General features: G+C 57.2%; 54 protein-coding genes and 2 pseudogenes (2 of these 56 running past the window's edge). 25 read left to right on the top strand and 31 right to left on the bottom strand.

What is annotated here, in order from left to right:
- The 5 genes from FHS21_RS11370 to FHS21_RS11350 all read left to right on the top strand — a co-directional run.
- On the top strand, positions 1-1,638 hold the 3' portion of the coding sequence (locus FHS21_RS11370) for an ABC transporter permease (protein ID WP_112529145.1). It extends 96 nt beyond the left edge of the window; only the last 1,638 of its 1,734 coding nucleotides appear in the window; the start codon falls outside the window, past its left edge; its stop codon occupies positions 1,636-1,638.
- Positions 1,639-1,754: 116 nt separating this feature from the next.
- Entirely contained in the window at positions 1,755-2,510 is a 756-nt protein-coding gene (locus FHS21_RS11365; protein ID WP_183661934.1) for an FCD domain-containing protein, read from the top strand.
- Between the two features lie 117 nt (positions 2,511-2,627).
- Positions 2,628-4,043 carry an MmgE/PrpD family protein gene (locus FHS21_RS11360; RefSeq protein ID WP_112528939.1) on the top strand — a complete coding sequence of 472 codons (1,416 nt, stop codon included), beginning with the start codon at positions 2,628-2,630 and terminating at the stop codon, positions 4,041-4,043.
- Positions 4,044-4,054: 11 nt separating this feature from the next.
- Positions 4,055-5,149, top strand: coding sequence for an AbrB family protein (locus tag FHS21_RS11355; RefSeq protein ID WP_112528937.1), 1,095 nt, complete (start codon positions 4,055-4,057; stop codon positions 5,147-5,149).
- A 12-nt stretch (positions 5,150-5,161) separates the two neighbouring features.
- Positions 5,162-6,232, top strand: coding sequence for an isocitrate/isopropylmalate dehydrogenase family protein (locus tag FHS21_RS11350; RefSeq protein WP_112528935.1), 1,071 nt, complete (start codon positions 5,162-5,164; stop codon positions 6,230-6,232).
- A 46-nt stretch (positions 6,233-6,278) separates the two neighbouring features.
- On the opposite strand, the gene FHS21_RS11345 is transcribed toward FHS21_RS11350, so the two are convergent.
- A complete protein-coding gene (locus FHS21_RS11345) occupies positions 6,279-7,229 on the bottom strand; it encodes an alpha/beta fold hydrolase (protein WP_183661932.1) in 951 nt (316 codons plus the stop codon).
- 166 nt (positions 7,230-7,395) lie between these two features.
- Between FHS21_RS11345 and FHS21_RS11340 the strand changes: the two are divergent.
- From FHS21_RS11340 to FHS21_RS11330, 3 genes and pseudogenes are all read left to right on the top strand, one after another.
- A pseudogene (locus tag FHS21_RS11340) lies at positions 7,396-8,470 on the top strand (tartrate dehydrogenase).
- Between the two features lie 12 nt (positions 8,471-8,482).
- The gene (locus FHS21_RS11335; RefSeq protein WP_112528930.1) at positions 8,483-9,586 is read left to right on the top strand and encodes a tartrate dehydrogenase; all 1,104 of its coding nucleotides are present in this window, start codon (positions 8,483-8,485) and stop codon (positions 9,584-9,586) included.
- Positions 9,583-10,605 (top strand): PdxA family dehydrogenase, encoded by a 1,023-nt coding sequence (locus FHS21_RS11330; RefSeq protein WP_183661930.1) that lies wholly within the window; start codon positions 9,583-9,585, stop codon positions 10,603-10,605. The genes FHS21_RS11335 and FHS21_RS11330 overlap by 4 nt, the downstream gene beginning before the upstream one ends.
- Here the strand turns inward: FHS21_RS11330 and FHS21_RS11325 are convergent.
- The 16 genes from FHS21_RS11325 to FHS21_RS11250 form a co-directional block, all read right to left on the bottom strand.
- On the bottom strand, positions 10,594-11,148 hold the full coding sequence (locus tag FHS21_RS11325) for a chromate transporter (RefSeq protein WP_112528926.1): 555 nt from the start codon (positions 11,146-11,148) through the stop codon (positions 10,594-10,596). The two genes, FHS21_RS11330 and FHS21_RS11325, sit on opposite strands and share 12 nt — an antisense overlap.
- 1 nt (position 11,149) lies before the next feature.
- A complete protein-coding gene (locus FHS21_RS11320; protein ID WP_112528924.1) occupies positions 11,150-11,710 on the bottom strand; it encodes a chromate transporter in 561 nt (186 codons plus the stop codon).
- A gap of 135 nt (positions 11,711-11,845) precedes the next feature.
- Entirely contained in the window at positions 11,846-12,610 is a 765-nt protein-coding gene (locus tag FHS21_RS11315) for an SDR family NAD(P)-dependent oxidoreductase (RefSeq protein WP_112528922.1), read from the bottom strand.
- Complete coding sequence (locus FHS21_RS11310; protein WP_112528920.1) at positions 12,607-13,977, bottom strand: MmgE/PrpD family protein; 1,371 nt, start codon at positions 13,975-13,977, stop codon at positions 12,607-12,609. Before FHS21_RS11310 ends, FHS21_RS11315 begins: the two co-directional genes overlap by 4 nt.
- Positions 13,974-15,470 carry a tripartite tricarboxylate transporter permease gene (locus tag FHS21_RS11305; RefSeq protein WP_183661928.1) on the bottom strand — a complete coding sequence of 499 codons (1,497 nt, stop codon included), beginning with the start codon at positions 15,468-15,470 and terminating at the stop codon, positions 13,974-13,976. The genes FHS21_RS11310 and FHS21_RS11305 overlap by 4 nt, the downstream gene beginning before the upstream one ends.
- Entirely contained in the window at positions 15,470-15,946 is a 477-nt protein-coding gene (locus tag FHS21_RS11300) for a tripartite tricarboxylate transporter TctB family protein (protein ID WP_112528916.1), read from the bottom strand. Before FHS21_RS11300 ends, FHS21_RS11305 begins: the two co-directional genes overlap by 1 nt.
- 56 nt (positions 15,947-16,002) lie before the next feature.
- Positions 16,003-16,971: a tripartite tricarboxylate transporter substrate binding protein gene (locus FHS21_RS11295; protein ID WP_112528914.1), complete on the bottom strand. Its 969-nt coding sequence runs from the start codon at positions 16,969-16,971 to the stop codon at positions 16,003-16,005.
- Positions 16,972-17,000: 29 nt separating this feature from the next.
- On the bottom strand, positions 17,001-18,446 hold the full coding sequence (locus FHS21_RS11290; RefSeq protein ID WP_112528912.1) for an MmgE/PrpD family protein: 1,446 nt from the start codon (positions 18,444-18,446) through the stop codon (positions 17,001-17,003).
- 138 nt (positions 18,447-18,584) lie between these two features.
- Positions 18,585-19,907, bottom strand: a complete 1,323-nt coding sequence (locus FHS21_RS11285; protein WP_112528910.1) for an NAD(P)/FAD-dependent oxidoreductase — start codon at positions 19,905-19,907, stop codon at positions 18,585-18,587.
- Positions 19,908-19,920: 13 nt separating this feature from the next.
- On the bottom strand, positions 19,921-20,808 hold the full coding sequence (locus FHS21_RS11280; protein WP_112528908.1) for an ABC transporter permease: 888 nt from the start codon (positions 20,806-20,808) through the stop codon (positions 19,921-19,923).
- A gap of 10 nt (positions 20,809-20,818) precedes the next feature.
- Positions 20,819-21,769 carry an ABC transporter permease gene (locus tag FHS21_RS11275; RefSeq protein ID WP_112551378.1) on the bottom strand — a complete coding sequence of 317 codons (951 nt, stop codon included), beginning with the start codon at positions 21,767-21,769 and terminating at the stop codon, positions 20,819-20,821.
- A gap of 72 nt (positions 21,770-21,841) precedes the next feature.
- Positions 21,842-23,518 carry a peptide ABC transporter substrate-binding protein gene (locus FHS21_RS11270; RefSeq protein ID WP_112528905.1) on the bottom strand — a complete coding sequence of 559 codons (1,677 nt, stop codon included), beginning with the start codon at positions 23,516-23,518 and terminating at the stop codon, positions 21,842-21,844.
- Between the two features lie 107 nt (positions 23,519-23,625).
- The gene (locus FHS21_RS11265) at positions 23,626-24,957 is read right to left on the bottom strand and encodes an NAD(P)/FAD-dependent oxidoreductase (RefSeq protein ID WP_112528903.1); all 1,332 of its coding nucleotides are present in this window, start codon (positions 24,955-24,957) and stop codon (positions 23,626-23,628) included.
- Positions 24,958-25,656 (bottom strand): SDR family NAD(P)-dependent oxidoreductase, encoded by a 699-nt coding sequence (locus tag FHS21_RS11260; RefSeq protein WP_112528901.1) that lies wholly within the window; start codon positions 25,654-25,656, stop codon positions 24,958-24,960.
- A gap of 1 nt (position 25,657) precedes the next feature.
- A complete protein-coding gene (locus tag FHS21_RS11255; protein WP_246410980.1) occupies positions 25,658-26,152 on the bottom strand; it encodes a MarR family winged helix-turn-helix transcriptional regulator in 495 nt (164 codons plus the stop codon).
- 213 nt (positions 26,153-26,365) lie between these two features.
- The gene (locus FHS21_RS11250) at positions 26,366-28,015 is read right to left on the bottom strand and encodes an ABC transporter ATP-binding protein (protein ID WP_246410979.1); all 1,650 of its coding nucleotides are present in this window, start codon (positions 28,013-28,015) and stop codon (positions 26,366-26,368) included.
- A gap of 273 nt (positions 28,016-28,288) precedes the next feature.
- Here FHS21_RS11250 and FHS21_RS11245 point away from each other — a divergent pair, with 273 nt between their 5' ends.
- The 3 genes from FHS21_RS11245 (at position 28,289) to FHS21_RS11235 (ending at position 33,670) form a co-directional block, all read left to right on the top strand.
- Positions 28,289-30,811, top strand: a complete 2,523-nt coding sequence (locus FHS21_RS11245) for an EAL domain-containing protein (RefSeq protein WP_162701895.1) — start codon at positions 28,289-28,291, stop codon at positions 30,809-30,811.
- 199 nt (positions 30,812-31,010) lie between these two features.
- The gene (locus FHS21_RS11240; protein WP_112528897.1) at positions 31,011-32,660 is read left to right on the top strand and encodes an FAD-binding dehydrogenase; all 1,650 of its coding nucleotides are present in this window, start codon (positions 31,011-31,013) and stop codon (positions 32,658-32,660) included.
- 89 nt (positions 32,661-32,749) lie between these two features.
- Positions 32,750-33,670: a bifunctional helix-turn-helix transcriptional regulator/GNAT family N-acetyltransferase gene (locus FHS21_RS11235; RefSeq protein ID WP_183661926.1), complete on the top strand. Its 921-nt coding sequence runs from the start codon at positions 32,750-32,752 to the stop codon at positions 33,668-33,670.
- Between the two features lie 15 nt (positions 33,671-33,685).
- On the opposite strand, the gene FHS21_RS11230 is transcribed toward FHS21_RS11235, so the two are convergent.
- Together FHS21_RS11230 and FHS21_RS11225 are read right to left on the bottom strand one after the other, a co-directional pair.
- Positions 33,686-33,961, bottom strand: coding sequence for a helix-turn-helix transcriptional regulator (locus tag FHS21_RS11230; RefSeq protein WP_112528893.1), 276 nt, complete (start codon positions 33,959-33,961; stop codon positions 33,686-33,688).
- A gap of 120 nt (positions 33,962-34,081) precedes the next feature.
- The gene (locus FHS21_RS11225) at positions 34,082-34,579 is read right to left on the bottom strand and encodes an arsenate reductase ArsC (RefSeq protein WP_112528891.1); all 498 of its coding nucleotides are present in this window, start codon (positions 34,577-34,579) and stop codon (positions 34,082-34,084) included.
- Between the two features lie 279 nt (positions 34,580-34,858).
- Here FHS21_RS11225 and FHS21_RS11220 point away from each other — a divergent pair, with 279 nt between their 5' ends.
- A complete protein-coding gene (locus FHS21_RS11220; protein WP_112528889.1) occupies positions 34,859-35,224 on the top strand; it encodes a hypothetical protein in 366 nt (121 codons plus the stop codon).
- Here the strand turns inward: FHS21_RS11220 and FHS21_RS11215 are convergent.
- The 3 genes from FHS21_RS11215 to FHS21_RS11205 form a co-directional block, all read right to left on the bottom strand.
- Positions 35,215-37,128, bottom strand: coding sequence for an ABC transporter ATP-binding protein (locus FHS21_RS11215; protein WP_112528887.1), 1,914 nt, complete (start codon positions 37,126-37,128; stop codon positions 35,215-35,217). The two genes, FHS21_RS11220 and FHS21_RS11215, sit on opposite strands and share 10 nt — an antisense overlap.
- A 95-nt stretch (positions 37,129-37,223) precedes the next feature.
- Positions 37,224-37,586: a DUF6481 family protein gene (locus tag FHS21_RS11210; protein ID WP_112528885.1), complete on the bottom strand. Its 363-nt coding sequence runs from the start codon at positions 37,584-37,586 to the stop codon at positions 37,224-37,226.
- 149 nt (positions 37,587-37,735) lie between these two features.
- Entirely contained in the window at positions 37,736-37,945 is a 210-nt protein-coding gene (locus tag FHS21_RS11205; RefSeq protein ID WP_112528883.1) for a cold-shock protein, read from the bottom strand.
- Positions 37,946-38,223: 278 nt separating this feature from the next.
- On the opposite strand from FHS21_RS11205, the gene FHS21_RS11200 reads away from it, so the two are divergent.
- The 6 genes from FHS21_RS11200 to FHS21_RS11175 all read left to right on the top strand — a co-directional run bounded on the left by FHS21_RS11200 (position 38,224) and on the right by FHS21_RS11175 (position 43,032).
- Complete coding sequence (locus FHS21_RS11200) at positions 38,224-39,390, top strand: diphosphate--fructose-6-phosphate 1-phosphotransferase (RefSeq protein ID WP_112528881.1); 1,167 nt, start codon at positions 38,224-38,226, stop codon at positions 39,388-39,390.
- A 97-nt stretch (positions 39,391-39,487) separates the two neighbouring features.
- Positions 39,488-39,994, top strand: coding sequence for an Lrp/AsnC family transcriptional regulator (locus FHS21_RS11195; RefSeq protein ID WP_112528879.1), 507 nt, complete (start codon positions 39,488-39,490; stop codon positions 39,992-39,994).
- A gap of 43 nt (positions 39,995-40,037) precedes the next feature.
- Positions 40,038-40,829: an ABC transporter substrate-binding protein gene (locus tag FHS21_RS11190; protein WP_112528877.1), complete on the top strand. Its 792-nt coding sequence runs from the start codon at positions 40,038-40,040 to the stop codon at positions 40,827-40,829.
- 97 nt (positions 40,830-40,926) lie between these two features.
- Positions 40,927-41,604: an amino acid ABC transporter permease gene (locus FHS21_RS11185; RefSeq protein ID WP_112528876.1), complete on the top strand. Its 678-nt coding sequence runs from the start codon at positions 40,927-40,929 to the stop codon at positions 41,602-41,604.
- Positions 41,601-42,275 (top strand): amino acid ABC transporter permease, encoded by a 675-nt coding sequence (locus tag FHS21_RS11180; protein ID WP_112528874.1) that lies wholly within the window; start codon positions 41,601-41,603, stop codon positions 42,273-42,275. Before FHS21_RS11185 ends, FHS21_RS11180 begins: the two co-directional genes overlap by 4 nt.
- A gap of 28 nt (positions 42,276-42,303) precedes the next feature.
- Entirely contained in the window at positions 42,304-43,032 is a 729-nt protein-coding gene (locus FHS21_RS11175) for an amino acid ABC transporter ATP-binding protein (protein WP_112528872.1), read from the top strand.
- 69 nt (positions 43,033-43,101) lie between these two features.
- Here the strand turns inward: FHS21_RS11175 and FHS21_RS11170 are convergent, their stop codons facing one another.
- Positions 43,102-43,842 carry an SDR family oxidoreductase gene (locus FHS21_RS11170; protein WP_112529139.1) on the bottom strand — a complete coding sequence of 247 codons (741 nt, stop codon included), beginning with the start codon at positions 43,840-43,842 and terminating at the stop codon, positions 43,102-43,104.
- Positions 43,843-44,014: 172 nt separating this feature from the next.
- On the opposite strand from FHS21_RS11170, the gene FHS21_RS11165 reads away from it, so the two are divergent.
- Entirely contained in the window at positions 44,015-44,914 is a 900-nt protein-coding gene (locus FHS21_RS11165; protein WP_183661924.1) for a LysR family transcriptional regulator, read from the top strand.
- Between the two features lie 120 nt (positions 44,915-45,034).
- Positions 45,035-45,535, top strand: coding sequence for a DedA family protein (locus FHS21_RS11160; RefSeq protein WP_112529137.1), 501 nt, complete (start codon positions 45,035-45,037; stop codon positions 45,533-45,535).
- 1 nt (position 45,536) lies between these two features.
- Here FHS21_RS11160 and FHS21_RS11155 read toward each other — a convergent pair whose 3' ends face one another.
- From FHS21_RS11155 to FHS21_RS11145, 3 genes are read right to left on the bottom strand one after another with little or no spacing between them, the layout of a single operon-like run.
- Entirely contained in the window at positions 45,537-46,433 is an 897-nt protein-coding gene (locus FHS21_RS11155; protein WP_112528868.1) for an NAD-dependent epimerase/dehydratase family protein, read from the bottom strand.
- A 25-nt stretch (positions 46,434-46,458) separates the two neighbouring features.
- Positions 46,459-47,457, bottom strand: coding sequence for an ABC transporter permease (locus FHS21_RS11150; protein WP_112528866.1), 999 nt, complete (start codon positions 47,455-47,457; stop codon positions 46,459-46,461).
- A gap of 42 nt (positions 47,458-47,499) precedes the next feature.
- Positions 47,500-48,243, bottom strand: a complete 744-nt coding sequence (locus FHS21_RS11145; RefSeq protein WP_112528863.1) for an ATP-binding cassette domain-containing protein — start codon at positions 48,241-48,243, stop codon at positions 47,500-47,502.
- A gap of 385 nt (positions 48,244-48,628) precedes the next feature.
- Between FHS21_RS11145 and FHS21_RS11140 the strand changes: the two genes are divergently transcribed.
- Positions 48,629-49,618: a substrate-binding domain-containing protein gene (locus FHS21_RS11140; RefSeq protein WP_112531106.1), complete on the top strand. Its 990-nt coding sequence runs from the start codon at positions 48,629-48,631 to the stop codon at positions 49,616-49,618.
- Positions 49,619-49,665: 47 nt separating this feature from the next.
- On the opposite strand, the gene FHS21_RS11135 is transcribed toward FHS21_RS11140, so the two are convergent.
- Both FHS21_RS11135 and FHS21_RS11130 read right to left on the bottom strand, forming a co-directional pair.
- Positions 49,666-50,424 (bottom strand): dienelactone hydrolase family protein, encoded by a 759-nt coding sequence (locus FHS21_RS11135; RefSeq protein ID WP_112531107.1) that lies wholly within the window; start codon positions 50,422-50,424, stop codon positions 49,666-49,668.
- A 139-nt stretch (positions 50,425-50,563) separates the two neighbouring features.
- On the bottom strand, positions 50,564-51,181 hold the full coding sequence (locus tag FHS21_RS11130; protein ID WP_112531108.1) for a TetR/AcrR family transcriptional regulator: 618 nt from the start codon (positions 51,179-51,181) through the stop codon (positions 50,564-50,566).
- Positions 51,182-51,335: 154 nt separating this feature from the next.
- Between FHS21_RS11130 and FHS21_RS11125 the strand changes: the two genes are divergently transcribed.
- Positions 51,336-51,584: a hypothetical protein gene (locus FHS21_RS11125; protein WP_112531109.1), complete on the top strand. Its 249-nt coding sequence runs from the start codon at positions 51,336-51,338 to the stop codon at positions 51,582-51,584.
- Between the two features lie 200 nt (positions 51,585-51,784).
- On the opposite strand, the pseudogene FHS21_RS11120 reads toward FHS21_RS11125, so the two are convergent.
- Together FHS21_RS11120 and FHS21_RS11115 are read right to left on the bottom strand one after the other, a co-directional pair.
- Positions 51,785-51,970: pseudogene (locus FHS21_RS11120) on the bottom strand (sulfite exporter TauE/SafE family protein); the annotation flags it as partial.
- A 63-nt stretch (positions 51,971-52,033) separates the two neighbouring features.
- Positions 52,034-52,681 (bottom strand): TetR/AcrR family transcriptional regulator, encoded by a 648-nt coding sequence (locus tag FHS21_RS11115; protein WP_183661922.1) that lies wholly within the window; start codon positions 52,679-52,681, stop codon positions 52,034-52,036.
- Between the two features lie 132 nt (positions 52,682-52,813).
- Here FHS21_RS11115 and FHS21_RS11110 point away from each other — a divergent pair, with 132 nt between their 5' ends.
- The 3 genes from FHS21_RS11110 to eglC all read left to right on the top strand — a co-directional run bounded on the left by FHS21_RS11110 (position 52,814) and on the right by eglC (position 57,377).
- Positions 52,814-53,995, top strand: a complete 1,182-nt coding sequence (locus FHS21_RS11110) for an HlyD family secretion protein (protein ID WP_112531111.1) — start codon at positions 52,814-52,816, stop codon at positions 53,993-53,995.
- Between the two features lie 26 nt (positions 53,996-54,021).
- Positions 54,022-55,605, top strand: coding sequence for a DHA2 family efflux MFS transporter permease subunit (locus FHS21_RS11105; protein WP_112531112.1), 1,584 nt, complete (start codon positions 54,022-54,024; stop codon positions 55,603-55,605).
- Between the two features lie 329 nt (positions 55,606-55,934).
- Positions 55,935-57,377 (top strand): endo-1,3-1,4-beta-glycanase EglC, encoded by a 1,443-nt coding sequence (gene eglC / locus FHS21_RS11100; RefSeq protein ID WP_112531113.1) that lies wholly within the window; start codon positions 55,935-55,937, stop codon positions 57,375-57,377.
- A 103-nt stretch (positions 57,378-57,480) separates the two neighbouring features.
- Here eglC and FHS21_RS11095 read toward each other — a convergent pair whose 3' ends face one another.
- Positions 57,481-57,671: the 3' portion of a hypothetical protein gene (locus tag FHS21_RS11095; RefSeq protein ID WP_112531114.1), read on the bottom strand. 79 nt of this gene lie beyond the right edge of the window; the window shows 191 of its 270 coding nt (coding positions 80-270); its start codon lies beyond the right edge, outside the window — the gene reads right to left on this strand; its stop codon occupies positions 57,481-57,483.

Genomic DNA, 57,671 nt, shown 5'->3' with positions numbered 1-57,671 from the left:
CTGAGTGTCCTGGTTCTCCTGCCATTATTCTGGCTGGTCTACTATAGCTTTCGCAGCGATACCGGCGCGGGCGCCACCTTCGCCAATTACATTGCCCTCGTCGCCGACCCGACCCTTCTTCGCGCTTATGGCCTTGCGATCGGAATGGCCTTGGCCGTTGGCGTCCTCGCCTGCATCATCGCAACGCCGATGGCATGGCTTGTTGCGCGGACGGACTTACCCGGCAGACGAACAATCCGCATGCTGGTAACAGCGTCGTTCGTCACACCACCTTTCCTTGGTGCTATCGCCTACGAGATATTGGCTGCGCCAAACAGCGGCATCGTCAATATTATGTACAGGAGTGTCTTCGGGCTCGAAGCATCCGAGTATCTGGTGAACATCTATACGTTCAGTGGCCTCGTCTTTGCCATCGCCTGCTTCACCTTCCCCTACGTTTTCACGCTTGTGGCGAACGCACTCGACAAGGTTCCATCCGATCTTGAGGATGCTTCTTCAATTCTCGGCGGGAAGTCGATGACCACGTTGCGGAAGGTGACGATTCCCCTGGTACTTCCGGCCATGCTTGCGGGAACGTTGATTGCCATTCTGCAAGCCCTGACGATGTTTGGCTCTCCGGCGATCCTCGCATTGCCTGCCGGCTTTCATGTGATCACCACGAAGATCTGGAGCCTTTTTCAGTTTCCACCGCGTCTCGGCCTCGCGGCTGCCGCTGCGCTGCCTCTGCTGATTATTACCGTCATTCTTCTGCGCGCGCAAAAATCCATCCTCGGACGCAAGGGCTACACGGTGCTAGGCGGCAAGAGCGGTACACCAAGGATCACGGAACTCGGCCCATGGAAATGGCCGGCCATCGCCTTCGTTTTCTGTGTGCTCAGCCTGACGATCATCTTGCCGTATCTGGCTATTATCAAGACGGCATTCACCGGCACTGTCGGCGACCCGATCAATCTCAGCACGCTGACTTTGAGCCATTGGCGATTCGTGCTTTTTGAGTTCTCGGCGACACAGCTTGCCCTTCGCAACACGTTTCTCCTTGGATTTCTGACGGCCACTGCCGTCACCGCCATCGCGCTGATCGTATCTTACCTAGTGATCCGCCGCTCGGTTCCGGGTTCTGGTTTCCTCGGCATCCTTGCCACGGCTCCGGTAGCAATTCCTGGCATTGTGCTCGGCGTTGGCCTGTTCCTCAGCTATGCCAACCCAACTTTCCAGCTTTATGGCACCATCTGGATCCTGCTCATAGCTTTCATGACCATCGAACTTCCCGCAGGTTATCAACAGATGTCCTCGGCCTTTTCCGGTGTCCATCCGGAACTGGAGGAAGCCGGCCGTATCGTGGGCGCTTCACGCTTGAGAACGCTCTGGGACATCACAGCTCCGTTGCTGCGGACAAGTGTCGTCGCGGCCTGGTGCTTCGTTTTCGTCGGTACAATCCGCGAACTGTCCGCAACAATCCTGCTGACAACCGCAAATACCAAGCTTGTCTCGGTCATTATCTACGATCTTAACGAGAGCGGCGATCTCGGGGCGATCTGTGTTCTCGGTATCATTCTTCTTGCCGCTTCTTTTGCCGTGGTGTTTATCGCCAACCGGGTTCCGGTACTTGGTGGTTCGCAAATGAATACGCGAGGCTAGAGCCCTGCCAGTAGGCAGGGTCGCCAATTGCTGGAATTGCTGCTAAACGAGGGCTGGAGGAGTAATCCGCAAGGTTCTTGCTCCGCTTATACTGGAACCTTCACGATGGCTTGCGCATGTCAGAGATAACGAACGCCCCGCAAAATTTATCCGCGATTGATTTCCTTCGCACCCGTTCGCTCGCGAATGTCGTACAGGCCGAGATCGAGCGGATGATCATCGATGGCGAGCTCAAGCCCAACGAACGGGTGAACGAAAACGGTCTTTCCCAGCGCCTCGGTGTGAGCCGCGGACCAATCCGCGAAGCCTGCAGCGCGTTGGCGGCCATGGGACTTATCGAGATCATCCCCAACCGCGGCTTCTTTATCCGGGCACTTACCAATGACGAAGCCCAGGACCTTTCGGAAGCCCGGGCCGGTGTCTTCGGATGCATGGCCATGATGCTGGCCGAGCGGGTGACTGACGCCGAGATCGCCATCCTTCGCGCGCTGTTGCAACGTATGAATGAAATTGTCGAGCTCGGTGACGTCCACATCTACTACCCGGTCAATCTCGAGTTTCACAAACAGATTACGCATATGGCCGGGAACAATCGCCTCGAACTCATCTATCAGAGCTTTGTGCGCGAGTTGCATATCCAGCGCTATCGCGCCCTTTCCAGCCACGATGTGCTCCACATCTCCAACGAAGAACATCGTGCCATTGTCGATGCGCTCGAAGCGCGCGACCCTGTCCGTAGTCTCATCGCTGCGCGCACCCATATCCTCAATGGCATTGTACGCACCCGTCAAGCTGGACAGCCAGGACCGGTTGAACAGGTTGAAAAACAATCGCGCAAAACGAGCGACGAGAGATCCACTGACGAAACTTGATCCAGTCAACGATGGCTCGAGGTTTTGCAAACACAAAACTGTTGACAATTAACAATCCTCCCAGCACAGTCGATTTGAGAATTTACTCAAGACAGACGTGACATAAGAGGATTTGGGATGAATCAGAACAAGGCAGTCGACATCGAATTGACGAAATATGTGGCCGAATTCGTGGTCGAAACGGCATTTGCTGATTTGTCGGCGGAAGTTATCGAACTCGGCAAGAAATCAATACTCGACGGCTTCGGTCTTGCACTGTCCGGTTCGGTTGCCAAAAGCGGCGAACTCGTTCGCCAGCATCTCGGAGATCTCGGGCTTGCTGACGGCGCTGCGACCGTCATCGGAGGTGGCCGCAAGGTAGCGCCTCGGTTCGCTGCATTTGCCAACGGTGTCGGCATCCACGCGGATGACTATGACGACACACAATTGGCCGTCGCCAAAGACCGCGTCTATGGTCTCCTAACACATCCGACGGCACCTGCCTTGCCAGCTGCCTTTGCGATCGGCGAACTTGTCAGGTCTTCCGGCAAGGACTTCATGCTGGCATACCACCTCGGCGTCGAGGTAGAGTGCAAGATCGCCGAAGCAATCGCGCCCCGTCACTACCAGACAGGTTTTCACGCGACGGCTACGTGCGGAACTTTCGCAGCCGCCGCCGCAAGCGCCAGATTGATGGGCTTCGACGTCGCGACTACACAACGCGCCCTATCAATTGCGGGTAGCCAGTCTGCAGGTTTGCGCGAGAATTTCGGCACGATGACAAAACCATTCCATGCCGGACGTTCCTCGGAAAGCGGCGTTGCGGCGGCACAGTTCGCTTCCTATGGCTGGACCGCCACGCCTCGGATACTCGAGGCACCGCGCGGGTTCTTTGCCGCAGCGGGCGGCGGCTACGATCAGAGTGCCATTTTCGACAAGCTGGGCGCACCTTGGACCTTCGCCAATCCCGGCATCTCCATCAAACCGCATCCGTCGGGCTCCCTCACCCATCCCGGAATGACCGAAATGCTCCGATTGATCAAAGAGCATGGCATTCGCGCCGAGGACGTGAAGCATGTACGCGTTGGCACCAATTCCAATATGCCAAATGCCTTGATCCATCATCGTCCGAAGGATGAACTCCAGGCGAAATTCTCCATGGAATTCTGCATGGCGATCCTGCTGCTCGAAGGCCGTGCCGGCCTCAACGAGTTTACAGACGCTGCGGTCGAACGCGAGGACGTCAAGTCGATGATCGAGAAGGTCGATTTCGTTATAGACGACGAGGCCGAAGCAGCAGGCTATCACCTTATGACAACCCTGATCGATATCGAGCTCAAGGATGGTCGCAAGATTACCGGGCGCGCCGATTTTGGCAAGGGCAGCCCGGCATTCCCCATGAGCTACGACGAGGTAGCAAACAAGTTCCGTGAGAACGCCGAGTTCGCAGGGATGTCTCGCAACAAGGCGGATGAGATAGTCGAACTGGTGCGCGGGCTGGAGAACCTCAGCACTCTGGACGATCTGTCAACGCGCCTCATCTCCATCGCCTGACAAAAATCATCATGCCAGACTCGGGAACATTGGGTGGCGGTCCGCGTGTCTTCGACCGCACCCTCGTGAGAATGGGTCTGGCATTGCTGATCGGCATCGCGGGGGCGGTGGCTGCTAGAAGCATCTCGATGCCGCTCCCCTATCTGCTGGGCCCGCTTCTGGCGTGCGGCAGCGCCTCCATCATGGGTGCGCCACTTGCTGCATTGCCCTACGGCCGGGAACTTGGCCAGGTGGCCGTGGGCCTGGCTATCGGCTTGCGCTTTGTTCCGGTCGTGGTCATTACCATCGTCAAGCTGCTGCCGTTCATGCTGCTTGCTACGATCCTGATGATCATTGCAACGATGATCGCCGCGTTGATACTGCGAAAGCTCGCCGGCACCGATCGCAAGACCGCCTTCTTCGCTACGGCCGCTGCCGGCCTTGCGGAAATGGCCGTGGTCGCCCATCAGAAAAACGCGGACAGTGATACGGTTGCCGTGGTTCATCTGATCCGTGTCACTTCCATCGTGACGATCGTTCCGTTCCTGGTAACGATATTTGGCGAGGATGGCGGCATCCATCTCGCGCCAATACCGTTTCGGGGCGAAGCAATACCGCTCATTGCCCTGTTCGTCGTGGGCGCTGCCGGTGCATTTCTGGTGCGGCGGTTCAAGCTGCCCAATAGCTGGCTGCTTGTCCCGGCGGCGATAGGCGCCCTCGTTTCCGGCTTTGGTTTTGGGCCGTTTGCGGTTCCGTCCGTTGTCCTGACGGTGGCGCAGGTCGTCATCGGGGTCTGGCTCGGCTGCCGCTTCAGACGATCGCTCCTCGGCAGGCTGTGGCGTGTGACGTCTTCGGCTCTTGTCACCACGGCGTTCCTGCTCGCTGTTGCCATGGCAATAGCCTTGGCGCTTTCGGCGGTAACGGGCCTTTCGTTCGTCACGAGCCTGCTTGCCGTAGCGCCGGCCGGGGTCACCGAAATGGCGCTGACCGCCACCGGGATGCATCTCGATGCAACGACGGTGACCGCATTCCAGATCACACGGATTGCTGTCGTAATGACGACAATTCTCTTCACGTTTCGGATATTTGAAACCTTTTCGCGTCGCCTCGACGCATCCTCTGATTGAAAGGATTGTTCCATGACAAGCCATCTCGTGATCGGCATTCTAAACGGCGATGATATCGGCCATGAAATCGTGCCGGCAGCGGTCGAGGTAACGCGCGCCGCGGCTGCCAAGACGGGCCTGGAAATCGATTGGCGGCCAATGCCGATCGGTCGGTCGGCGCTTGACACGCACGGCTCGACTTTTCCTGAAGGCACGATGGAAACGCTTTCGAAGATGGATGGCTTCATTCTCGGTCCAATCGGACATCAGGCCTATCCAAAGGTTCCCGGTGCGATCAATCCGCATCCGATCATGCGCAAGGGCTTCAACCTCTTCGCCAATGTCCGTCCGACGAAGTCCTTTCCTGGGCTTGGGGCGATTCACGAGGGCATCGATCTCGTCATCGTGCGTGAGAACAATGAGGGGTTCCAGCCGGACCGGAATGTCGTTGCCGGCACTGGTGAATTCCGACCAACTGAAGATGTGACGATCTCGGTTCGCGTCATTACGCGCGTGGGCTCATCACGCGTGGCACGGGCGGCATTCGAAATTGCGCAGCAACGCAAAAAACGACTGACGCTCGTCCACAAGAATACCGTGTTCAAGCTCGGTTGCGGCATGTTCGTCGAGGAGTGCCATCGGGTCGCCAAGGAATTTCCCGAGGTGACCGTCGACGAGGTGATCGTCGACACCATGGCTATGCGGCTCATTCGGGATCCGCAGAGTTTTGACGTCATCGTCACCACCAACATGTTCGGCGATATATTGACGGACGAAGCGGCGGGGCTCGTCGGTGGTCTCGGCATGGCACCCGGCCTGTGCATCGGTGAGGGCAACCTGGCGATGGCGCAGGCCACACACGGCTCCGCTCCCGATATCGCCGGCAAGGGCATAGCCAACCCATTCGCCATGATCGAATCTGCACGGATGATGATCGAGTGGCTGGGCCATAACCGCAAGATAGCTCAGGCCGTGGAGGCAGCGTCCATAATGGAGAAAGCAATAGCTGCGGCGCTCGGCAACCCCGCCACGCGCACCCGCGATATCAGGGGAACCGCTGACACTGCCGGAATGACAAGGGGAATTATCGCGGCGCTGGGTTAGTTCGTGGATTTTGCCCTCGGTCAGATGTCCGAGGGCAATCATTTTATCAGGCCTGCGCCTCCGGCTCCTGGCCGTTGAAGAATTTCCAAAACGCATCATAGACTAGGTCGGGACGTTGTTCGGCTGGGTAGTGGCCGGTTGGCATCGCCCAGCCCCGCATGTCGGGAGCCCAGGGCCGCCACGCCTCAAGCGGAGCGAAATGACGCCCGCAATGGCTGTTGGAACCCCACAGAACCAGCACCGGACAGTCTATCTTGCGATTGCCGAAGTCTGCCGTGTCCATGGCGAGATCGACGCTGACAGTCGCCCGGTAGTCTTCGCATACCGCATGGATCTGCTCAGGCGTAGTACACCGCTTGTATTCAGCCATCGCTTCGGGGCTGAATATCTCAAGGCCGACGCCTTTCTTGTTGAGTTTGTAGTCGATGTAGTAGTCAAGGTCAGCTGTCAGCAGCTTTTCAGGGAATGGTGCCTTCTGCGCCATGAAAAACCAATGATAGGCCTCGAGCCCCCAGCCGAGAGTAACGTTGGTAAGGGCATGATATGTGGGCACGATATCAAGCGAAGCCAGTCGCTCAACGCGATCGGGAAAATCGAGCGCCAGACGGAAAGCAGCGCGCGCGCCGCGATCATGTCCGGCAACCTGAAACCTCTCGAAGCCAAAGTGCGACATGACTTCTGCGTTGTCCTGCGCCATCGCGCGAAACGAATAGGCGGAATGATCTTCTTTTCCATCAGGCTTCGAACTGTCGCCATAGCCGCGCAGGTCGGGGGCAACAACAGTAAAACTTTTGGCGAGCGCGGGCGCGATCCTATGCCAGCTGACATGGGTCAGCGGATTGCCGTGCAACAACAGAAGCGGCGGCCCCTCACCGCCTATCGCAACATTGATCTCGGCGCCCGCAGTTCGTATCCGCTCATAGCGGAAACCGTGCATCAGCTTTCCCTTTTCTTCAAAGAACGGGGGCACCTTGGACATCGACTCTGTCAGCGACATCGCATTTCTCCTTCTCGCTTGCTATCAATCATGCAGGATATTCTGGAGATCACGTCATGCCCATTTCTGTAAATTGTCAACAATTTATAATTGACAATCATGAAAAAAATCGTCATCCGAGTATATAGAAACGGAATTGCCAAATACGCCGCCAAGGAGTCAATCAATGAAGACACACAAGATTGCAGCCATTCCGGGCGACGGTATTGGCAAGGAGGTTGTTGCCGCCGGGCTTCGTGTCCTTGATGCCTGCGCAACCCGCGATGGCAATTTCACCGTCGATGTCGCGAATTTCCCTTGGGGATCGGATTTCTACAAGGCGAATGGCGTCCTGATGCCCGAGGGCGGGATCGATGAATTGAAAGCCTTCGACGCTATCCTTCGGTGCAGTGGGTGCACCGGACGTTCCTGATCACTTGACTCTATGGGGTTTGCGTCTCGCCATCTGCCAGCCTTTCGACCAATACGCCAACGTACGCCCGACCCGTATTCTGCCGGGTATCGAAAGCCCGTTGCGGGGTGTTACTGCCGAGGATCTCGATTGGGTCATCGTCCGCGAGAATTCCGAGGGAGAATATGCCGGCCAGGGTGGCCGCTCGCACCGGGGCCTGCCGGAAGAGGTGGCGACGGAAGTCTCGATCTTCACGCGCGCCGGCGTAGCCCGAATCATGCGCTTTGCTTTCCACCTGGCGCAATCGCGGCCGCGCAAGCTCCTGACCGTCGTCACCAAATCGAACGCTCAGCGCCATGGCATGGTATTGTGGGATGAGATCGCCCGGGAGGTTGCGGGCGATTTTCCCGACGTCACCTGGGACAAGATGCTGGTCGACGCAATGACCGTACGCATGACGCTCAATCCGCGATCGCTCGATACGATCGTCGCTACAAACCTTCATGCCGATATTCTCTCTGACCTAGCCGCCGCACTCGCCGGATCGATCGGCATTGCGCCAACCGCTAACCTGAATCCCGAAGGACGTTTTCCTTCGATGTTCGAACCGATCCACGGCTCTGCCTTCGACATCACCGGCAAGGGGATCGCCAACCCGGTGGGGACATTCTGGTCGGCGGTCATGATGCTCGAACATCTCGGCGAGCCCATGGCCGCGGCCAGGCTTATGCGCGCCATCGAAAGGGTCACTGCCGACCCGGCACTGCACACACCGGACCTTCGCGGGACTGCCACCACAGAAATGGTCACCGACGCTGTCTGTGCGGCAATTCTCGGCGACAACGAATAGGAAGGAAACAAGATGCCAGCCAACAGTCTCAAGATTGCGGTGATTGCCGGCGACGGCATCGGAAAAGAGGTAGTCCCGGAAGGATTGCGCGTCCTCAAAACGGCCGCGGACAAGTTCGATCTCGATTTGAAGTTCGACACCTTCGACTTTGCCTCGTGCGATTATTACGCGAAGCATGGCCGCATGATGCCCGAGGACTGGAAAGCGCAGATTGGCGGCCACGACGCTATCTTCTTCGGCGCCGTTGGCTGGCCGGAGACTGTCCCGGATCATATTTCCCTATGGGGTTCGCTCCTGCAGTTCCGGCGCGAGTTCGACCAATATGTGAACCTGCGTCCCGTACGCCTGATGCCGGGCGTGCCATCACCTTTGGCAGGCCGCAAGCCGGGCGATATCGATTTCTTTGTCGTCCGCGAGAACACCGAGGGCGAATATTCTTCGATCGGCGGCAAGATGTATCCCGGAACGGAGCGGGAGATCGTCGTTCAGGAGACGGTGATGAGCCGCATCGGCGTCGACCGGATTCTCCGTTTTGCCTTCGATCTCGCTCAGAGCCGCGGCAAAAAGCACTTGACGTCGGCGACCAAATCCAACGGCATTTCGATCACCATGCCCTATTGGGACGAGCGGGTGGAAGAGATGGCAAAGTCCTACGCCGACGTGCGCTGGGACAAGTATCACATCGATATTCTTTGCGCGCACTTTGTCCTCAACCCCGATCGTTTCGATGTCGTCGTGGCATCCAATCTTTTCGGCGATATCCTCTCGGACCTTGGCCCTGCCTGCACGGGAACCATCGGCATCGCGCCTTCCGGCAACATTAACCCGGAGCGCAATTTTCCGTCGCTGTTCGAGCCGGTTCATGGTTCGGCACCCGATATCGCCGGCAAGGGCATCGCCAACCCGATCGGCCAGATTTGGGCGGGAGCCATGATGCTGGAGCATCTCGGTCACCCGCAGGCGGCGGCAGCTATTATTGATGCAATCGAGGTGGTGCTCGCCGATCCCTCTTCGCGGACCGGCGATCTCGGCGGCACCGCAAATACGATCACCTGCGGCAGGGCGGTCGCGGAAGCGCTTTCGTCATCCGATTCCAATGCTTCGAGGGCATCATGAGTACAGAACTGCCGATCATTGCCCTGACACCCGGCGACTGCACCGGGATTGGTCCGGAGCAGACCGCGCGGATTTTGTACGACCGGCGTATGTCGGACACAGCCAGGCTTGTCGTTGTTGGCGATGCCCGGGTGATAGATCTCGGGATGCGTCAGGCTGGGGTATCGTTTTCCTATAAGCGTTATACATCGCCCGCCACGATCGATTGGTCAGACGATGCTGTACCGCTCATAGACCTCGCCAACACCGATCCCGCACGTTATGCACCCGGGGTCGGCAGCGCGGAATCCGGTCGCGTCACCGGTGAAACATTGTCACGGGCAATCGATTTCGCCAAGGCTGGTGAAGTCGACGCGGTTTCCTTTGCACCGCTCAACAAACGCGCCATGTATGATGGCGGATGGAAATTTCCCGACGAACACAAGATGTTCGCTCATCTGCTCGGCCACAAGGGCTATTTCAGCGAGATGAATGTGCTCGACAATCAGTGGATGTCGCGCGTCACATCGCACGTTTCGCTCAGACAGGCAGTCGAGCAGATCAACCGACCGGCGATCGAAGACGCAATCGTGTTGGCGACAACAATGATGAAGAAAGCAGGGATTGAGGCTCCACGGCTTGCCGTCGCCGCACTCAATCCGCACGGCGGAGAAGGCGGCTTGTTCGGAAGCGAAGAAATCGAGATCATTCGCCCGGCTGTTAAAGCGATGGCCGCGAAGGGCATCAACTGCGAAGGTCCCTTCCCGTCCGACACAGTCTATCTCAAGGCCTTTGCCGGAGATTATGACGGCGTTCTTTCCATGTATCATGACCAGGGCCAGATCGCGACGAAGATGCGCGGATTTAATCGAGGCGTGACGGTGACTGCGGGCCTCGACACCGTCTTCACAACCCCGGCACACGGGACGGCATTTGATATCGTCGGCAAGGGCGTGGCTGATACCGGGGCGTTTGAAAACGCCATAAAACTAGCCAGCAGGCTGGTCCAGTTCAAACGGCTCAAGGCGTTACAGGGCTGAAACCCAGGTACTCAATGTCGATGCCAACATAGCGGCAAGGCCGCCAAGCGCCAGCACGCCCAGGACCGGGAACCTTGGCGCAAAGTATAGGATCACGCCTGAAAGGCCAGCGATTACAAAGGCCGTGACCCCTCCATCGGCGAGCCTGAACAACGACAGCACGCCGGCGATGATCAAGCCGATACCGACCGGCGCCAAACCCTCACGCATGGCGCGATGCCATTTCTTGTCGCGATGATGGTTTGTCAACTTGAAGACGGAATAGCATAGCATCGACGATGGAACGAACAGCGCGAGCGTCGCCACGAACGCGCCGAGCCAGCCAGCGACCTTCCAGCCAATCACGGTTGCAAGCATCATTCCAGGCCCGGGGGCGGCGCGCGACACTGCGAACAGGTCGAGAAATTCGCGAGAATTCACCCAGGCATGAACAGTGACCGTTTCATGCTGGATACCCGCAACAATCGCTGCGCCGCCACCGATCGAGGTGAGCGAAAAAGGGATGAACACCAGGGCGATTGCAACGAGGGTGTCGAAACGCACTTCAGATTCTCCGCCAGGCCAGAGCGACGCTGATCGGGGCGATGACGCAAGCAACCGGAATGAGGGGAAAGCGGAAAATCCCGACAAGTATCGCCGTCACCGCAATGGTAATAATGGATGGAGGAAATCGCATCGCCCTGCGAACGCCATGAACACACATGATGATCAAAAGGCCCATTGCAGCGAAGGCCACACCATCCGAAATTACCGGCAACAAGGGATAGCCAGCAAGGGCGTCGAACAATTGGCAAAGACCGACGACCGCAAAAAACGGACCGACGAGAAAACCAAGAACGCAGGCCAATGCACCCACAGGCCCGCGCAGCTGTTCGCCCATGCAGATGACCAGATTGACCACATTCGCACCAGGCAGCATTTGCGAAATCGCCAGACTGCTTGAGAAATCCTCTTCGTCGATCCAGCGCTTGCTGAGAACGAACTCCTTATAGAGCCAGCCGCTGAGTCCTCCACCGAAACTCAAGACACCGATCTTGAAGCAGAGGAGAAAAAGAGAACGAAGGCGTGGTGTTTCTAGCGGAGAGGCAGGGACTGGAGAAGTCAAGGGCTGTGTCCGTTGCTTGGCTGAACGACTCTAACTTGATACGCGCTAATCTCGTCTTGGGTCTCCTGCTGGCGTTAGTCAACCGGCAATTTCACGTGTTCAGCACATATTGTCGTGAGCACTCCGCACCGCGCTTCAGGGCAGGAAAGCCCCACCGTTCACATGCATTGTTTGTCCCGTTACAAAGCGCCCTGCCGGGCCAGCAAGGTAGAGCACCGCCGCCGCAACTTCTTCCGGGGTTCCGCGCCGGCCGACCAGTGTACGCGTCGTATTATGATGCGCCGGCTCGCCTCCGGATGAGGTATGCGCGCGATTGGTATCGATCATTCCGGGCGAAACCAAATTCACAGTGACGCCCCGCGGACCAAGCTCATGTGCCAAGGCCTTGGTGAACCCATCGAGCCCGGCCTTGGCTGAAATGACATGGGCGCGGTTCATTGCCCCGGTATAGGCGGTAAGGCCACCGATATTGACGATTGCTCCCCCATCGCCTGCGATCAGATGGGGGATCGCAGCGCGGCTCATCAGGAACGCACCGTCCAGGGTCACCCCCATGACTTCGCGCCAATCGGCGAAAGACAGCTTCTCGACTGGAGCCTCCCTCCGGATAGCCGCGTTGTTGACGAGAAGATCGAGACCGCCAAGAACTTCCACAGTCTGACCTACGAGCCGCTCCGCGTCGGCCTCTTGCGCCACGTCGCCGAGAAGCACAATGGCCCGGCTGCCGTGTGCTTCGACTTCACGCGCCACGGATTCAGCCGCTGCTTGATCAGACCTTGCGACGATGGCGATCGAAGCGCCTGCTTCGGCTAGCGCAAGCGCGATAGCGCGTCCGATATTGCGCGATGCACCCGTTACCAGTGCGACACGGCCTTTGAGTTCACGATTGTCCTTGCTCATGCCCGCGCCGCCCTCAAATCGACTTTGCTACCCTCTGCTATCTGATTGAGGGTGTCACGCAATGCTGCGATCTTGCCGCTGTCAAAGCCACCGAAACGCAGATTCGCCTCGAACTTGGAAGCCAGTTCGGCATCCGGCAATGGTTCATTTGCGCCGCCCCGCATATAGGGCTGCCTGAACTCATGCACGGTTCCGTCCTTTAGCGTGGCCTTGAGGTGGCCGGTGAAGTTCTTTGGATAAGGGTCGTTCGGATCGATCTCATAGGAGATTTTCGCTGCGAGCGCTCGCACTTCGGGGTCCTTGACACGTTCATTGGTAAACTGCCCGAGACCCGCCTCGCCATCGAGGAAACCGACTGCCATGCAAAAGGGCGTGGAGAATTTGCCGGCATAGCCATTGGGTGGCCGATGCTTTTCAGCGAGTGGTTCCCACAGGCGATGAACGGTGCCCTCACCTACCTTGCAAGTGATGGAAACGATGTCCGCCGGCAGCACGCCAGCAGCTGCCAGCTTTTTCGCGCAATCGATAAATGGCTGCGTCATGGTCCCGCACGCATAGGGTTTAAAAGCCAGCGTCTCCAGGATCCAGGTTTTGCCCAGGCCATCAAGCAGCGGTGCGAAATCTGGCGTCTTCGACGGAGCAAAGGCCTTGTAGAACCCATGCGAACCGTCGAACACGGTAATCGGTCCAGTAAACCCGCCTTCTGCAAGAAGGGCAGCGCGCAACCCGGCCTGTGCCGCAGCTCCGGCATGCAGGCGCTTGGTCGAACTGCCATCGGCGAGATATTCAATGATGCCGGACGCGAGACTGCCGGAAATGCCGAGCGCTCTGCCAATCGTTGCAGCATCTAGACCAAGCGCAGCGCCAACGGCAGCTGCCGCGGCAGGAGCTCCAAATATTGCCGTCGGGTGGAAGCCAGCCTTGTGAGTCGCCTGCGGTGCAACAAGGCTCATCCGGCACATCAATTCGGAACCAACCGCAATGCCGCGCATCACTGCCTTGCCATCAAGGGCGCGCTTTTCGGCGATCGCCAAGACAGCCGAGACGATCACCGCACCGGCGTGGATGGGCCCGCCCTCAAAAGTGTCGTCATAGTCTTCTCCGTGGGCGGCTGTACCATTGACGAGCGCGGCATCGTAGAGCCCGAGGCCGCCATCATGACCATAGGCTGTACACGACCCTTCATCCACTGCACTGGCAAGCGCGGCGCGGACATAGTCCGTGTGTCTTGCAGCGATGGAAAGACCGATAATATCGAATATCAGGCGACGGCAGACATCAGCGACCGCAGATGGTGGCGCGGCCTCCTCGGCAAAGGTCGCCAGTTTGACCGCCACAGGCGTAGATGTCGGGACGGAATGGTTCATGAATGCGCTTCCTCGATTTTGGTCTTGCGGGCGTCGCGGAATTCGCGGCTGAGCGAAAAGACGACGAAGATAAGAGCGATCGACAGCAAGCAAACGGCAATCGGATCCTGAAGGAATATCATGTGATCGCCGCCTGACAGAACGAGCGAACGGCGATAGCTCGATTCCACCATGTGGCCAAGCACGACGCCGAGAATCATCGGTAGCACGGGGAAACCCGCGATCCTCATAAGATAGCCAACAAGGCCGAGTGCAAGCGCAATGCCGAGATCGAACAGGCTGTTGTTCAGCGTGAAGATGCCCGAAAGGATTAGCGCAAAGATGAATCCGGCGCGATAAGCCCTTGGCCTGTTAACCAGCCAGATACAGGCAGGCAGGATGATCATGCCGACACCGATCTGCGCGATGATAGCGATGAACGAGCCGACATAGATACTGTCGATAACCTGTGCGCTCTGCTCGAAGAGGCGCGGGCCTGGGATCAGCCCATGCATCAGCAAGCCACCAAGCAGGACGGCTGTAGAATTGGAGCTCGGGATGCCGAAGCTGAGCAGCGGGATCAGCGCCGTACTTGCCACCGTGTTATTGGCAGCTTCCGGCGCTGCGACGCCTTCCTCCGAGCCTTTGCCGAAAAGCTGCGGCGTTTTCGACCAGCGCTTTGCTTCGTTGTAGGACATGAACGCGGCGATGGACCCACCGCCACCTGGGGTCAGGCCCTCGAACAACCCAAGAATACAGCCGATGGTTTGCGAGCGCTTGAGCTTGTTCATCATCGACCAGCTTGGCAGCTTGATCCTGATCGTCTCGTTCAATTGCAGGACGGTTGACGACCCGGATTGGCTCATGAGCTCGGTAAGTGCAAACAGACCAACCATCACCAGTACGGGTTCAATACCACCAAGAAGATCGGGAATATCGAAGGTGAAGCGTGTAACGCCGGAGATCGGATCCGTGCCAACGGTCGCGATCATCAATCCGACGGTCGCGGCTGCAAGGCCCTTGATCAATGAACCTCCGCTCATGGAGGCGATGACGCTGAGGCCGAGGATGCCGAGACCGAAATAGGATGGCGGGGTGAATGCCAGCGCCAGCCAGGATAGGGGTTCGGTCAGCAAAATCAGCATTGCGAGGCCAAAGAGGCTTCCAACGACGCCCGACATCAGCGAGATGCCGAGTGCCTCTCCGGCACGCCCCTGCCGGTTCATCTCATAGCCGTCAATCACCGTGGCAGCCGAGGAGTTGGTTCCTGGCGTCCTTATGAGAATAGCCGGGATCGAGCCGCCATATTCAGCACCGATATAGACACATGCCAGCAGCGCAATCGCCTGAGCCGGGTCCATCGTGTAGGTGAAGGGCAAAACGAGCGCCATGGTGATGGACGCGGATATGCCCGGCAAAGCACCACCAAGAATGCCCCAGGTAAGCCCGCCAATGGCAACGAAGAAGAGTGGGGTCTCGGTCAGCAGGTAGATGATGTCCCAGAATGTGGTCATCAGAACATTCCTTGAAAAAGTGAGCCGACCGGCTGATGGACGCCGAGCAGTTTGACGAAAATTGCCCAGTAGAACACCGCACCACCAACTGCCGCTGCCAACACCACCCAGTTGCGAGGAGCGCCCTCATAGAGCGCGACGGCGCCAATCAGGAGAGCGGTACCGGCGACGTAGCCGATAAACGGAAGGACAAAGACATAGACTGCGCCCAACAGAAGAAACCCGATGGCGCGGGGCAAGTGGGCATCCTGGTCATCATCAGTGCCTGCTGCGGTCACCGTGCGAGCTCGTCTGAGGAGTATGGCACGTGCAATCAAAAGGACACCAAGAATGGCAAGGATGATGGAAAGCACATGCGGCAAGCCCGTGGCACCCACTTCATCGGACAGGGTGCTATCGGCGATTTGACTGGACCAGGCATAATACGTCCCGGAGACGGCAAGAAGAACAACGCCGCTGATAAGATCTTTGTTCATAGGGTGGCCCTCATACGCTACAGGGACCGGCCCACGCGGCCGATCCCCTCGCGCTATTATTTGATGGCGCCTGTCGACTTCAGAAACGCCTCAGTTGTCGATCCAAAATTATCTATGAAAGCCGGATAGTTCTTGTGTGCGATAAACTGAGGGACGAGCACTTCTTCGGTATAGGCCTTCTTGTAATCCGGATCTTCAAGCAGCTTCTTCACGGCTTCATCCCAAATAGCAGTTGTGGCCTCCGGGATACCTTTGGGACCCGCGAGGCCGCGGAACTTTACGAGACTGACGTCGAAACCCGATTCCTTCACAGTTGGTACATCCGGCTTCTCGGTAATGCGTTCAGGATTGAAGGTGGCAAGCAAAGTGATCTTGCCGGCATCGAGCTGCGAGCGCAATTCCTGGATTTCTCCAATACCGATATCGAGTGTGCCGTTCAGAACATTCAGCATCATGTCGCCGCCACCCTCGTGGGTAACGATTGCAGGCGTGACGCCTGCTGCCTTCTTCAGTTGCTCGGCTGCCTGACGTTCCAGCGATGCGGGATTGGCCGCGCCCCAACGCCCGCGTTCCTTCTTTGCATGGTCGATGACGTCTTTCAGTGACTTGAAAGGTCCATCCGTCCGTGTGTAAATCACCTCGCTATCGGCGAAGATATTCACCAGCGGATCCATGTCCTTGTATGTATTCTGCGGCTTGCTCATCAGCGACGTGTAGATATAGGTCGGTGTGGTCGCATAAAAGACGCTTCCGTCGGCTGGCGCTGTCGCAACGCGTGCCATGGCCTTCGCGCCACTGCCGCCTTGAACATTTTCCACGATAAAGGTAGCGCCGATATACTTGCCCAGGTATTTCGTCATTTCGCGCAGAAAGACGTCACTGCCGCCGCCAGGGCTGGAATGGGTCACCAGCGTCACAACCTTATTGGGATAGGGCAGCGGGTCAGCTTTGGCCGCTGCGCTGGATAAGATAGCGGCAGTGGCAAGGCCGAGCGCCGCCACGCCGATCGATTTGATAAAATTCATTGTCTCTCTCCCTTTCAAGTACCGTTTCTTTAGAACGGCTTCCCTCTCTTCAAGTCATCAGTAACGCGTTCCCGTTCGCCGCTGATCAGTCCAATGAGGCGTTTAACATCCGCGCCCTTATCAATGCTGCGCACAAGGGCCAAAACCTCACTCTGGCTGCCACCATCGATCACACCCTCGGCGCACATGCGGAATTTATCATCAAGTCCAGTGTCGCTGATCGGGTTGGAAGGCCCGCCGCGGTAGCGCTCATCGGCCCATTGGATCAAGGTACGCCCGTCCTTGGTGATCACCTCGATACGCGAGCGGATCTTGTCATAACCGAGCGCATCAATCTTAAGATCGTTGATGACATCCGTACGAGCTTGCAGGTCCTGCATGGCGTTTCCGGCTACAAACGCGTCCTCGAACTCATGGTGACTGGCGCGGCGGCACAGTACAATCATCGCAAGCAAAGCGGGCATCGAAAATTTAGCCTGGAGATGATTCTGCGCTATGGGATAGCGAATAGGCTCGATGATATTTTTGCCGGCAAAGAAGCGGATGCGTTCGACCTCTTGAGGTTTCAGATCGTGATCCAGGACCAGCTTCAGCATCGCATCCATGGATTGGTGGGTGAGAATACCCGACGGGTATGGCTTGATGCTGACGCCGGGCTCGATAATGGTCAAAGGAGCAGCGAAACCGGCCACGGTTTTGTCCTCATCAAAGCCCTCGCCCATGACGGAAAAGAAGCCCCAGGGACCGTCGAGTGCGGCCGGATCCGCTTCGAAACCAGCTGCAGCGAGACGTGCCGCCGTGACACCGTTCTCGCAGGCACGTCCGACATGAAGCGGCTTGGTCATGGTGCCAAAATTGACACGGATACCGGCGGCAAAACTTGCCGCCAGTCCGAGTGCGTGGGCGAGCTTGTCTCCGGTCAATCCTAGAAGCTTGGCAGCGGCAACAGCTGCGCCAAAGGTGCCAACCGTACCGCTCGTATGATGTCCGCGGCGATAGTGACGCGGCTTCATCCATTCGGCAATCTTACACTCGACTTCGAATCCGAGCTGGAAGGCGAGCATGAGGTCCCGACCATCCACATTGCGTTTTTCGCTGGCAATGATCAGCGCAGCAGTAAGGGGTGGAACGGAGGGGTGGGTCAGCAGACCATAGATATGAGCCGGATCATGGGAGACTTGTGTATCGTCCCAATCGTGAGCATGCCCGGCAGTCCCCCAAACGCGAGCGGCCAGTGATGCGGGCACCCTCGCCGACCCGTTGCCCGGCAAAGGCGCATCTTCACGACCTCCCTGAGCAAGGGCGTCTTCGATAAGAATACGTACAGACGCTTCTCGACTGCCTGCGAGATAGAGGCCGACGGTGTCAACCATGCAGCGGCGGCCGACGACAAGCGCTTCTTCCGGCAGGTCCTCATAGGTCGTGCGTTCGATAAAACGTATGGCCTGTGCCGTGATGTCGGAAGATAAATTCACGCGTCTTGTCTCCTGATGAATATGCAAAGTTTGGCGAGATATTGCGCCGTCAGAAAACTAGGATGTAGAATGTAAATTGTCAACAATCATTGTAAATTGTCGACAATTAAGCCCGACCGAATGCCGATGCGGCCTGCGTCAGGCGTGCGGTGGCAGTGCGGCGCGGTCCCGCTTCGCGGTGAGCCAATCCCTGACGCGGTAATAGCGTAGCGTCAGTTGCGGTCCAAAATTCATGTAAAACGGCGCCGCCGTCAGCGGCTCAAGCTTGAGCGCCAAATCCCTGTCAGGCACGCCCAGGGCCCATTCCGACAAAACGCCGCCTAGCATGCTCCCGGTCGGCACGCCGCGCCCGGACAGTCCGGTCAGCGCGACGACACCCGGAGCCAGATCGTACAGGCGCGGAACCGTACGGTATTGCATGTCAAGTTCGCCAAACCAGAAATAATCCCAGCGGATGTCTCGATCGATTTGCGGATGAAGCCATTTGAGCCGGTCAGCCATCACCTGTTTGGTATAGGGCACGTCCCTACCCCGTCGCCCCATCGGGAACATCGAAGCGACAATGCGACCTTCGGCATCGTATTTATAGACGAAGATGTCGCCGCGCCCATCGTGGATGGTCGTGTTCTGGGGTAGAATGGTTCTACGTGTATCTTCGCTCAGGGGCTGTGTCGCGGCCACGAAGACGCGCTGAATCTTGAATGTGTTGTCCAAGCCTGGCCAGCCACCGACCGTATAGGCGCCGGTACCAAAGATGACCTTGTGCGCGATGACGCGGCCTTCGGACGTTTTGACCGCCCATCCTCCACCCTCGCGCTCAACCGTTGCAACAGCCGAATGCGTATGGATCGCACCGCCTTCCGAGATCACGGCGCGTGCCAGTCCACGTGCATATCCAAGTGCATTGAGATGCCCGGCTTCGGAATGAAACCAGCCGCCATGGAACCGCGGGCTGCCAGTTATCGTCTCGACTTCGCTCTTGTCCAGAACGCGAGTCTTCGCACCCACGGTGTTATAGTCCCGCGCCTTTTCTTCGATGGTTGCCATTGCACTCGGCGTATGCGCGCCCATGACATACCCGTTCTGCTGCCATTCGCAATCGATGCCATAACGCGAGATCATCTCCGCCACGCGATCATTCGCACGGGTTTGACGCTGTATCAGTCGCTCGGCCCAAGGCTCGCCCAGCATCCTGCGAAGTTCCGGCAAACTATAATGCGTGAACGTCGGGGTGCAGTGTCCGGCATTCCGGCCAGAGCCGCCAAACCCGATCTCCTGTGCCTCAAGGAGCACGACCTTTACACCCGAACGCGCAAGTTGCAGCGCAGTCGTCAAGCCCGTGTAACCGCCGCCGACGATGCAGACATCGGCCTTGATTGTGCCCTCCAACTTCGATGTCTCTGGCGCAGGTGCCGCTGTCGCATACCAGAGCGTCGCTTCGAAGGGGGAGAATTTGGGCACTGTCCATGCTCCCCTAGTTCAAGTCGCTGCGGGCATCGAGCGCGTCGCGCAGGCCATCGCCGATGAAATTGAAACTGGTGACGGCAAGCGTTATCGCCACACCTGGGACGATTGCCAGCCAGGGAGCAGACTGCAGATATTGCTGTGCTCCATTGAGCATATTGCCCCAGCTCGGAAGTGGCGGCTGAATGCCGTAGCCGAGGAAACTCACATAGGCTTCGAGGAGTATGGCTCTGGCTACGGTCAGCGTAGCGGCGACGATGATCGGTCCCATCGCATTCGGCAGCAGCTCGCGAAACATGATCCAGCGATTGCTGAGGCCAAGCATCCGTGCCGCCATGATAAAATCGCGCTCACGCAGCGAGCGCACTTCCGCCTCGACGATACGTGCGACTTCCATCCAGCTGGTGATCGCGATGATTACAGTGATCATGATCGGGCTGGGTTTGATGAAAGCAGCCAGCGCCAAAAGCAGGAAGATGCTGGGAAAGGACAGGACCGCATCGACAAATCGCATGAGAACAGTGCCGATTCGTCCGCCGTAATACCCTGCGACGACCCCGATCGTTGCGCCAATCATCGTGCTCAGGATCATTGCGGCAAAACCGACAAGCATCGATATCCTGCCCGCCATCAACAAGCGCGCCGCGATGTCACGACCCAAGGGGTCTGTTCCGAGAAAATGATAGCCGGTAAGCGGTGGAGAAAATCGCGCGCGAAGATCGATATAAAGATCATTGTATGGGAGGAGATATGGCCCGATGACGCAGGCCAGCGTCAACAGGATCACCATCACGACACCAAGTGCCGCGAGCCGGTGCCGCACAAACCGCCTGAAGGTCCGGCTGTTCCACCAGCCGGACTTTATGGGGCGATTGATGGGCGTTGAGGAAACAGACATCGCGATCTCCCTATGTCAGCCGAATGCGCGGATCGACGAATGCCGTAAGCAAATCTGCCGCGAGGTTGCTCAGAAGAACGAGAATCGCCGAAAACATAAGGAGACCCATCACCACCGGGTAATCCTGATAGCCGAGGCTATCGAGAAACAGGCGTCCCATCCCCGGCCAGGTAAACACCGTCTCTGTGACGAGCGCTCCGCCGAGGAGCGTTGGCACTTGTAATCCCGCCAAGGTTATCATCGGCAACAGAGCGTTGCCGACGACATGCTTCATCAATACGCGCCGCGGCGTCATGCCTTTGGCTCGCGCCGTACGAACGAAATCCTGATTGATCACATCAAGCGTCGCGGTGCGCATGTAGCGGCTCCACACCGCCACGTCGACCAACGCCAGGACCATGGCTGGCATAATGAGATGGATGGCATAGTCCAGGAACGAACCATTGCCGATCGTGTACATATTGCCCGCCGGCAGCCAACCGAGCTTCAATGAGAAAATGTAAATCGCAACAAGTCCAAACCAGAACGTCGGAATCGACAGCGCCACCATGGCGCCAACTGTCGCCGCGTAATCAAAAATGGAGTAGCGCTTGGTTGCTCCCTTAATGCCGACCCAAGTCCCGATGGTGACAGAAATAACCGTTGCTGTACCCATGAGCAGCAAAGTAGCACCGAAGTGACCACCAATGACATCGAGAACAGGGCGGCTGTCTCTGAACGACCTCCCCCAATCGCCGCGCAGCAAGCGCCAGAACCAGTCCGCATATTGCACGACCAGTGGCCGATCGAGGCCCATTTGCGCAGAGATTCGATCAAGGTCTGCCTGGGTCATGCCAGGCGTCAGCGCAAATTGCGACAACGGACCGCCCGGTGCCAGATTCAGCACGGCGAAGCCGATCATGGATACCAGTACGAGCAGCACAAGGCTTTGTCCGAGCCTGTTCAATATGTAGCGTGTCATTGCGTCGATCTCCGATAGCGGTTCGAAGGCAGGACAGGGCCAGGGAGCGTCGCCGCCCTGGCCCTGCAGATCCTATGCCTGCTCCCAGTACCAGGTCCCGACGTTCCAGGAGTCGATCCGATTGTTCACGTTTGGCGCAAAACCGGTCATGCCCTTCTTGCGGCCTCGGACCGTGGCGTACTGGAAGATCGGCAAAAGAGGCAGATCATTGCGAATGATCTCCTGGATCTTGAGGTAGGCCTTCTTGCGTTCTTCTGGAACGAAGACGCGCCCGCCTTCACCAAGCAGCTTGTCGACTTCCGGACTGGAATATTGCGAGGTGTTTTGGCCTGCACCACCCTTGGCGTTGATGGATGTCGAAAGGAAATAATCCGACGAATCTGGATCTGCTCCGGTAAGGAAATTAATACCGACGACCACGGAATCGAATTTGGACTGCATCCAGTATTCACCCCACATGACCGCAGGCGGCAAATTTGAGATTGTCATCTCGACGCCGATATCCTTGAAGGACTGCTGCATGAACTGCTGGACCTGTTCGCGGATGTGGTTGCCAGCCGTCGTCGAATTGGTGAACGAGAGACGCACGCCATCCTTGGCGCGAATACCGTCCTCACCCGGCTTCCAACCGGCATCGTCGAGCAGCTTTTTGGCCTTCTCGATATCAAACTCGTGCTTCGGCAAGTCTGTATTGAAGTAGAAGGATTGCTGCGGCATGTAGGTTTCGGTTGGAGCCGGCAAGCCATAGTAAAGCGCATCGATGATAGTGGTCTTGTCCAGCGCGTAATAAAGCGCCTGACGCACGGCTGGATCCTTGAACTGCGGCTTCTCCATGTTGAACGTGACCGACTCCACGGTGGCGCCTGGAACGACCTGAACCTCCTTGCCTTCCAGCGCTTTCGCCTCGTCGTAGTGGTCAGGAGTGATCCACTGCAAGCCGGTCACATCGATATCGCCTGTTTTGAACTGAGTGTAGAGGACGGTGAGATCTGGAATGTATTTGTATATGACCCGTTCGAGATAAGGACCGTCGCCATAATAATCAGCGTTGGCGGCGAGCTCGATGTGATCACCTGCGACGCGTTCGACCCATTTGAATGGTCCCGTGCCAACGGGCGCATTGTTGAATGGTGCCGTGTTCCTGTCCTTTTCCGGCTCCAGGATGTGTTTCGGCACGATAAACGTCGCCGCGAGGATGGAAGCGTAGGGCGCATATGGCTTTTCCATACGCCAAGTGATTTCCGTTGGCGAAACAACCTTGATGTCACGTACCTGGTCGTGGCCGGCGCGCCGCGCGCTACGGAAATCCTTGTCGACGACGAGATCGAGCGTGAATTTTACATCGTCGGCGGTGAAAGGCTTGCCGTCATGCCACTTCACGCCGTCGCGGAGCTTCACCTTCCAGTTGAGGCCATCGGCGGAGATACCGCCGTTCTCGACTGTCGGGACTTCAACGGCCAGGGCGGGCGTAAACTTCCCTTCCGGGTCGACGTTGAATAGCGGATCGAAAACGCTGAAATGGATACCCTCATCGACCTCGATATGCAGCATATGCGGATTGAATACTGTAGGTTCCTGCGAGAAGCCGATAATCACCTGTCCCTTGGGCGCTGAGGGCGGAGCGGCATAGGCTCTATCTCTTCCAAGAATCCCCGGCATGACCAGGCCAGTTGCACCAACCATGCCCATCATGGCGAGTGCCTGACGCCGGTTGGGGTGGAGAATTGCATTTCGATGCTTATCAGACATTGTCGTTTCCCTTCTTTATTGGTTTGTGTTCAATGTTCCTGTTTGCATTCTATCTGCCAGTCGACAGAGCATTCTCATTACGGCGTGGCTCCTCAACCACGCCGATCTTAGAAACCACTGAGTGGCCGCACCTTCGATCCATCGCTGAAGCGGGAAAAACGAAAATCTGTGGGATCGACGACCGGAGTGCGGCCGGTAACGATATCCGCCATCAGTCGACCTGCCGCCGGACCAATGCCAAAACCATGGCCTGAAAACCCGGTTGCGATGTGAAAGCCCGGGATCTCATCCACTGCGGAAATCACAGGAATTGCATCCGGCGTAACATCGATGTAGCCCGCCCAACGCTGTGCAATCTCGGCCTTGTTGAATACCGGAAAGGCCGCCTTGAGCCCATTAAAGGCTTTGTTTGACATATCCAGCGAAGGCTTGGGGTCGAGGACTCGGCTGTACTCAAACGGACTCGCCTCATCCATCTTCCAGCGTGTCGGGAGCCGCGCCTCGTCAAAGAAACGGCTACCGAAGCGAAACGACAGCGATCCCCATTCCATCTTCAGCGCCGGTAGGAATTTGAATGCATAGCGAAAAGATTTCGGTACGATGTCGACAATGTTTTCGTGGCCGGAGGCAATCGTATAACCGCCATCCTGACGTTTTCGTATGGCGAAGTCCTTGGACCAAAGCGCGGATTCGGGACCGCCCTCCAGCGGCTTCGTGCGCATGACGGTATTCATCACCTTCAACTGCGGCAGATCGATCCCGTAAAGCCCGCAGAAGAGATTGGACCAGGCGCCGCCGGCGAGTACGACAGCGTCGCAAGCGATGCGTCCGCGCTCGGTGACAACACCCGAAACCTTGCCGCCGGTCGTCTCGATGCCGCGTACGGCACACTCCGTCAGGATTGCCGCGCCTTTGTCGCGCGCGGCTTCAGCGACTGCGGGCGCGGCCTTTTGCGGTTCGGCGCGACCATCAGCGGGCGTGTACAGAGCGCCCTTGAGTTTCATGCTACCGCCCGGCAAAAGGTCTTCGAGTTCCTTGCCACTCACCATTCTGCTCGGCAGCTGATAGCCCTCGAGATTGTGGCCCCAACGTTCATGCTCGTCATAGGACTTATCGTCGGGGCAAGCGAATATGATGCCGGCGCGTTTGTAACCTGTGTCGCGGCCAAGTCTTTTGTCGAAGCCGGACCAGATGCGCAGCGCCTCGGCCATGAGCGGAACTTCGCGCGGGTCACGGCGGGAGATGCGCACCCAGCCCCAGTTACGGCTCGACTGTTCCTGACCGATGCCTCCTTTTTCACACAAAGCAACCTTGTGACCGCGCTCGGCAAGTTCCAGCGCCGTGGACGTTCCGATAATGCCGCCGCCGATGACAACCACATCGACTTTTTCAGGCAGATTTTCATCGCCGTGCACGCGCACGACATAGGGACCGGGCATTTAATAGGATTCCTCTAACTGGCAGTTGATGGTGAATTCGGCGACGCTCGCCTCATTTGGAAGATCGAGCAGCATTGCCGTGATACGGGCGATGTCGCCGGGATCGGTCAGGAGATTGTCAGCACGGTTGGTCAGAGCTCGCGCCATGTCGGTTGCGACAAATCCAGGACAAAGAGCAGTTGCACGTATACCGAGGTCCCAACCCGTATGGCGAATGCCATGAGCCAGAGCCACGGCCGCAAACTTGGAGATTGAATAGAGGCTGGCGGTCGAAGATTTCACACGCTTGCCGGACAGCGAGCCAAGGATGATAACGCGTCCTCGCCCGCTTTTGCCAAGCGCGTCCCAAGTCGCAGCCGCGAGCCGGCGCGGCGCCTTCACATTGATTGCAAGCATGGCATCGAGATCCGCATCATCTGCCTCAATCACGTTCTTCGGAATCATGATGCCGGCATTGGCGATGATCGCGTCGATGCGGCCGAACCTCGCTAATGCCTGTTCTGTCCATGCGGCTTCTGCCGATGGATCATTTGCATCGTAGGCAACGACCTGGACACGATCCGGATCAGCCCAGTCAGGCAATTGCGGGCTGCGCATGCCCAGTGACAGCCGCCATCCTGCAGCACCAAGAAAGCGCGCAATCGCCTCCCCTATTCCTCTGTTTGCCCCCGATATCAGGACGACACGTTCTTCCGTCATATCACCGTTTCTCCCCAGTCATGCCGACCATCTTCCGGTACGCCCGGCGCAAGATATCCATCACCTGAGCCTGCTCTTCTTCCGCAATGAACGAGAAAAAATCCTTAGACTGCTTCGTGACAATTGGCCGGATCATGGCCGCAAGCTCCGCACCTTTCGGAGTGACATAGAGCTCCTGCGCGCGTCTTTCACTGGCAGAGGTTTGCCGCCTGAGAAGATCATGTTCAATCATCTGCTCTATGAGACGGCCCATCGCCGAGCGGTCTTTCATGATGATCTGAGCGATAACGGACGGGCGGATTCCTGGGTGACTGTCTACTAGAAGCAGCGTTGTAATCTTGCCGGTTCCACGCGCCACGTCGCATCCATCGAGACGAGCATCAAGATCGCGGGAAACTGCAATGTTCATGGTGCGGATGTAGAAACTCAACGTGTCTTCGAGCACATCGAGGTCGACATGTTCAATCGTGGTCGGCTTCGACATCATCTTCGGCATTCGGGCAAATTCCTTCCGCTCCCGACGATGTATTGCATCCGGGATTCCAAGGCTTCTGAATTTGTTATGCAGCTTTCTATTATGCATGCTTCGGCAAATAGTGGACAAATGCAACTATTTTTTTATGTGAGGTTGCAGGAATACCGAGCAAACAAAGAAATTGCCCGTTTGACGAGCCAAACGGGCATCAAAAAAGCACACCAAGCCCAAAAATCAGGCAGCGGGTTCCCACTGACTGCCTGGAATTGCCGAGACCAGCCGTTGAGTATACGCGTGCGCCGGACTGCGGAAGATTTGCGAGGGCGGTCCGAATTCTACGATCTCGCCGCGATACATGACTGCGATGTCATCGCAGATCTGGCTGGCTACGCGCAAATCATGGGTGATAAAGATCATCGCCACGTGGAGGAGTTTTTGAATTTTCGTCAGCAGTTCCAGGATTTGAGCCTGGATAGAAACATCAAGCGCCGACACCGCCTCATCCGCGACGAGAAGCACTGGATCGAACATCAGGGCGCGGGCGATGCCAATGCGTTGTCTCTGCCCGCCTGAAAACTCGTGCGGATAGCGATCGTAAGCGCCTTCGTCCAGGCCAACGAGTTCAAGGAGTTGCACCGCCTTCGCTCTTGCCTCTGCAGCGCTGACACCGTGTGCCATCGGTCCGACGACCAGTATTTGTCCGATTGTGTGGCGGGGATTGAGAGACGCAAAGGGATCCTGGAAAATCATCTGGATATAGGGGCGCATCGACCGGAATTCCTTGGCGTCGAGCGGCGCGATGTCCCGACCATTGAACAGTATCTTGCCGCCATCGGCCTCCATCAGCTTGAGCAGCACCCGCCCAAGAGAGGATTTTCCAGAACCGGACTCTCCGACGACGCCGAGCGTGCGGCCTTTGCGGATCGTAAAACTTACGTCATTAACCGCATGTACCGTGCGGCCCTTCGTAAAGAAGCTGCCGCCGCTCGTATAGATTTTGTTGAGCTTTTGGACGTCGAGTACGACCGGGGTTTCTGCATTGCTCGCTCTGTCCTTGTCGCGCATTCGCGGCACAGCTGCTGTAAGGCGCTGCGTGTAGGGATGCGATGGATGGTTGAGCACGTCGTCGGCTTTGCCCTGCTCGACTATCTTGCCCTTTTCCATGACGACGACGCGATCGGCGATCTCGGCGACGACACCGAAGTCGTGCGTGATGAACATGACGCTCATGTGCTTGTCGCGCTGGATCTTGCGGATCAATTCCAGAATCTGCGCCTGCGTTGTCACATCGAGTGCCGTCGTCGGTTCATCGGCAATCAATACATCAGGACCAAGAGCCAGGGCGATCGCGATCATCACACGCTGTCGCTGTCCGCCGGACAGCCGAAAAGGATATTGGTGCCGCATAAGCAGAGGGTCTGGCAGACCTACCTCATCGAGCAGATCCAGCACCGCTTTTGCCCGCGTTGCCGGAGTGCCGACATTGTGCACCTCCATGACCTCGGCGATCTGCGCGCCGACCGTCATCAAGGGATTGAGCGCAGAGAGAGGATCCTGGAAGATGATCGAAACAGCACGCCCGCGCAGTCCGCGCACATATTCGTCCTTGGCCTCGAGGATATTGACGCCTTTGAAGCGGATCGCGCCTTTGCTGGCTCGAATGGACGATGGCAGCAGGCCCATGATTGCATTTGCGGTGACGGACTTTCCCGATCCAGACTCGCCGATGATGCAGAGAATTTCGCCAGGGCGCAGTTCAAAAGAAATATCTTCCACAGCGTAGCGCCGCTCCATGCCCTGCGGCAGGTCCACTGTCAGATTTTCAACGGAGAGAATTGCATCTCCATTGGCTATTGTGCTTCCTTTTTCAACTGCGCTTGTCATAACACCAGCGATCCTTCCGGCTTTGAAACATCAATTCAGTCATCTTTCCATTCGATGTCTGCAATGACAAGCAAGCAATTTCGGTGCCAGCTCAACCTGAGACACTTGCCTTAAGCCACGGATCGCGAAGATCCCATTATTGGTGGATACATCTTTTTACTGGCTATAATATTGAAGCTGAAGCCGATAATTGTCTCCAATGATGAACACTTCGAGCCGTATTCCTGCGAAGACATTAACTGTATTTTTCTGCTTTTCATGTTAGCTTCGGGCATGACAGACGTTCGGAATATGCGCCTGCACTCAAGACCTTCCCTAACGCCCGCCGATGCCGAGGCCAACCGGTGGAGCTTCGCGCTTGAATCCGCCGGCCTCGGTGTTTGGGATTCCAATCTTACCACCGGGCAGTGCTATTATTCAGCTACGTGGAAGAAAATGCTGGGCTACCGTGAAGACGAGCTCGGCGATAGCAGCGATCTTTGGCTGACACTCATACATCCTGATGACAAACAGCGTGCCATCGAAAGCGGCGAACGGCATATTTCCGGCGAAACATCGCAGATTGAGACCGAGTTCAGACTGCGTCACAAGGATGGCCACTGGGTGTGGGTTCTCGACCGAGGCCGTGTCGTCGAATGGGACAAAAATGGCCGCCCATCGAGAATGATCGGCGTCCAGACGGACATCACCGATCAAAAGAACGCCGAACAGGAACTGACATTGCTGAACGAGCGAATTCAACTCGCGCTCGACGCCGGCCAGGTTGGGTTATGGCATTTCAACAGCGAGACCGAGATCGTATTGTGGGATCGCCGCATGCGCGAGATTTTCGGTATAGGTCCAGGTCCCGATGAAGTACCCCGCGCCACGTGGCACAATCTTTTGCATCCGGACGACGCAGCCAGGGCTGAGCGTGAGATAGAATCCACGTTTGAGACCGGCGAGCCCATGAAGACGAGCTACCGGATCATCAAACCTGATGGTCAAATCCGCCATGTGTTCGCTCTGGCGCGACGTGTCCGTCACGAAATAATGCCCGACATGTTGATGGGTAGCATCTGGGACATAACGGAAGAGGTCCTGAACGCGGAGGCGCTAGCCAGGGAAAAGGACCTCTATCGCATCACACTCCAATCCATTGGTGATGCGGTTCTTACTACTGATGTTGAGAACAATATTACGTTTGCCAATCCAGCGGCGGAACGATTACTGTTGCTTAATGCCCAGGAACTCATCGGTTCACGACTGGAAGATGTGCTCAATCTCATCGATGAAGGAACCGGCACGACCCTTCTCTCTACGACCAGCCGTGCAATGCAAATCGGCCAGACCGTGGAGAGCGCTGAAAACGCGCTCTTTGTCCGGTCGGATGGAGGACGGCGTTCTCTTAGGGATATTGCCTCCCCGCTCTTCGATCTGACAGGCGCGATAACGGGATCTGTGCTGGTGATCCAGGATGTCACGAGCGCTCGAAACCTGCAAAGAGAGCTTTCCCACGCGGCAACCCATGATGCGTTGACGGGCCTTTTGAACCGGACGGCATTCGAATCGGCGGTGTCGGCGCTGATCGAAAAAAGCGGCGATCGGGCTCCATATGCGCTGCTTTACATAGACCTCGACCGCTTCAAGATGGTCAATGACACGCTTGGTCATGCGGCCGGCGATGCTTTGCTGAAAATGGCAACGTCCAGCATGAACAATGCCTTACCCGACTCCGCCATCATCGGGCGGCTTGGCGGCGATGAATTCGCAGTTCTCCTTCCGATCAGCAAATTTGAGGAGGCAGAAGAGGCCGCCGAGCGCTTGATAAGCGAGATCAGAACCATTCAGCTGCCCTGGGACGGAAAAATCCAGAACATTGGCGCCAGCGTTGGAATTGCGGCCCTCGATGAACCGGGCGTCACCCTCGCCGAGGCGATCGCCCGCGCCGATGCTGCCTGTTACGCCGCAAAGGCGGAAGGCCGCAATCGCAGCGCCATCTACAATATCAATACTGGCGCGGCCCGACAGAACCTCGCAAGTATTCAGGCCGCCTCTGGAATTCTGGAAGCATTGTCCGAAGGAAGACTTCAAGTTTACGGCCAGGAAATCAGAGCAATCTCCAATACAGACGACCACAGCATCTGCATCGAAATTCTATCGAGGATGACCGGAGTAAACGGGGAAATTATCGCGCCCGCCGAGTTTATCCCCGCTGCGGAACGCTTCGGCCTCATGGGTATAGTCGACCGCTGGATTATCCAGCACACGCTCGAGACCTATGGCCCAAAATTGATGCAGATGAAGAACGTGTCGCTCGCAATAAATCTATCTGCAAATACAATAAGCGATCCCACACTCTGGTCATTTCTACAGTCAACGATTGAAAAAACCAAAGTTTCTCCGTCTCGCTTGATATTCGAGATTACGGAAACGACTGCTGTCAATAATTACGAGGCGGCAGAACACTTCGTTAGGGAAGCACGCGCAGCCGGATGCCGTATAAGTCTCGATGATTTTGGCACCGGCCTCAGTTCATTCGGATACTTACACCATTTCAAGGTGGACAGTATCAAGATAGACGGGGCATTTATCGAGAAATTGTCAAAAAGCCGGCTCGATCAAGCGGTTGTTGCTTCCATTAATGGTATCGCACGCGAACTTGGTGTAGACGTTATTGCCGAGCATATCGAGGATCTGCAGGCGGTCGACATCCTTAAATCGCTTGGTATCGGCTATGGTCAAGGCTTTCTGTTTCATCGTCCTCAACCGCTTCAAGCCCTGTTGCAGAGTTTGGAAAAGGTGGAAGTCCGATAGCTCGACCAACCAAAACAACCAGCTACACGTAATTTTCAATCTACAGTAGACAAAACCATCCCGGAATCGACGACTCTTGTGCAGGAATCGAAGGTTCTTGCGCCAGATCGGCCTCTTTTCGTCCAAAACTCTCCCGCAATGACAATTTAGCTTTCCTGTTTTTTCTGCTACGCGAATACGCTCGGGAGGAAAATCGGCAATGGGTTACGATGCGGATGCGATCATCATTGGCGCGGGTCTAGCCGGGCTCGTCGCGGCAACGGAACTCACCGATGCCGGCAAGAAGGTGATCATCCTCGACCAGGAGCCGGAACAGACACTCGGGGGCCAGGCCTGGCGGTCCTTCGGCGGATTGTTCTTCATCAACTCCCCCGAGCAGCGCCGTCTGCGTATCAAGGATTCACCCGAACTTGCATTGCAGGACTGGATGGGCTCGGCCGGGTTCGACCGGCCTGAAGACCACTGGCCGCGCAAATGGGCGGAAGCCTATATCGATTTTGCGTCGGGCGAAAAACGCGCATGGCTGCACGCCCAGGGCATGCGCTGGTTTCCGGTCGTCGGCTGGGCGGAGCGCGGCGGATCGCTCGCCACAGGACATGGCAATTCCGTTCCGCGCTTTCATATCACCTGGGGTACGGGTCTCGGCGTGGTTGAGCCGTTTATTCGCCGGGCCCGCGAAGCCGAGCAGAAAGGTCTCCTCACTTTTCGCTTCCGGCACCGCGTAACAGCGCTGGTCAAAAGCGCCGGGATCATCGACGGGGTCGAAGGCGAAGTCCTCCAGCCGAGCGAGGTCAGGCGCAGTGAACCGAGTTCCCGCATTGCCACTGGTTCGTTCTCCCTGAAGGCGCAAGCGATCATTGTCTGCAGCGGCGGCATCGGCGGCAATCACGATCTGGTGCGCAAGAACTGGCCGGCGCGGCTCGGAACGCCGAAACATCTCATCAGCGGCGTACCGGACCACGTCGACGGTTTGATGCTGGGCGTGGCTGAGAAAGCCGGCGCCCATCTCATCAACGAAGACCGCATGTGGCACTATGTCGAAGGCGTCAACAATTGGGACCCTATCTGGACAAAGCACGCCATCCGCATTCTGCCCGGCCCGTCGTCGCTGTGGTTCGACGCTAGTGGCGACCGCCTGCCCGCGCCATGCCTGCCCGGTTTCGATACGCTGTCCACGCTCAGCCATATCATGAAGAGCGGCTATGATTATTCCTGGTTCGTGCTGAACCAGACGATCGCCAAGAAAGAGATAACGCTTTCCGGCTCGGAACAGAATCCGGACTTCACCTCGAAGAGCTGGCGGCAGGTGCTGAAGCGCGCGCTCGGCGGTGTCCCCGCTCCCGTGCAGGCTTTCCTCGACAATGGCGAGGACTTCATCGTCGAAAGGGACCTCTCCGCACTTGTCCGCCGCATGAACGCGCTGACCGGCGACAATCTGATCCATGAAGACAAGTTGCAGGCGCAGATCATGGCCCGTGACCGCGAAGTCGACAATCCATATACCAAGGATGCGCAGATCACGGCGATACGCGGCGCCCGCAACTATATCGGTGATCGCCTCGTTCGTGTGGTGCCGCCGCACAGGATACTCGATCCGAAACATGGGCCGCTGATTGCGGTGCGCCTGAGCATCCTCACACGGAAATCACTCGGCGGCATGGAGACGGATTTGAATGCGCGTGTCTTGAAGGCTGACGGCGAAGCGCTGGCCGGGGTCTACGCGGCGGGTGAGGCAGCCGGCTTCGGCGGCGGCGGCATGCATGGCTATAATTCGCTCGAGGGAACCTTCCTTGGCGGCTCTATCTTCTCGGGCCGGACAGCCGGCAGGGCAGCGGCGAAGGCCACGTAATCCTCTTCCCATTCGTCGCCGTCATTTCCATCTTGTGATCCCAAGTGAAATGCCTATGATGTTGTCACTGACAACATAGAGCGGATAACATGAACGCAGTTCACGAATTTCGTAGTTTCAATCGCTTTTTTACGAGGGAAATCGGTTTGCTCGACAAGCATCTGCTTGCCAGCGACTATACTTTGGCAGAGGGCCGCGTCTTATACGAACTTGCCAACAATGGCGAACAGACGGCCGCCGATATCGGCCGCAGTCTGCATATGGACAAGGCCCATCTCAGCCGCATCGTCTCACGCTTCGAAAAGCGCAAGCTCGTGCGCGTCCGTGCCAGCTCAACACATGGACGGCAACGTCTCATAACGCTGACCCCGGCGGGCCAAGAGGTCTTTTCCGGCCTTAATCTGCGCTCGCAGCTTCAGATGGAGCAAATCCTTGCACCCCTGGACGATGATGCCCGCAGGCGGCTGGTATCGTCCATGCGTCAGATCAGAAACCTCATCGATGCAGAAAACCATGTGCCGGACACGGTGACATATCGCGGTCTCCAGCCCGGCGATCTTGGCTGGGTCATCCACCGGCAGGCAGTGCTTTACTATCAGGAATATGGCCTCGACTGGACATATGAAGCGCTGGTCGCTGAAATCCTGTCGAAATTCGTCACCAATTTCAATCCGGAACGCGAAGCGGCGTGGATTGCCGAATATGCCGGTTCGATCGCGGGGTCGATATTCCTCGTCCAGAGCGAGGATCCTGAAGTCGCGAAGCTGCGCCTTCTCTATGTCGAACCGAGCGCGCGCGGTCTTGGTATCGGTCGAACGCTCGTTGCAAGCTGTGTCGGGCGCGCAAGGGAACTCGGCTACCGGCAGATCAAACTATGGACAAATGACGTCCTCGTCTCGGCGCGCCGCATATACGAGGCAGCCGGATTTCGCCTTGTAGACCAGGAAAAGCATCATTCCTTCGGCCAGGATCTGGTGGGGCAGACATGGGTGCTCGATCTTCAGGCATAGCCCCCTTGGAGAGGTTTACGCAGAGGCCTGAAATGTCTCCTGATAGCGCTGCCATCTGGACTGCAGCACAAACCAGAGCTCGGGCATGATGCCAAGCGTTCTGTCGATGCGTGTCGCAATGTCGAGTGTGATCGGATGCTGGCCGGCAATGATGGCGTCGATGATTGCCACGGGCATCTCGACGCGCCGCGCAAAGTCTTCGGTCGAAAGACCGTTACATTCGATGCACTGACGCAAATGCTCGCCAGGGTGGATCGCCCAGTGCGGCGTCCAGCGGTTTGCTGTGTTCATCTGCTTTACCGATCAGGTTTGATTCGCGTACCCGAAAGATAATCGGCGGCCATGTCAGACGGATGAAAAATTCATGGCGCAAAAGCGGCGGCAGCGTTCCTCAAGTCACATTGTGGTTAGTCATGTTGACTTGCCGATTTCATCGACGTGATGCTGGATGCTCATGCGATCGAGCGATTTGAGCGGAAGGTTGACGAAAATCTTCAACCGGCGATCAAGTTCCATCATCGTGCGGGAAAATGCCTGCTTGCGCTCCCACGGCTCACCGGTAGCCTGGACAGGATCGGACGACTCCCAATGGGCCGTAACCGGGACGCCCGGCCATTCGGGCATGGGCTCCCCTGCGGCTTCATCATTCAACGTGAAAACGAAATCGAGGTCACGCGCGCCTTCAAGGCCGAACTCGCGATAATGCTTGGGGTGCAGGCCATCCACCGGAAAGCCGGTCTGCTCGAGTAATTCCTTCGTTTCAGGATCAATCGCCTCCCCGGGCTCCGTGGCGGCGCTATAGGCTACGAAGTGGGGCTTTCCAATGCGATTGAGAATCGCCTCGGCCATCATGCTCCTTGCAGAATTGCGATGCGAGAGAAACAGGACGTGGAAGACTTTATCGTTCACGGCGTATCTCCTTTTGCTGGTCGAAGCCAAGATATTTCAACACAGTATGATTCAAAAATGTGACACCAACTCGACGAAAGGCGTTTAACGCTGCGTAAAGGATGGCCCCATGCTGGTTAAATGGCCGGATTCGTGTATGATTCGCCAAGTTGTCAAGCGTACCTGCGTCATGGTGAATCATGGGGGAACAGGATGCCCGACAGACATGAATTTCATAGAGTAGAAATTTGCGGCCGTATCTTCACAGGATCCATTTCTGCTGAGGGTCCGTGCCTGAAAATGCTTGAGAACCGCACCTATGGTCGCGGTGTTCCCTTGGGCGCGGCACTCTCGATCTCCAAGGGTACCGGCAGAGCCTATTATGCGATCTGCAAATACAATGAACCGCATATCCTCCTGCCGCTTTTTTCCGATGAAGACGTCGAAATTGTCGCCCGGGAATTCGGTATCCCGATTTCGGGAAGGATACGTCCGCGGTCATTCACGGAAAGTCCAGCTTGGATCGCTTTGAGAAAATGGGCGAAAGAACATCCCGGGATTGCCCGAGCCTGCTCTCATACGGACAGCTACGTCCCAGGGTGGTACCGCATGGTTTCCAAGGAAAACAGCGCAGGCTTGCTGCTGCATATTGACGGCTATCGATAGCCCGCGGCCTGCAACTCGAAAAGCTCGGCATAGCGGCCGGCCTGCGCGACAAGTTCCTCATGTGTGCCGGCAGCTTCGACCTTGCCATCGGCGAGAACGAGAATACGGTCAGCCATACGCACGCTGGAGAAACGGTGTGAGATGAGAATCGCCGTCTTGCCTTCGCTGAGTTCCTTGAAACGCCGGAACACCTCGAACTCGGAGCGGGCGTCGAGCGCTGCTGTCGGCTCATCAAGGATCAGCACCTCTGCCTCGCGCATATAGGCTCTGGCGATGGCAATTTTCTGCCATTCGCCGCCGGATAGCTCAACGCCGTTCTTGAACCGCTTGCCGATCATCTGCTCATACTGACCGGGAAGCTTGGCAATGACGCCATCCGCCTGGCTGCGCGACGCCGCTTGCGCGATGCGGGGATGGTCGTTCCGGTAGGCGATCCTGCCGACCGCAATATTATCGGAAGCACTGAGATTGTAGCGCACGAAATCCTGGAAGATCACGCCCATATTGCCCCGTAATGCCTCAAGATCATATTCGCGCAGATCATGGCCATCGAGCAGGATACGGCCTTCATCCGGATCGTAAAGGCGGGTGAGAAGCTTCACCAGGGTCGTCTTGCCAGCGCCATTTTCACCGACAAGCGCCACCACTTCGCCCGCATGTAGGGTGAAGCTCAGGTGGCGGACCGCCCAGCGCTCGGCGCCGGGATAGATGAACCCGACATCGTCGAACACGAAGCCCTGACGGATCGGATGCGGGAAAGGACGTGGATTTTCCGGCGAAAGGATCTCGGGCTTGACCTCGAAGAAGGCGAACAGATCATCGAGATAAAGCGCTTGTCCTGCCGTACTTGAAAAGCTTGTCAGCAACCCTTCGAGCAGGGTGCGCAGGCGCCGGAACGAGCCGGCGAGAAAGGTCAGATCGCCGATGGAAAACTCGCCGCCCAGCGTGCGCAGGACGATATAGGCATAAGCCAGATAATAGCCGACAGTACCCATCGCGGTGAAGAGACCGCCCCAGCTGGCACGGCGCAGCGCGAGTATGCGATTGGCCGCATAGAAATCGGTAGCGAGACGCAAGTAGCGGTCAATCAGGAAACTGTGCAGCCCGAAGATCTTGACTTCCTTGGCTGTTTCGACGCTGGCTGCGGTCTGCCGCACATAATCGAGTTCGCGCCGCTCCGGCGTGCGGACAAAATCGAGCGAATAGCTTTGGGCGTTGAAATGCGCCTCGCCCAGAAAGGCCGGAACCAGGGCAAGAAACAACAGAACGATGAGCCAGGGTGCATAGACGATCAGGCCCGCGGCGAAGCTGGCAACAGTTACCATGTCCTGTGCCTGGCTGAGCAATTGCCCCATCAGCGTCATGCGCCCGCTCGACTGACGACGGGCCCGCTCGAGCTGATCCTGAAACTCGGCGTCTTCGAAATCCTCCAGATCAAGCGTTGCCGCATGCTGCATCAGGCGAACGCTTGAGCTATTGGAGACGCGCTCCGATAGCAGGCTGTCAATCAGAGATACAACGCGCCCAAGAATATCCGACAAAACGGCCAGCGCGAATTCGGCTAGAAGAAGCAGCCCCAGCCAGTTCAGAAGGCCGCTGTTCAGCCACTGCGACAGCGTTTCCGGCTTGTTCGGCGTTTGCACCAGCAAGACCACATCGTCGATGATCAGCTTGCCGACGAACAGCGTTATCACGGGCAGGAGCGCCCGGCCCAGACGCAGGACGAGCGATGCCGCAGTCAGATGCGGACTTGTCCGCCATACCATCAACAGGAATGGCCAAAGGTTCTTCAGAGCCCCGAAACGTTCCCGCAGGGTATGGACCTCTGGCAACGGCGGCCCGCCCAGGGCTCGCCCGGGTGCCCCTCGCGGAACCCGTCCGCCACTGCTGTAAGTCCTCGGCATACGAGATAATCCTGTTTTCCGGCGGCTGTTGTCAATCGCGCGAAATTGGGGAGCAAACGGCCAGGGAACTTAGAGGTCTGAAAATTGGTCGCGTTTCAGCGTTGCTTCGCCTTGCGGGCTGCATAACGCCGGTCGCGTTCCGCCTTGCGCTCAGCTTCATCGGCGAGGACACGCGCGACATGTCTGTTTGCTTCGACCTTGGCGGCTTCCGCTTCGGCCAGGGCGACCTCGGCCAACGCATCGGCTTCTGCCTGCTTGCGGGCCAGTTCTTCTTGCGCCAACCGCTCTTTTTCCACACGCCGCGCTTCACGCGCCGCTGCGATTGCCTCCCGCTCGGCACGTTTTGCCTGCATCTCGGGATCAGTCGGCTTGGGTGCACTATCGAACTTCTTGAGAAGCAGTTTCTTCGCCTCGGCTGCAGCAGTACGGCGCTCAGCCAATTCTTTGAGATTTTTCAACCGGTGGTCATCCTTGTTCGTATATTGAGCGAGCTGCTTGCGCTCGCGACGTCAATTCCATTGAAAAGGCCAGGCATCGGCCTGGCCTCCGTCATATATTTCAGTTTACGCCATGGTCACCTTCTTGGCGACCACAAACTGAACGCTGATCAGGCAGCGCTCAATTGATCGGCTGACATCTTGCCCGACTTCTTGTCGCGCACCAGCTCGTAATTGATCTTCTGGCCATCATTGAGGCTGCGCAATCCAGCGCGCTCAACAGCAGAGATATGCACGAACACATCCGCGCCGCCGTCCTCAGGTTGAATAAAACCAAAACCTTTTGTGGAATTGAACCATTTAACTGTGCCTGTGGCCATATTAAGCCCTCCCTGCCAACTTCAACCTGGATATCGTACACATGCACGATAACCGTTTCTATCGAGTTTTGAAGGAGAAGGTAGAAGCGCTTGCACGCGAAAAACTTCGACAATCAAAAATTCAACGCAGCTTTTATAGAATTGAATTGGAATTGTTTCAACTCGCTTCGCGCAAAACAATTTAGGTGAGAAAATTTACGCAGGCGGCCAAATATTGTTATCATCCCGTCTAACCCGGCCATCTGGCTTCCGGAAACACGCAAACCGAAAGAATTGATATGACCGAGACGTTCGTAATTGCGCAGGGCGGCGGGCCGACTGCAGTTATAAACCAGACATTGGCGGGTGCCGCGATCGAGATCCGCAAGCGTCACAAGGATGCACGCGTTCTTGGCGCGCTACATGGCGTGCGCGGTATACGCGACGGGAATTTCGTCGATCTTTCCGCTTTGAGCGAACAGGACCTCCGCCGAATCGCCGCAACACCAAGCGCCGCCCTTGGAAGTACGCGCGACAAACCTGACGCCGCCTACTGCGAGGTCATCCTCAAAGGCTTGCAAAAGGCCGGAGCCACCGCGTTCATTTATATCGGCGGTAACGACACGGCCGGGACGCAGCAAATTCTGGCCGACGCCGCCGGCAAGGATATTGCCTTTGTCCACGCCCCGAAGACGATCGACAATGACCTTGTCGAAAACGACCATACGCCCGGATTCATCTCCGCAGCCGACTTCGTCGCCGGTGCTTTCCTGAGCGTCGACCTCGATTTTCGCGCCTTGCCGGGAATTTATGTCGGCATCGTCATGGGCAGACATGCGGGCTTTCTTACAACAGCGGCAGCCGCATGGCAGCTCGACGAGGACAGCGGACCCCACCTTGTCTATGTTCCCGAGCGGGCTTTTTCGCCGGAACGGTTCATCGACGACGTACGCGAAGCCACCTCACGCCATGGGCGCTGCATCGTGGCAATGTCGGAGGGCGTCACGGCGGAAGACGGACGATCAGTTGTGGAAAACCTGGTTCCACCCGACCGGCTCGAGCGCGATGCGCACGGGAACGTGCGCCTTTCGGGTGGTGATCTCGGCATGACCATCGAAGAGTTGATCCGCACCGGGCTGCCCGGTGCACGGGCCCGTGTCGATACATTCGGCTATATGCCGCGCGGCAATATCGCGACAATCAACGAGACGGATGCCCGCGAAGCTTTTGAGGCCGGGGCCTTTGCCGTGGAAGCTGTGGCCCGCGGTGGCGGATCCGTAGCCTTGCAGTATGAAAATGGAGAAACCAGCCCGCAGCTGGTACCTCTCGCGAATGTCGCTGGAAAGACGAAGCATCTGCCGGATGATTTCATGCTGCCCGATACAAACCAGATCTCATCGCAGGGCCGGGCTTATCTGGAAAGACTGCTTCCTCGCAAGTTCGACCCCGCAAAGCCATTCGTTTGAGTTTCAAAACCCTTGTGTTCTGCAAAAGTACCGCATAGGATATTCCATATCGGTAAAAATTATCGCTGTATTTTCTCTTTTGTGAAAGTCTAGCCGCTTGCGGGAACATCTGGATCAGACGGACAGGCGGCTTGTCAAACAGCTTTCGCAGGATGCGCAGCCTGGGTTGACGCGTCTTGCTGAAACGATGGCGATGTCCGTGCCAACGGTACGCACGCGCCTTCGCAACTTGCTGGACCGAAACCTCCTGAAGATCGTCGGACTGCTCAACCTGACGGAACGTCCCGAGCTGATCTCGGCCATCGTCGGTGTCAATACACAGGGGCGCGGCCGCGTACGCGAGATCGCGGAACGGATTGCAGCGCTCCCCTTCGTCACATCGGCATGTGTCGTAACCGGACGGTTCGACATCATCGTCGATGTAGTCATCGCAGGCGACATTGCCGATCTTTACCGGGTCACCAGCGAGTTGATACCCGGGGTCGGCGACCTCGGAGAGATCGTACGAAGCGAGACCTTTGTGGTTATGGCATCGTGCAACAAATGGGTGAGTTTGCCGGAGGGATGCTGGACTGATCCCGCAATGGCACCAAAAACAAATTAAAGAGCCCAATAAAGGGCGGGGAATACCAACGGAGGACATAAGAATGAAAATTACTCGACTATTCGTCGCAGGGATTGCCCTGCTCGGCATGACTGTTGCAGCAAATGCCGGAACACTCGACGATATCACCAAGCGCGGCGAACTGCGCGTCGCGGTTCAGACGCAGGGTCCACCCTTTTCCATGGTCGATGCGGCTGGCAAGCGCACAGGAAGCTCGGTTGAGCTTGCCGAACTGATGGCCAAGGAAATGGGCGTAAAAATAACGTTCCAGGATTATGATTGGGACGGTCTGATCCCGGCGCTGCTTTCCGGCAAGGCCGATCTGCTGGTTGCAGATATGACCCCGACACTGGCGCGGGCTATGAAAGTCGCCTTCACGAAGCCGTTCATGTACACGGGCAGCGCCGTCTTTGCCAAGACTGACAGCAAATTCGGGACCATGGATGCCTGCAAGGCCAAGGGCACGAAGATCGCCGTACTTCTCGGAGCAACGGGCGAAAAAGTGGCAAAGGAGACTTTCCCCGATGCCGAAATCAAGAGCTACAAGGGCGGCGGTCCGCTCCTGCTCGATGCTGTCAATAACGGCCAGGCCGATTGCGGCGTAAACGATGTCTCGGCGGTCAAGGGTCAGCAGGCCGCTTATCCGGCTGGAAGCTTCACGATCATGCCGGAAGTCCTGTCGAAAGAGCCGCTGGCTTTCGCCACACGCTATGACGAGCAGGACCTTCTCGTCTGGATGAACCTCTTCCTCGATCAGGTCGCTCTCGACGGCCGTCTGCAGAAGAACCTGGATTACTGGGTTAATTCGGAAGACTGGAAGAAAGACCATCAATAGCAGGTCTCGGACGGCATGCGTGGGGCAGTTCGCTTCGCACATGCCGTCCGGCGCTTTTTAATCGCGCCCGTTCCGCCGCCCGAGGGATCTTCCCGGCATGCTTGAAAACTTCAGCTTTCGCACCATCGTCGAATACCTGCCTCTGTTCGGGCAGGGATTTGCTGCGACACTGTGGCTATCGATCGTCTCGTTCGCCGGCGCGCTTGCCGTGGGCATCATCCTGTGCGCGATGAACCTGCAACGCTCGCGGCTTTTGCAGCTTCCGGCAAAGATATACATAGACGCGATCCGCGCGACACCGCTGCTTGCACAGCTTTACTTTCTCTATTTTGGCCTGCCGCGGCTCGGGGTCGTTTTGCCGGAGCTTTTCGTCGGCATTCTCGCTTTGGCTTTGAACAGTGGCGCCTACATCGCCGAGATCATCCGCGCCGGCATCCTGTCCATTTCGCGTGGGCAGGTGGAGGCCGGTATTGCGTCCGGGATGACCTATGCCCAGCGCATGCGTCTGGTAATTCTGCCGCAGGCCATCCGGGTAACCATTCCACCGCTGCTTGGCCAAGCCATTGTTTTAGTGAAAGACTCGGCGTTGCTGTCGTTGATTTCCGTTGCCGAACTGACGCGGGCGGGCCAATTGCTGGCGTCGGACAGGTTCATGCCAGCTGAAGGCTTCCTCACGACTGCGGCATGCTATCTCGTCCTCTATTACGGGTTGAAGTCCCTGGCGGTTTTCTCGGCACGCTGGCTCGGTGTGCGCCCGATCGGGAGCCGCACATGATCTGGTTTCAGCTCCAAAGCCTGATGGGCAGCTATCCACTGGCATTGCGCGGTCTCGGCATGACCATTGCCCTGTCTGGAATAAGCCTGGTGCTCGGTACCATCCTTGGCTTTGCGCTCGGTGTCCTACGGACGAGCGGCAGCCGCTGGCTGGATTCTGCGATCGGATTGTGGGTCGACCTGATCCGCGGGACGCCCTTCCTCGTTCAGATATTCCTGATCTTTTTTATCTTGCCCGAACTCGGTATTGAGCTCGATGCCTTCACCGCAGGAATCATAGCGCTGACGAACCTCGCAGCCTGCTTCATTTGCGAGATCGTCGCAGCCGGCATCCGTTCGGTACCGACCGGGCAGGTCGAGGCGGCGCTCGCGTCCGGCTTGTCGCAGTGGCAGCGGATGCGTCAGGTAGTGCTGCCGCAAGCGATGCGTGTCTCCCTACCGCCTCTCGTTGGCCAGTATGTGCTTCTCATCAAGGATTCGTCGGTCGTCTCCGCTATCGGCCTGACAGATCTTACCCGGGTCGGCTGGCTGGTGGTTCAGCGGGTACCCAATGGGTTGCTCGTGTTCGCCATTGTCGGCATCGGTTATTTTGTCGTGTGCTATCCGCTCATCCTGCTCGCCCGCCGGCTGGAGAGACGCATGAGCGCCGCCCACGGCGAGGTGCAGTTATGATGCGTCCTATCAATGAAGGCAGCCAGATATGATCGAGTTTCGCGGCGTCAACAAATGGTTCGGCGCGCTCCATGTTCTCAAGGACATCACGCTGAGTGTCGAGCCGCGCGAAGTCGTCGTCGTGTGCGGCCCCAGTGGCTCGGGCAAGAGCACGCTGATCCGCTGCATCAATGGTCTTGAGACGATCAAGGACGGCGATCTTGTCGTCGATGGGCAGCGTCTCGGCGACCGCGCCACCAACATGACTGAACTGCGTACTGAAATCGGCTTCGTCTTCCAGGCTTTCAATCTCTATCCGCACAAGACCGCGCTCGAAAACGTCACGCTCGCACCGATCCACGTGCGGAAAATCGCTCGCGCTGAAGCCGAAGCGTCGGGCCGGGAGATGCTGGCGAAAGTCGGGCTCGGCGATAAGTTCAATGCCTATCCTTCCGAGCTGTCCGGTGGTCAGCAGCAGCGGGTCGCCATCGCTCGTTGCCTGTGCATGCGCCCGAAAATCATGCTCTTCGACGAGCCCACATCAGCCCTCGATCCCGAGATGATTAGTGAGGTACTGGATGTGATGGTTGGCGTCGCCGAAGAGGGCATGACCATGATGGTGGTGACGCATGAGATGGGTTTTGCCCGCAAAGTAGCGCAGCGGGTCGTGTTCATGGATGCGGGAGCAGTCGTTGAAACCGGCACTCCGGAAGAGTTCTTCTCCGATCCGAAGACCGATCGAAGCCGTGCGTTCCTGAGCAAGATTCTGCGGCATTGACAAGATGATCGCCAGACAGTGCAAAGGCCGGGATTTCACCCCCGGCCTTAACCAACTGCCCCACATGAATCAGGCGACACCGCCATTGGCGCGCAGGATCTGGCCATTGACCCAGCCGCCGTCAGGGCCAACGAGAAACGAGACCACACCGACGATATCACTGGGCTGACCAAGGCGTTCGAGCGGCGGCGCTTTGGCAGCCATCGCAATCACTTCCTCGCTTTTGCCCTTGAGGTAGAGGTCGGTGGCGATCGGCCCGGGAGCCACCGCGTTAACCGTGATGTTCCTGCCACGAAGCTCTTTTGAAAACACATGCGTGAAGGCTTCGACCGCTGCTTTGGTGGCATTGTACAAAGCATAGCCTGGCATCTTGAGACGAAGGCTCGTCGACGAAAAGTTGACGATCCGTCCCCCATCCCTCAAACGCTTGGCGGCTTCGCGTAGAGTATTGAATGTGCCCTTCGTATTGATCGCAAAGTGGCGGTCGTACTCTTCGTCGCTCGTATCAGCCAGCGGCATCATCTTCAGGACGCCGGCATTGTTGATCAAAATGTCTACGCCGCCGAACGCTGCTTCAGCGGAATCGAACATACGCCGCACTGCTGCTGCATCAGCGACATTCGCCTGTGCAGTCACCGCCTTGCCACCGCTGGCTTCGATCTTGTCAACCAGCTCCTGGGCCTCTTTGGCGCTGCCCGCATAATTTACGACCACGGTAAAGCCATCGCTGGCCAGCCGTTCTGCAATTGCTGCGCCGATACCGCGCGATGCGCCGGTGACGATTGCAACCTTGTTTGTCTGTTGTGTCATGGTCTTGATCCTCTTCATGGACTGTTCAATGACGGAACAATGCATCATTGCAAAGCGCGGATAATCACCCATTTATTGGCATCACTATTCGAAAAATTCGAACAATTGTCTTGCGTAGGCCGTGTTGGCGTTTCATGCTGCTATCCAGCCACTCCATAACCGGAACTGCCAGATGGATAGATTTGAAGCGATGCGCGTCTTCGTCCGGGTCGTCGAACGACGCAGTTTCACGCTCGCCGCCAACGATCTTGGCCTGCCACGCTCGACCGTGACCGATGCGGTGAAACAGCTGGAAGCGCGGCTCGGTGTGCGGTTGCTCGAACGGACGACACGGCAGGTCAGTCCGACCCTTGACGGCGAGGCTCACCACCGGCGATGCGTCTCGCTCATCGCCGACCTCGAGGATGCGGAAGGAGCATTCGGCGCGGCAAGGCCCAAGGGATTGCTACGCGTCGAGGTACAAGGAACACTGGCGCGGCACTTCCTGTTGCCAGGTCTGCCGTCCTTTTTCCAGAAATATCCCGATATTGAAATCAGCATGAGCGAAGGCGAGCGGTGGATCGACCTTATCCGCGAGGGCGTAGACTGCGTGCTGCGGTTCGGCATCCTGCCGGACAGCGACATGATTGCGCGGCGCGTTGCGACGCTGGAGCGATTGACATGTGCGGCGCCCGACTACCTCGAGCGTTTCGGCACGCCGGCAAATTGGGATGCACTGGACGGCCATCGCATGATCGGGCTCCGGTCACTGACGACGGGTGTCGTGCGGCCACTGGATTTCATGATCGGCGAGCGATTGGAAAATGTGACGCTACCGACGACGATTTCCGTGACTGGCACAGAGAGCTATCTTGCAACTGCACGATTGGGGCTCGGTCTCGTTCAGGTGCCCCGCTTCCATGCCGCTGACGATCTTGCACGAGGCGTGCTCATCCAACTGCTGCGTGACTGTCCGCCACGCCCGATGCCAGTCTCCTTGCTCTATCCTCGCAATCGGCAACTTTCACCACGCGTGCGGATGTTTCTCGATTGGGTGGCGCAGGAGGTGGCATCGCAAAATGCCATGACTTGAACGTTCAGCACGACCAAATATCCTGCATACGTTGAGAATCATAATAATTTCGTGCCAATAGGTATGGCGTCCAGCAACGCGTCAACAGAAAGCAAAGCCGTGGAATTCCTGCACACCGGCATTACATCCCTGGAACCGTACATCCAGCAATATGGGCTCTATGCGATCTTCGTTATCATATACCTGGAATCCTTCGGCGCTCCGCTTCCTGGCGAAAGTGCGCTTGTCGCATCGTCGCTTCTCGCGGTGCGTGGTGATCTCTCCGTAACCGACCTGTTTTTCACCGTCTGGATTGCCGCCGTGCTCGGCGACGGTACCGGCTATGCTATCGGGCATTTCGGTGGACGGCCCCTGCTGAAGCAATATGGCTGGCTCGTCAAACTCACCCCCGAACGTCTGGAAAAGCTGGAAGACCTTTTCCGGCGCCGAGGACCGATCATCGTTGTCGGCGCACGCTTTGTCGTTGTGCTGCGACAATTGAATGGATTGGTTGCCGGCTCGGTCGGGATGCCGTGGCACAGTTTCTTCCTCGCCAACCTCCTTGGAGCCGCACTCTGGGCGGCTGTCTGGAGCTTTGGTCCCTACTATTTCGGCGGATTATTCCACGAGTACTGGCGCTAGATCACTTCTGCGGCACATATTTGCGCCAGTCGTGCTCCTCGCGGAAACCAAGCACCTCGCGCGTCTTGCGATTGGAAAGAGGCGCTTCAAATTCACCGAGCTCGCGCCGGACCGGTACGCCGGGACAATATTTCTCGAGGAATTCCCGCGTCGGAAGCTTCGCGGTGATCGTATCGTTGACGGCGTTGAATACCTGGAAGCCAAGGCCATCCTTGCGGATCGCAAGATCGACGATCTGTCCGAGGTCGCGCGCATCGATATAGCTCCACGCGTTGCGTTTGCGCGACATCGGGTCGGCGAGGAATGCGGGAAACCGGTCGTACTCGTGCGGTTCGATGACATTGCCGATGCGCAGCGCGTAGATATCGGCGCCATAACGCATGGCAAAGGCACGCGCAGTCTTCTCGTTGAGCACCTTTGACAGGCCGTAGCTGTCCATCGGGTCGGTATCGTAGTCTTCCTCAAGCGGGAAATGATGGAAATCTTTGTCGCCTTCGGCAAAGCAGACGCCATAGGTGGTCTCGCTCGACGCGACGATGACCTTCTTGATCCCAAGCTTGACCGCGGCCTCGATGACATGATAGGTCCCGATCGTATTGATGCGGAATGTCTCGTTGTCAGGCTTGATCAACACGCGCGGCACCGCTGCAAAATGCACAACCGCATCGATCGGAGCCGGACCCTTGCCGGTCTCGAAACCCTCGAAACCAAAGTGGCTGGATAGTACGTCGAACATCTGGCCGCTGTCAGCGATATCGGCATTGATGGTGTTGACGCCCGGATAATCCAGCGGCGCAAGATCGACGTTCAGGACCTCGTAGCCCTTGTCGACGAGATAAGGGACGACGTGACGGCCGGCTTTACCGGTACCGCCTGTGAATACGATCCGCTTCTTCATTTTTGCATTCTCCTTAGGAACTCAATCATTCACTCTGGCGGAATTTGCGCACCCGGTCGAACAGCACCGCGAACAGGATGGCGCCGCCAATGAAACAGCCTTGCCAGAAGGCATTGATGCCGAGCAATCCTAGACTGTTACGGATCACCTCGATCAACGCCGCCCCGACGATTGCCCCGAGGGCCGTACCGACGCCGCCCGCAAGAGCCGCGCCACCGATGACGGCAGCGGCGATAACCTGCAGCTCGAGGCCGGTACCGATATTGGTGGTGATCGCGCCGAGCCAGCCGGTCTGGATGATACCGGCAATACCGGCCGAAAGCGACGAGATCATATAGACCGCCACCTTGATCTGGCGAACCGGCACGCCGGTAAGGGTTGCCGCGTGCTCATTGCCGCCAATGGCATAGATGTACCGTCCGAACCTTGTCCAACGCAAGATAAAGCCAGTAAGCAAGGCCAGCACGACCATGTAAACCACGGGGTTGGCGATACCGAAGAACCATGCGCCGCCGCCAAGCGCCAGGAGTTTGTCGTGGTCCGGCCCGAACTGGAAAACCACCGTATTGCCGGAAGCGACCATCGCCAGACTGCGTGCGATCGACAGCGTCGCGAGGGTCACAACGAATGGCGGCATGCCGATGTAGGCTATAAGCAGACCATGACACGCGCCGATGACCAGGGCTGTCGCGATGGAAGCTGCTATACCGACTTCGATACTGTAACCGGCATGCATGACGACGCCGAGTATCATGCTGCAAAGGCAAAGCACCGAGCCGACGGACAGATCAATGCCGCCCGTGATGATCACGAGCGTCATCCCGAGCGCGATGATCGCGACGAAGGTGACATTGCGGGTGATGTTGTAGAGGTTTTTGGAGGTCGCGAAGGAATCCGTTGCGAACGACAAGAAGATGCACGCAAGGATGACGGCGACCAAAACCCAGAAAGTCTGGCTGCTCAGTTTTTCCGCAAGCCAGCTCTGCTGCTTGTGCGCAATGGTCTGGTCAAGTGTAATTGCCATAGTCGACCTTCTACCTATCTCTTAGCTTTGCCGACATGTCGGCTACGCAACCTGTTCGATGGCACCGGTGATGAGGCCGGTGACTTCTTCGGGGGAACTCGCCGCAATCCGCTTGTCTGCAACCTTGCGCCCCCGGCGCATCACAATGACCCGGTCGGCAACATCGAAAACATCCGGCATGCGGTGGCTGATGAGCACGACGGCAATGCCCTGATCGCGCAGGTGGCGAATCAAGTTCAGCACCTCGGCAACCTGACGTACGGAAATCGCCGCCGTCGGTTCGTCCATGAGCACGATCTTGGCCTCGGAGAGCCTGGTCCTCGCAATCGCTACCGCCTGCCGCTGCCCGCCGGACATCTGCTTGACGAGATCACGAGGGCGGGTTTCGGATTTCAGCTCGGCGAAAATCTGGTCGGCACGCTTATACATCGACGCGTAGTCGAGAATGCGGAAGGGCCCGACACCGCGGCGAATCTCGCGACCAAGGAACACATTTGCCGCAGCCGTGAGGTTATCGCAGAGCGCCAGATCTTGGTGAACGATCTCGATGCCGTGACGGCGCGCTTCGACCGGCTTGTTGAGGACAAGCTCGGCGCCATCCATGCGCATGGTGCCATGGCTGGGACTGAAATTGCCCGCAATCATTTTGACGAGCGTCGATTTACCCGCGCCATTGTCGCCCATGAGGCCAACGACTTCGCCCGCCTCGATGGAAAATGAAACATCATTGACAGCCTGGATGGCGCCGAAATGTTTTGAAATGTTGGTGAGTTCCAGAACTGCCACCAGCCGTATGCCTCCCGTGAATGTTTGCTCGCACTACCCGTATTCTCATTGAAACACGGGGCTTTTTTGCGATCCCGCCCTCCCCTCCCAGGAAGAGTCGTGAAGGCCATTTACGCAAACGCCACGCGGGGCGTCAATCGGCTTTCCGCCGAATCCGGTCACCATAACGTTGAAAAGTCGTTTTATATGACAAATACCCATTGACGGGTGAACTTTGCCAATATTAGCTGGCGATCGGAGGAATGTATTTGTCCGTAGCGCAGCGGATAAAGTTCGGAGGGGACCCAAAATCTACAGGTTTCAACACCGGCCCTTGCGCACCTATCAACGGTAGAAGACTGAATGGCGGGCATTTCATGTCCGTTTGTTTCCAAGGGAGGAATAAATGAGAAAGTCACTATTGTTAGTCGCCGCGGCCGCTCTTGCACTTGGTGCGGGACCTGCTCTGGCAAAAAAACAGCTCGTCATCGTCGTTAAAGGTCTCGACAATCCGTTTTTCGAGGCAATCAATCAAGGTTGCCAGAAGTGGAACAGCGAGAACGCGAGCTCGGAATATGAATGCTTCTACACCGGCCCCGCATCGACATCGGATGAAGCCGGCGAAGCGCAGATCGTCCAGGATATGCTCGGCAAGGCCGACACGGCGGCGATCGCGATCTCGCCGTCGAACGCCAAGCTGATTGCCCAGACGATCAAGACGGCCAATCCATCGGTTCCGGTGATGACGCTCGACGCTGATCTCGCCGCTGAAGACGCGGCGTTGCGCAAAACCTATCTCGGCACCGACAACTATCTGATGGGCTTCAAGATTGGCGAATACATCAAGAAGGGCAAGCCAAACGGCGGTACGATCTGCACGATCGAAGGCAATACGGGCGCCGACAACATCCTTCGCCGGGCTCAAGGCATGCGCGATGCCCTGACCGGTCAAAAGGGCCTGGCGGCGCTCAAGGGCGAAGGCGGCTGGACCGAAGTTGCGGGCTGCCCTGTCTTCACCAATGACGACGGCGCCAAGGGCGTTCAGGCAATGACCGACATCCTTGCTGCCAATCCGAAGCTCGACGCCTTCGGGATCATGGGCGGCTGGCCGCTGTTCGGCGCGCCGCAGCCTTACCGCGACCTGTTTGGTCCCTACAAGGAAAAGATCGCCAGCAATGAGTTCGTCATCGGCGCCGCCGATACGATCGGCGACGAAGTAGCGATTGCCGGCGAAGGCCTGGTTACCGCACTCGTTGGTCAGCGGCCTTTCGAAATGGGCTACAAGGCACCTTCCGTCATGATCAACCTGATCGAGGGCAAGCCAGTTGAGGATCCGGTCTTCACCGGTCTCGACGAATGCACCAAGGATACGGTTTCGACCTGCATCCAGAAGTAAGTCCAAAATTTGGGAGCGCCCGGCAAAAGGGCGCTTCCAAACACTGACTATCGCAAATTGCCTTGGCTCAAGGCCTCATCCAAGAATGTCTTGAGCCGCTTCCAGTGCCTCTCGCCACCCACGGCATTGTAAACGCCGTGATCCGGTACCGCCCAGCCATGGGCCATGCCGACATAGTTCTCGATGATATGATCGACTTCGGCGGTCCTTAGCGCTTCGGCGAGGCGTGCCGATTGCTCTGGCGGAAAGCTGCCGTCAACTCCTGCCACGCCCACATAAACGCGGCCCTTGATGTCTCCCGCCAAACGATGCGGGCTGTCTTCAGCGTCACTGGCGAGATTGCCGCCATGAAAGCTCGCCGCTGCCCCGACCCTGTCCGGAAAGGCACCCGCAGCGGTAACGGCTCGTCCGCCGCCCATACAATAACCGACGGCGCCGACGGGCCCGGTTGCGCCAGCTGCCGCCAGCGTATCGAGAAACGACGCCGTATCGCGTTTGGTCATTTCCTGGGTGGTGCCGCGCACCATGGTCATGATCTGTGCCTTAGCTGTTTCGTCGGAAAAGGATGTTCCGGTAAAAGGGCCATAGGCTCCGAACCGATAGAACAGATCCGGCAGAAGAACCACATAGCCGAGATTTGCAAGACGCTGGGCCATGCCATCCAGTGCAGCCCTCGGACCCATCGCATCCATGTAGAACACCACACCGCGCTCGGCACCGCCGACCTTTGATGGCGCGGAATCGGCGCGAAAGATGACGGCTTTGGCTGTGCCATCAGCGGTCTTGATTTCAATGTTCTGTTTCATGGATCTGTCCTGTCGTTTCGGTTCAGACGCCTCCACTCATACCAGGCGCCGGCTCCTCAATATCGATCATCGACAGCCGGGCACAAACACAATCACTTGAATGGTGCGCATTCAGGGAATTGTTTTTCAGAAAGATTTATCAGTGTTTGGAAAATGCATCGATCAAGGCTTCGCAGGTCTGCTCCAGCCGCTGTTGCGGGCCTTCAATACCGATGCTCTGACCACAGACACGCGCGCCTTCGACGAGGAGTACGAGCGCCTGAGCGAGTTGTTCGTACTGCTGAACGCCCGCCCTGCGGCAAAGCTCGACCAAATGCTGCATATGCGCTTTTTTAGCGTCCATGATGACTTTTTGGGCCGGGTGACCGGCTTCTTTTAGTTCAACCGCCGCATTGACGAGATCGCAGCCGCGCAAATCATTGAAGATACGTTGGGCAGCTTCATCGACCCAACCCCGCAACTGCCTGGCCGGGTCACCGGGATAGGCGTCTTCCAGATCGACCCAGATACGCTCCTTTTCGCTCGAGACCTGCTTCAGGCACTCGCAAACCAGATCGTCCTTGCAGCCAAAGTGGCGATAGAGCGTCATCTTGTTGGAACCGGCAGCCTCGGCAATGGCATCGACACCGATACCCTTGATCCCATGCTGGCGGAACAGCTCTATGGCGCTCTTCACGATCCGCTCACGAGGACGTCCCAGTGTGGTCACGAGCTTGTCAGAATTATCTGCTATTGTTTTCGAAGGGGTGCTTGACATTGATGTTACCGCTTAGTAACTATTGGGACGTTACTGACCGGTAACACACATTGAATGCCGAAGTCAATTCACTCGTTCGCCACCCTGCCCGTAACCCCCAACGCCCTAATTTTGATCCAATACAGTTTTACTGGTCATCGAAAAGGAGACCAATATGTCCCAGTTCTATTCAGACCTCACACAGTCCCAAGTCCTTTCAGACCCGCTGATCAACGCTGTCATGCGTGCCGATCGCGTCAGCCGAAAAGAGCTCGAGCTCCTTATGACAACTGTGGCGACCAAAAATTTTAGCGATGAGACAGTCAGCGAATGGCGCCGTCCATTGCCAGCTTTCGTCTCGGCGCAGCCGCTGAAAGGCAGCACGGACCTTTTGAGCAAGGTGTGCCAAGGGGCCGCCTGCTAACGAGTGATTGAGACTTGATCAAAAAAACTGCGGTCCTTCTCCGAAGGGCCGCAGTTTTTCGTTTAAACTCTAGCTGAAGATCCACGGCCGTCCGGTCAACGAGACCGGCCAATGTGAAACTTGCCAGTTCTCTCGAAACCTTCCGAACGTACCGGCAACCGGAATGCAAGTACCATCATGGTTTTCCATGAGGTGCGGCAGGCAAGAAGGCAAATAGCCATCAAGGTCCAGACATCGGAGGTCGGGTTCACCAACAGCAGCCATGGCACCGCCTTGGTCGCGTTGCCGACGGTGAAAAACATGCTCGTCGTTCCCGCGTAGATTTCCTTGCTGAGACCGAGGGGTAACAAGTATATCGCAAGTGGTGGCCCACCGGAATGCGTGATTTGTTCAGCATCCTATGCGGGCTAAATTGGCTTTTGCAGGTTGGTTCACCCCTTGAAACTCCACTAAATTGCGCATCCCTTCAGAAACAAATCGGCGCACATTTTCGCCCGAGCTACAATCTCTTCGACGTTCGGCGCCGACTTTTGGCGCAACATGGCTGCGCGCTGCGGTTCCATGACCATCATTCCCCGCAGCATGCCGCTTGCCGCGTGCGGATCGTCTAGCTTGATACGTCCACGCTCGACCTGTTCGCGAAGCCACGCTTCCATCAACGTATTGGTCCTTACGATTGCTCTTTCATAGAACGATGCTGCGAGTTCCGGAAACCGATCGGATTCACCAATCACGAGGCGCATGATCCCAATTGTATCGTCGGAAAGCGTGAGCATGCCATAGGCAATCAGCACGTGTTCAAGACCGACCCCTAAGTCATCATTGATATGCCCGGCGGGATCGACTGCCAGCAAAAAGCGGCCAATTCGAGCGGATATCATGCAGGCAAACAGATCTGCCTTGGTGGGAAACAGCCGATACAAGGTTTTGGTTGAAACGCCGGCATTCTGCGCAATGGCGCTGATGCTCACCGCAGCATAACCGCTTTCGTGAAACTGCGCATTGGCGGCTTCGACGATAAGGTTTCTCGTATCGTCGTCGCAGCGAACTTGTGGTCGGCCCCGCGGGCGTTTCTCAATCTTGTGAATTACGACCATATCCATTTTCCAAAATAATTATTGACAGCCCGTTTATACGGCGTATTTTGGAAAACGTCAAGTTTCATAAATGGAGTCATCAACCAAAGGCCGCAGCCCAAGTGACGGCGACCCGGAAATTCGGAGACCACAATGAGCAAGCTGCAAGCCTTGAACAACAACGTTGCCCAACCCGCAGAAATTGTCCCGACAGCGGAAGCGGGTTCGTCTGTCCGCATCGCGGAAGCGCCCCAGCCGTCGGCCTCTGATGAGAAGCCGGTCCGGAAGCGTGGACGCCGCTTACTTCTCGGTACAGCCGCGATCGTCCTAATCGCAGCTGGCGCCTATTATGGCCACGATTACTGGACGGTGGGTCGTTTCCACGTGGAGACGGACGACGCCTATGTAAAGGCGGACAATAGTTCGGTCGCGCCAAAAATCTCGGGCTATATCGCCGAAGTCCTCGTTAGGGACAATGAAACGGTGAAGTCGGGGCAGCCCCTCGCCCGCATCGACGATCGGGATTTCAAGACGGCGCTCGAGCAGGCGAAGGGCGATGTCGCGGCCGCAGAGGCAACGATTGAAGCCAAGCAAGCCTCCCTCGCAATCCAGGAATCCACTATCGCGGCAGCGCGTGCCACAGTCGATGTCGATCAGGCCAATGCGATCTTTGCTGAACAGAATAACAAGCGCTACGCAACGCTTGCCACGAGCGGCTATGGCAACATCCAGAACGCCCAGCAGGCCGCCTCCCAGATCGCTGCGGCAAAAGCAACCGTGGTGCGCGACAACGCTGCGCTGGACGCCGCAATAAAGCAGGTCGATCTATTGAAGGCAGAGCTGGCGCAGGCAAAGGCGGATCTGGAGCACGATCTCGCCGTCCAGCACCAGGCCGAACTCAACCTGTCCTATGCGACGATCGTGGCGCCTGTCGACGGCATCGTCGGCAACCGCACGCTGCGCATCGGCCAGTACGTTCAGGCGGGGACACAGCTGATGACGGTGGTACCAACCGCTTCGGTTTACGTGATTGCCAACTATAAGGAAACGCAGCTTACGGACGTTCATGCCGGCCAGCCGGTCGATATCGACGTCGATATGTTTCCGGACCGGGTCTATCACGGACGCGTCGACAGCCTTGCTCCCGCGAGCGGCCAGGAATTTGCGCTGCTGCCGCCCGACAACGCCACGGGCAACTTCACCAAGGTCGTCCAGCGCATTCCTGTAAAGATAATCCTTGATGCCGATAGCGCCGCGGGCGACCTGCGACCCGGCATGTCCGTCCAACCGAGCATCAATACCAAGGCCGACGCTATCCAGCGCCAGAGTCATTGACGGCCGGGTAAAAGGAGGAGCGTGCCATGTCTGCCATCACGTTTAATGCCGCGTCGGTGCCACAACCACGCGCCAGCACGAAGGAATGGATTGCCGTTCTCGCCGGTATGATTGGCGCGTTCATGGCGATCCTCAACATCCAGATCACCAATGCTTCGCTGCTCGATATCGAAGGCGGCATCGGTACCGGCGTCGACAACGGCGCCTGGATCTCGACGGCTTATCTCATCGGCGAAATCGTCGTTATTCCCCTCACCGCCTATTTCAGCAGCGTGTTCTCATTTCGCCGTTACATATTGGTGAATACGATCCTTTTCCCGCTTTTCTCCATTGCCTGTGCCTTCACCCATGATCTCGGTTCGATGATTGTCATGCGTGGCCTGCAGGGCTTTGCCGGAGGCGTGCTGATCCCCATGGCCTTCACCATGGTATTGACGAAGCTGCCAAAATCGCAACAGCCGGCTGGCCTCGCCCTCTTCGCCCTCTCCGTTACATTCGCTCCGGCGATCGGCCCTACGATTGGCGGCTATCTTACCGAGAACTATGGATGGCAGACGATCTTCTTCATCAATGCCGTCCCAAGCGCTGTCATGGCCGTAGCACTGGCCGCAACGCTGGATAAGACGCCTATGCAACTTCATCTCCTCAAAGAGGGCGACTGGGCCGGCATATTCACCATGGCAGTCGGACTCTCGGCTCTTCAGACCGTGCTCGAAGAGGGCAATAAGGACGACTGGTTCTCGTCGCCGTTCATCCTGAAGCTCAGCGCCGTCGCTGTGGTCTTCCTCGCGACCTTCATCTGGATAGAGCTGACCGTTGAAAAACCCTTGGTCAAGCTCAGCCTTTTGAAGCAGCGGAACTTCGCCATCGGTGTGGTGGTCAACGTACTTGTCGGTGTTGCGTTGTTCGGTACCGTCTATATCTTGCCGCAATATCTTGGACAGGTGCAGCGCTACAATGCCGAGCAGATCGGCAATGTGCTGGCATGGACGGGCCTGCCTCAATTGCTCCTGATCCCGCTGGTTCCGATGCTGATGAAGCGTTTTGACGCCCGCTATATCGGCTTCCTTGGCATCAGCATTTTCGCGGCGAGCTGCTTCATGAACGTCATGCTTTCACCCGACAATGCCGGCGATCAGTTCTGGATCCCGAACATCGTGCGTGCGATCGGACAAGCGCTCGTATTGACGCCGATCACCGCCATTACGACGGCCGGCATCGCCGCCGCCGACGCCGCTGCCGCATCGGGTTTGACGAATATGCTGCGCAATCTCGGCGGTGCGGTCGGCACGGCAACGCTTGGAACAGTTCTGACCAAGCGCGAACAGTTCCATTCAAACATCATCGGCCAATCGGTCACCCTGGCGCGCGATGAGGTTCATCAACGCCTCGACCAGCTGACCGGCTACTTCATCACCCATGGCGTTTCCGATCACGCCCTCGCAGCCCAGCAGGCCGTCGTCGCCCTTGGCCGGCTCGTCAAACGCCAGGCACTCATCCTTGGATTCGGTGATACCTTTGCGGTTATCGGCGTTCTCCTTGCTATCGCAGCAATCGCCTTGTTGTTCGCAGAAAAACCCAAGGGCGCAGGAGGAGCCGGCGCTCATTAGCGATTGCAGGGGTCGAGACGCACGAGCAACATAGTCACCGTTCTGGAGTTCATGTTTCGATGGATTGGATCGCTCGGCGTTTGAGCTGATCGTGGGGAGTCGCAATTGTCACCGATCTGAAGGACTTAGAGGAGCTTATCGAAAAGCTGGGTTCTCAAAGTTGATTAGCCAACTCATGACTTTTCCAACAAGACTATAGCAACAAGGTTTTTAGAATATTATTCCTCTGCAAGGCGGTGGACCGTTAGAAATCTGAATGTTACGTTTTGTCGTGGGAGGACAGTCCGCATCCGATGAGGAGGTCGGATACGCAAGTTGGAGAGAATTCGATGAGCAGAACTGTCCTGAACGCCGTGGGTGTACCGTTGTACTATAGCGGGAGCTCGACGGCATGGTTTTCCGCAACCGGATCCGGTTCCGAACTTCATGGGACGAATGGCAATGATTCCCTGTGGGGAGACGCCGCAGTCGACGTCACCATGCGCGGCGGGATGGGCGACGACATCTACTATCGCTATTCAAGCATCAATCGCGTCTATGAGGCAGCGGACCAAGGCGTTGATACCGTAAATACATGGATGAGTTCCACCCTGCGGGAAAATTTTGAGAACCTGACCGTCACAGGCGATGGGCGTTACGCCTTTGGCAACAATGCCGATAACATCATTACAGGTGGTTCCGGCAGTCAAACCATCGATGGCGGCGAGGGAAACGACGTTCTGACCGGCGCCGGTGGTGCCGATACTTTCATCATGACGATGGGCAACGGGAGCGACCTCCTCACCGATTTCGGATCCGACGATGTGGTGCGCCTGGATGGTTACGGGCTGACCTCTTTCGAGCAAGTTCGCAATAATTTCACCCAGGAAGGCGCCGATCTCAGGCTCTCTCTCGGAACAGGCGAAAGTCTGGTCTTTACCGATACGACCGCGGACGAAATCCGGGCGGATCAGTTCGAACTGAGCCTTGACCGCTCCACTTTGACCCGTACCTTTTCCGACGATTTCAATTCGCTCCAGCTTCATGACGGCGATACCGGTACATGGGAGGCGAAATATTGGTGGGCGCCCGAGAAGGGAGGGACCTTGTCAGGCAATGGTGAGCTTCAATGGTATGTCAACCCTGTCTACCAGCCTACAGCCTCGGTCAATCCATTTTCCGTGAACGATGGTGTCTTGACTATCACCGCGGAACAGACGCCGGACGCGATCAAATCCGAAGTCGATGGTTACGACTATACATCTGGCATACTGACGACTCATCCCTCCTTTGCCCAGACCTACGGCTATTTCGAAATTCGCGCCGACATGCCGGACGATGCGGGTGCATGGCCTGCTTTCTGGCTGCTTCCCGAAGACGGTTCCTGGCCCCCTGAACTCGACGTCGTGGAAATGACCGGACAGAATCCGAACACCGTCAACGTCACAGTCCATTCGAACGAGACTGGACAACAGACCTCGGAGACAACCGCCGTGCACGTCGGCGATACCGACGGATTTCACAGCTATGGCGTGTTATGGCAGGAAGATGAGGTCGTCTGGTATTTTGACGACGTCGCCGTGGCGCATGCGGATACCCCATCGGACATGCATGACCCGATGTACATGCTTGTGAACCTCGCCGTCGGCGGCATAGCCGGCACGCCAACGGACGGTTTGGCGGATGGTTCTGAAATGAGAATCGACTACATCAGGGCCTATTCTCTCGACGACCTGGGTGTTGACGCGGGCACCGACGTGCTGTCCTCGCAAACTTCCGACTGGCATGCTTAAGACACCTGTTGGAAAGGGCTTTTTCAAACACGCTGCTGCATCGGGCAAGTCTTTAATCGTAGCGGATTCTATAAGGTCCGCTCTACGCTAGCAGCTGATGGCTTTATGCATCGATTTCATGCTGCAGCGGATGCCGTTTGTGAATTTCAGTGCTGCAGATCGTGGCGGTTGTTTGTTGCGGTGATGTTTCGCTGACCGCATGACGTGCAGCTGACACCGATCCTGCAAACAAATCGGAATTGCCATAACCTCCTTGTATCGTTGCAATCAGGACGGCGCAAAGCCCGACACTGA

It is taken from the genome of Phyllobacterium trifolii, assembly GCF_014192095.1.
Classification (GTDB): Bacteria; Pseudomonadota; Alphaproteobacteria; order Rhizobiales; family Rhizobiaceae; genus Phyllobacterium; species Phyllobacterium trifolii.
This window is presented reverse-complemented; position numbering and strand designations above follow the sequence as displayed.

Coding starts and splice junctions, on each gene's coding strand:
- FHS21_RS11155 (WP_112528868.1), bottom strand. CDS start 46,433: ATGAAGAAGCGGATCGTATTCACAGGCGGTACCGGTAAAGCCGGCCGT.
- FHS21_RS11365 (WP_183661934.1), top strand. CDS start 1,755: ATGTCAGAGATAACGAACGCCCCGCAAAATTTATCCGCGATTGATTTC.
- FHS21_RS11125 (WP_112531109.1), top strand. CDS start 51,336: ATGTCCCAGTTCTATTCAGACCTCACACAGTCCCAAGTCCTTTCAGAC.
- FHS21_RS11190 (WP_112528877.1), top strand. CDS start 40,038: ATGAAAATTACTCGACTATTCGTCGCAGGGATTGCCCTGCTCGGCATG.
- FHS21_RS11275 (WP_112551378.1), bottom strand. CDS start 21,769: ATGACACGCTACATATTGAACAGGCTCGGACAAAGCCTTGTGCTGCTC.
- FHS21_RS11240 (WP_112528897.1), top strand. CDS start 31,011: ATGGGTTACGATGCGGATGCGATCATCATTGGCGCGGGTCTAGCCGGG.
- FHS21_RS11330 (WP_183661930.1), top strand. CDS start 9,583: ATGAGTACAGAACTGCCGATCATTGCCCTGACACCCGGCGACTGCACC.
- FHS21_RS11220 (WP_112528889.1), top strand. CDS start 34,859: ATGCTTGAGAACCGCACCTATGGTCGCGGTGTTCCCTTGGGCGCGGCA.
- FHS21_RS11295 (WP_112528914.1), bottom strand. CDS start 16,971: ATGAATTTTATCAAATCGATCGGCGTGGCGGCGCTCGGCCTTGCCACT.
- FHS21_RS11280 (WP_112528908.1), bottom strand. CDS start 20,808: ATGTCTGTTTCCTCAACGCCCATCAATCGCCCCATAAAGTCCGGCTGG.
- FHS21_RS11205 (WP_112528883.1), bottom strand. CDS start 37,945: ATGGCCACAGGCACAGTTAAATGGTTCAATTCCACAAAAGGTTTTGGT.
- FHS21_RS11335 (WP_112528930.1), top strand. CDS start 8,483: ATGCCAGCCAACAGTCTCAAGATTGCGGTGATTGCCGGCGACGGCATC.
- FHS21_RS11185 (WP_112528876.1), top strand. CDS start 40,927: ATGCTTGAAAACTTCAGCTTTCGCACCATCGTCGAATACCTGCCTCTG.
- FHS21_RS11215 (WP_112528887.1), bottom strand. CDS start 37,128: ATGCCGAGGACTTACAGCAGTGGCGGACGGGTTCCGCGAGGGGCACCC.
- FHS21_RS11130 (WP_112531108.1), bottom strand. CDS start 51,181: ATGTCAAGCACCCCTTCGAAAACAATAGCAGATAATTCTGACAAGCTC.
- FHS21_RS11250 (WP_246410979.1), bottom strand. CDS start 28,015: ATGACAAGCGCAGTTGAAAAAGGAAGCACAATAGCCAATGGAGATGCA.
- FHS21_RS11110 (WP_112531111.1), top strand. CDS start 52,814: ATGAGCAAGCTGCAAGCCTTGAACAACAACGTTGCCCAACCCGCAGAA.
- FHS21_RS11270 (WP_112528905.1), bottom strand. CDS start 23,518: ATGTCTGATAAGCATCGAAATGCAATTCTCCACCCCAACCGGCGTCAG.
- FHS21_RS11355 (WP_112528937.1), top strand. CDS start 4,055: ATGCCAGACTCGGGAACATTGGGTGGCGGTCCGCGTGTCTTCGACCGC.
- FHS21_RS11175 (WP_112528872.1), top strand. CDS start 42,304: ATGATCGAGTTTCGCGGCGTCAACAAATGGTTCGGCGCGCTCCATGTT.
- FHS21_RS11350 (WP_112528935.1), top strand. CDS start 5,162: ATGACAAGCCATCTCGTGATCGGCATTCTAAACGGCGATGATATCGGC.
- FHS21_RS11235 (WP_183661926.1), top strand. CDS start 32,750: ATGAACGCAGTTCACGAATTTCGTAGTTTCAATCGCTTTTTTACGAGG.
- FHS21_RS11315 (WP_112528922.1), bottom strand. CDS start 12,610: ATGAGCAAGGACAATCGTGAACTCAAAGGCCGTGTCGCACTGGTAACG.
- FHS21_RS11265 (WP_112528903.1), bottom strand. CDS start 24,957: ATGCCCGGTCCCTATGTCGTGCGCGTGCACGGCGATGAAAATCTGCCT.
- FHS21_RS11255 (WP_246410980.1), bottom strand. CDS start 26,152: ATGCCGAAGATGATGTCGAAGCCGACCACGATTGAACATGTCGACCTC.
- FHS21_RS11345 (WP_183661932.1), bottom strand. CDS start 7,229: ATGTCGCTGACAGAGTCGATGTCCAAGGTGCCCCCGTTCTTTGAAGAA.
- FHS21_RS11115 (WP_183661922.1), bottom strand. CDS start 52,681: ATGGTCGTAATTCACAAGATTGAGAAACGCCCGCGGGGCCGACCACAA.
- FHS21_RS11150 (WP_112528866.1), bottom strand. CDS start 47,457: ATGGCAATTACACTTGACCAGACCATTGCGCACAAGCAGCAGAGCTGG.
- FHS21_RS11245 (WP_162701895.1), top strand. CDS start 28,289: ATGACAGACGTTCGGAATATGCGCCTGCACTCAAGACCTTCCCTAACG.
- FHS21_RS11230 (WP_112528893.1), bottom strand. CDS start 33,961: ATGAACACAGCAAACCGCTGGACGCCGCACTGGGCGATCCACCCTGGC.
- FHS21_RS11300 (WP_112528916.1), bottom strand. CDS start 15,946: ATGAACAAAGATCTTATCAGCGGCGTTGTTCTTCTTGCCGTCTCCGGG.
- FHS21_RS11305 (WP_183661928.1), bottom strand. CDS start 15,470: ATGACCACATTCTGGGACATCATCTACCTGCTGACCGAGACCCCACTC.
- FHS21_RS11180 (WP_112528874.1), top strand. CDS start 41,601: ATGATCTGGTTTCAGCTCCAAAGCCTGATGGGCAGCTATCCACTGGCA.
- FHS21_RS11170 (WP_112529139.1), bottom strand. CDS start 43,842: ATGACACAACAGACAAACAAGGTTGCAATCGTCACCGGCGCATCGCGC.
- FHS21_RS11165 (WP_183661924.1), top strand. CDS start 44,015: ATGGATAGATTTGAAGCGATGCGCGTCTTCGTCCGGGTCGTCGAACGA.
- FHS21_RS11140 (WP_112531106.1), top strand. CDS start 48,629: ATGAGAAAGTCACTATTGTTAGTCGCCGCGGCCGCTCTTGCACTTGGT.
- FHS21_RS11360 (WP_112528939.1), top strand. CDS start 2,628: ATGAATCAGAACAAGGCAGTCGACATCGAATTGACGAAATATGTGGCC.
- FHS21_RS11105 (WP_112531112.1), top strand. CDS start 54,022: ATGTCTGCCATCACGTTTAATGCCGCGTCGGTGCCACAACCACGCGCC.
- eglC (WP_112531113.1), top strand. CDS start 55,935: ATGAGCAGAACTGTCCTGAACGCCGTGGGTGTACCGTTGTACTATAGC.
- FHS21_RS11200 (WP_112528881.1), top strand. CDS start 38,224: ATGACCGAGACGTTCGTAATTGCGCAGGGCGGCGGGCCGACTGCAGTT.
- FHS21_RS11260 (WP_112528901.1), bottom strand. CDS start 25,656: ATGACGGAAGAACGTGTCGTCCTGATATCGGGGGCAAACAGAGGAATA.
- FHS21_RS11310 (WP_112528920.1), bottom strand. CDS start 13,977: ATGAACCATTCCGTCCCGACATCTACGCCTGTGGCGGTCAAACTGGCG.
- FHS21_RS11135 (WP_112531107.1), bottom strand. CDS start 50,424: ATGAAACAGAACATTGAAATCAAGACCGCTGATGGCACAGCCAAAGCC.